The 48,361-nt window shown below is 54.9% G+C and carries 48 protein-coding genes, 1 tRNA gene and 1 pseudogene; 25 read left to right on the forward strand and 25 right to left on the reverse strand.

What is annotated here, in order from left to right:
• Positions 1 to 297: 297 nt before the first annotated feature.
• The 16 genes from mcrA to MKMG_RS02780 form a co-directional block, all read right to left on the reverse strand.
• Positions 298 to 2,004 carry a coenzyme-B sulfoethylthiotransferase subunit alpha gene (gene mcrA, locus MKMG_RS02705; protein WP_165075269.1) on the reverse strand — a complete coding sequence of 569 codons (1,707 nt, stop codon included), beginning with the start codon at positions 2,002 to 2,004 and terminating at the stop codon, positions 298 to 300.
• Between the two features lie 5 nt (positions 2,005 to 2,009).
• On the reverse strand, positions 2,010 to 2,774 hold the full coding sequence (mcrG, locus tag MKMG_RS02710) for a coenzyme-B sulfoethylthiotransferase subunit gamma (protein ID WP_165075271.1): 765 nt from the start codon (positions 2,772 to 2,774) through the stop codon (positions 2,010 to 2,012).
• Positions 2,775 to 2,787: 13 nt separating this feature from the next.
• Positions 2,788 to 3,414 (reverse strand): methyl-coenzyme M reductase I operon protein C, encoded by a 627-nt coding sequence (gene mcrC, locus MKMG_RS02715; protein ID WP_165075274.1) that lies wholly within the window; start codon positions 3,412 to 3,414, stop codon positions 2,788 to 2,790.
• Positions 3,415 to 3,421: 7 nt separating this feature from the next.
• Entirely contained in the window at positions 3,422 to 3,898 is a 477-nt protein-coding gene (gene mcrD, locus MKMG_RS02720; RefSeq protein WP_165075277.1) for a methyl-coenzyme M reductase operon protein D, read from the reverse strand.
• Positions 3,899 to 3,915: 17 nt separating this feature from the next.
• Positions 3,916 to 5,217, reverse strand: coding sequence for a coenzyme-B sulfoethylthiotransferase subunit beta (mcrB, locus tag MKMG_RS02725; protein WP_165075280.1), 1,302 nt, complete (start codon positions 5,215 to 5,217; stop codon positions 3,916 to 3,918).
• Positions 5,218 to 5,640: 423 nt separating this feature from the next.
• A complete protein-coding gene (locus tag MKMG_RS02730) occupies positions 5,641 to 6,534 on the reverse strand; it encodes a 4Fe-4S binding protein (protein WP_165075282.1) in 894 nt (297 codons plus the stop codon).
• Between the two features lie 316 nt (positions 6,535 to 6,850).
• Entirely contained in the window at positions 6,851 to 7,651 is an 801-nt protein-coding gene (locus tag MKMG_RS02735; protein WP_165075285.1) for a formylmethanofuran dehydrogenase subunit C, read from the reverse strand.
• Positions 7,652 to 7,663: 12 nt separating this feature from the next.
• A complete protein-coding gene (locus MKMG_RS02740) occupies positions 7,664 to 9,385 on the reverse strand; it encodes a formylmethanofuran dehydrogenase subunit A (RefSeq protein WP_165075288.1) in 1,722 nt (573 codons plus the stop codon).
• Between the two features lie 2 nt (positions 9,386 to 9,387).
• The gene (locus tag MKMG_RS02745; RefSeq protein ID WP_165075291.1) at positions 9,388 to 10,704 is read right to left on the reverse strand and encodes a formylmethanofuran dehydrogenase subunit B; all 1,317 of its coding nucleotides are present in this window, start codon (positions 10,702 to 10,704) and stop codon (positions 9,388 to 9,390) included.
• A 12-nt stretch (positions 10,705 to 10,716) separates the two neighbouring features.
• Positions 10,717 to 11,109: a molybdopterin dinucleotide binding domain-containing protein gene (locus tag MKMG_RS02750; RefSeq protein WP_165075293.1), complete on the reverse strand. Its 393-nt coding sequence runs from the start codon at positions 11,107 to 11,109 to the stop codon at positions 10,717 to 10,719.
• A gap of 19 nt (positions 11,110 to 11,128) precedes the next feature.
• Positions 11,129 to 11,554: a hydrogenase iron-sulfur subunit gene (locus MKMG_RS02755; RefSeq protein WP_165075296.1), complete on the reverse strand. Its 426-nt coding sequence runs from the start codon at positions 11,552 to 11,554 to the stop codon at positions 11,129 to 11,131.
• 2 nt (positions 11,555 to 11,556) lie between these two features.
• Entirely contained in the window at positions 11,557 to 13,578 is a 2,022-nt protein-coding gene (locus MKMG_RS02760; protein ID WP_165075299.1) for a CoB--CoM heterodisulfide reductase iron-sulfur subunit A family protein, read from the reverse strand.
• 12 nt (positions 13,579 to 13,590) lie between these two features.
• Positions 13,591 to 14,493 (reverse strand): CoB--CoM heterodisulfide reductase subunit B, encoded by a 903-nt coding sequence (hdrB, locus tag MKMG_RS02765; protein WP_254059063.1) that lies wholly within the window; start codon positions 14,491 to 14,493, stop codon positions 13,591 to 13,593.
• Positions 14,494 to 15,078: a CoB--CoM heterodisulfide reductase subunit C gene (gene hdrC / locus MKMG_RS02770; RefSeq protein WP_165075301.1), complete on the reverse strand. Its 585-nt coding sequence runs from the start codon at positions 15,076 to 15,078 to the stop codon at positions 14,494 to 14,496.
• A 10-nt stretch (positions 15,079 to 15,088) separates the two neighbouring features.
• A complete protein-coding gene (locus MKMG_RS02775) occupies positions 15,089 to 16,252 on the reverse strand; it encodes a 4Fe-4S binding protein (RefSeq protein ID WP_165075304.1) in 1,164 nt (387 codons plus the stop codon).
• Between the two features lie 8 nt (positions 16,253 to 16,260).
• Positions 16,261 to 16,536 carry a 4Fe-4S binding protein gene (locus MKMG_RS02780; RefSeq protein ID WP_165075307.1) on the reverse strand — a complete coding sequence of 92 codons (276 nt, stop codon included), beginning with the start codon at positions 16,534 to 16,536 and terminating at the stop codon, positions 16,261 to 16,263.
• 435 nt (positions 16,537 to 16,971) lie between these two features.
• Here MKMG_RS02780 and MKMG_RS02785 point away from each other — a divergent pair, with 435 nt between their 5' ends.
• Genes MKMG_RS02785 through MKMG_RS02795 form a run of 3 tightly spaced genes read left to right on the forward strand, consistent with a single transcriptional unit; the run spans position 16,972 to position 20,209 of the window.
• Positions 16,972 to 17,154, forward strand: a complete 183-nt coding sequence (locus MKMG_RS02785) for a hypothetical protein (protein WP_165075309.1) — start codon at positions 16,972 to 16,974, stop codon at positions 17,152 to 17,154.
• Positions 17,151 to 18,353, forward strand: coding sequence for a gephyrin-like molybdotransferase Glp (glp, locus tag MKMG_RS02790; RefSeq protein ID WP_165075312.1), 1,203 nt, complete (start codon positions 17,151 to 17,153; stop codon positions 18,351 to 18,353). Before MKMG_RS02785 ends, glp begins: the two co-directional genes overlap by 4 nt.
• Entirely contained in the window at positions 18,347 to 20,209 is a 1,863-nt protein-coding gene (locus MKMG_RS02795; RefSeq protein ID WP_165075314.1) for a molybdopterin biosynthesis protein, read from the forward strand. The genes glp and MKMG_RS02795 overlap by 7 nt, the downstream gene beginning before the upstream one ends.
• Before the next feature lie 25 nt (positions 20,210 to 20,234).
• On the opposite strand, the gene MKMG_RS02800 is transcribed toward MKMG_RS02795, so the two are convergent.
• Positions 20,235 to 20,630: a hypothetical protein gene (locus MKMG_RS02800; protein WP_165075317.1), complete on the reverse strand. Its 396-nt coding sequence runs from the start codon at positions 20,628 to 20,630 to the stop codon at positions 20,235 to 20,237.
• A gap of 257 nt (positions 20,631 to 20,887) precedes the next feature.
• Here MKMG_RS02800 and fhcD point away from each other — a divergent pair, with 257 nt between their 5' ends.
• From fhcD to pheT, 15 genes are all read left to right on the forward strand, one after another.
• Entirely contained in the window at positions 20,888 to 21,769 is an 882-nt protein-coding gene (fhcD, locus tag MKMG_RS02805; RefSeq protein WP_165075319.1) for a formylmethanofuran--tetrahydromethanopterin N-formyltransferase, read from the forward strand.
• A gap of 91 nt (positions 21,770 to 21,860) precedes the next feature.
• Positions 21,861 to 22,817, forward strand: coding sequence for a DUF1743 domain-containing protein (locus tag MKMG_RS02810; protein WP_165075321.1), 957 nt, complete (start codon positions 21,861 to 21,863; stop codon positions 22,815 to 22,817).
• Positions 22,801 to 23,691, forward strand: a complete 891-nt coding sequence (gene mmp11 / locus MKMG_RS02815; protein ID WP_165075323.1) for a methanogenesis marker protein 11 — start codon at positions 22,801 to 22,803, stop codon at positions 23,689 to 23,691. The genes MKMG_RS02810 and mmp11 overlap by 17 nt, the downstream gene beginning before the upstream one ends.
• A complete protein-coding gene (locus MKMG_RS02820) occupies positions 23,673 to 24,638 on the forward strand; it encodes a radical SAM protein (protein ID WP_165075325.1) in 966 nt (321 codons plus the stop codon). Before mmp11 ends, MKMG_RS02820 begins: the two co-directional genes overlap by 19 nt.
• Positions 24,635 to 25,831 (forward strand): thiamine pyrophosphate-dependent enzyme, encoded by a 1,197-nt coding sequence (locus MKMG_RS02825; protein ID WP_165075327.1) that lies wholly within the window; start codon positions 24,635 to 24,637, stop codon positions 25,829 to 25,831. The genes MKMG_RS02820 and MKMG_RS02825 overlap by 4 nt, the downstream gene beginning before the upstream one ends.
• Positions 25,812 to 26,942, forward strand: a complete 1,131-nt coding sequence (locus MKMG_RS02830) for a homocitrate synthase family protein (RefSeq protein WP_165075329.1) — start codon at positions 25,812 to 25,814, stop codon at positions 26,940 to 26,942. The genes MKMG_RS02825 and MKMG_RS02830 overlap by 20 nt, the downstream gene beginning before the upstream one ends.
• Positions 26,939 to 28,153, forward strand: a complete 1,215-nt coding sequence (locus MKMG_RS02835; RefSeq protein ID WP_165075331.1) for an aconitase/3-isopropylmalate dehydratase large subunit family protein — start codon at positions 26,939 to 26,941, stop codon at positions 28,151 to 28,153. Before MKMG_RS02830 ends, MKMG_RS02835 begins: the two co-directional genes overlap by 4 nt.
• Positions 28,150 to 28,620, forward strand: a complete 471-nt coding sequence (locus tag MKMG_RS02840) for a 3-isopropylmalate dehydratase (protein ID WP_165075333.1) — start codon at positions 28,150 to 28,152, stop codon at positions 28,618 to 28,620. Before MKMG_RS02835 ends, MKMG_RS02840 begins: the two co-directional genes overlap by 4 nt.
• The gene (locus MKMG_RS02845) at positions 28,617 to 29,456 is read left to right on the forward strand and encodes a hypothetical protein (RefSeq protein WP_165075335.1); all 840 of its coding nucleotides are present in this window, start codon (positions 28,617 to 28,619) and stop codon (positions 29,454 to 29,456) included. Before MKMG_RS02840 ends, MKMG_RS02845 begins: the two co-directional genes overlap by 4 nt.
• Positions 29,457 to 30,440, forward strand: coding sequence for an isocitrate/isopropylmalate dehydrogenase family protein (locus tag MKMG_RS02850; RefSeq protein WP_165075337.1), 984 nt, complete (start codon positions 29,457 to 29,459; stop codon positions 30,438 to 30,440).
• A 79-nt stretch (positions 30,441 to 30,519) separates the two neighbouring features.
• On the forward strand, positions 30,520 to 31,365 hold the full coding sequence (locus MKMG_RS02855) for a deoxyribonuclease IV (protein WP_165075339.1): 846 nt from the start codon (positions 30,520 to 30,522) through the stop codon (positions 31,363 to 31,365).
• Between the two features lie 81 nt (positions 31,366 to 31,446).
• Positions 31,447 to 32,442, forward strand: coding sequence for a tRNA-intron lyase (gene endA / locus MKMG_RS02860; protein WP_165075341.1), 996 nt, complete (start codon positions 31,447 to 31,449; stop codon positions 32,440 to 32,442).
• Between the two features lie 13 nt (positions 32,443 to 32,455).
• A complete protein-coding gene (locus tag MKMG_RS02865) occupies positions 32,456 to 33,712 on the forward strand; it encodes a tryptophan--tRNA ligase (protein WP_165075344.1) in 1,257 nt (418 codons plus the stop codon).
• Positions 33,712 to 35,148 (forward strand): phenylalanine--tRNA ligase subunit alpha, encoded by a 1,437-nt coding sequence (locus MKMG_RS02870; protein ID WP_165075346.1) that lies wholly within the window; start codon positions 33,712 to 33,714, stop codon positions 35,146 to 35,148. Before MKMG_RS02865 ends, MKMG_RS02870 begins: the two co-directional genes overlap by 1 nt.
• Positions 35,148 to 36,776 (forward strand): phenylalanine--tRNA ligase subunit beta, encoded by a 1,629-nt coding sequence (gene pheT / locus MKMG_RS02875; protein WP_165075348.1) that lies wholly within the window; start codon positions 35,148 to 35,150, stop codon positions 36,774 to 36,776. The genes MKMG_RS02870 and pheT overlap by 1 nt, the downstream gene beginning before the upstream one ends.
• Here the strand turns inward: pheT and hisF are convergent.
• The gene (gene hisF, locus MKMG_RS02880) at positions 36,745 to 37,551 is read right to left on the reverse strand and encodes an imidazole glycerol phosphate synthase subunit HisF (protein WP_165075350.1); all 807 of its coding nucleotides are present in this window, start codon (positions 37,549 to 37,551) and stop codon (positions 36,745 to 36,747) included. The genes pheT and hisF overlap by 32 nt on opposite strands.
• A 131-nt stretch (positions 37,552 to 37,682) precedes the next feature.
• Here hisF and MKMG_RS02885 point away from each other — a divergent pair, with 131 nt between their 5' ends.
• Positions 37,683 to 38,909 carry an adenosylhomocysteinase gene (locus MKMG_RS02885; RefSeq protein WP_165075377.1) on the forward strand — a complete coding sequence of 409 codons (1,227 nt, stop codon included), beginning with the start codon at positions 37,683 to 37,685 and terminating at the stop codon, positions 38,907 to 38,909.
• Positions 38,910 to 38,931: 22 nt separating this feature from the next.
• On the opposite strand, the gene MKMG_RS02890 is transcribed toward MKMG_RS02885, so the two are convergent.
• The gene (locus tag MKMG_RS02890) at positions 38,932 to 39,825 is read right to left on the reverse strand and encodes a DNA glycosylase (protein ID WP_165075352.1); all 894 of its coding nucleotides are present in this window, start codon (positions 39,823 to 39,825) and stop codon (positions 38,932 to 38,934) included.
• Between the two features lie 68 nt (positions 39,826 to 39,893).
• A complete protein-coding gene (locus tag MKMG_RS02895; protein ID WP_165075354.1) occupies positions 39,894 to 40,520 on the reverse strand; it encodes a response regulator in 627 nt (208 codons plus the stop codon).
• A gap of 555 nt (positions 40,521 to 41,075) precedes the next feature.
• Here MKMG_RS02895 and MKMG_RS02900 point away from each other — a divergent pair.
• Positions 41,076 to 41,288, forward strand: a complete 213-nt coding sequence (locus MKMG_RS02900; protein ID WP_165075356.1) for a YwbE family protein — start codon at positions 41,076 to 41,078, stop codon at positions 41,286 to 41,288.
• A gap of 150 nt (positions 41,289 to 41,438) precedes the next feature.
• Here the strand turns inward: MKMG_RS02900 and MKMG_RS02905 are convergent, their stop codons facing one another.
• Positions 41,439 to 42,155: a DUF2202 domain-containing protein gene (locus MKMG_RS02905; protein ID WP_165075358.1), complete on the reverse strand. Its 717-nt coding sequence runs from the start codon at positions 42,153 to 42,155 to the stop codon at positions 41,439 to 41,441.
• Positions 42,156 to 42,332: 177 nt separating this feature from the next.
• Between MKMG_RS02905 and MKMG_RS02910 the strand changes: the two genes are divergently transcribed.
• Positions 42,333 to 43,502 carry a cation:proton antiporter gene (locus MKMG_RS02910; protein ID WP_165075360.1) on the forward strand — a complete coding sequence of 390 codons (1,170 nt, stop codon included), beginning with the start codon at positions 42,333 to 42,335 and terminating at the stop codon, positions 43,500 to 43,502.
• Between the two features lie 487 nt (positions 43,503 to 43,989).
• Here the strand turns inward: MKMG_RS02910 and MKMG_RS02915 are convergent, their stop codons facing one another.
• Entirely contained in the window at positions 43,990 to 44,472 is a 483-nt protein-coding gene (locus tag MKMG_RS02915) for a CBS domain-containing protein (protein ID WP_165075362.1), read from the reverse strand.
• Between the two features lie 261 nt (positions 44,473 to 44,733).
• Between MKMG_RS02915 and MKMG_RS02920 the strand changes: the two genes are divergently transcribed.
• Positions 44,734 to 45,258, forward strand: coding sequence for a DUF1269 domain-containing protein (locus MKMG_RS02920; RefSeq protein WP_216842864.1), 525 nt, complete (start codon positions 44,734 to 44,736; stop codon positions 45,256 to 45,258).
• 53 nt (positions 45,259 to 45,311) lie between these two features.
• Complete coding sequence (locus MKMG_RS02925; RefSeq protein ID WP_165075364.1) at positions 45,312 to 45,518, forward strand: hypothetical protein; 207 nt, start codon at positions 45,312 to 45,314, stop codon at positions 45,516 to 45,518.
• A gap of 245 nt (positions 45,519 to 45,763) precedes the next feature.
• Here the strand turns inward: MKMG_RS02925 and MKMG_RS02930 are convergent, their stop codons facing one another.
• From MKMG_RS02930 to MKMG_RS02940, 3 genes are all read right to left on the reverse strand, one after another.
• Entirely contained in the window at positions 45,764 to 45,904 is a 141-nt protein-coding gene (locus tag MKMG_RS02930; RefSeq protein ID WP_254059064.1) for a hypothetical protein, read from the reverse strand.
• Positions 45,905 to 45,919: 15 nt separating this feature from the next.
• Positions 45,920 to 45,992, reverse strand: a tRNA-Gln gene (locus MKMG_RS02935).
• 100 nt (positions 45,993 to 46,092) lie between these two features.
• Positions 46,093 to 46,509 carry a DUF4382 domain-containing protein gene (locus MKMG_RS02940; RefSeq protein ID WP_165075366.1) on the reverse strand — a complete coding sequence of 139 codons (417 nt, stop codon included), beginning with the start codon at positions 46,507 to 46,509 and terminating at the stop codon, positions 46,093 to 46,095.
• A 291-nt stretch (positions 46,510 to 46,800) separates the two neighbouring features.
• Here MKMG_RS02940 and MKMG_RS02945 point away from each other — a divergent pair, with 291 nt between their 5' ends.
• Together MKMG_RS02945 and MKMG_RS02950 are read left to right on the forward strand one after the other, a co-directional pair.
• On the forward strand, positions 46,801 to 48,054 hold the full coding sequence (locus MKMG_RS02945; RefSeq protein ID WP_165075369.1) for a 3-isopropylmalate dehydratase large subunit: 1,254 nt from the start codon (positions 46,801 to 46,803) through the stop codon (positions 48,052 to 48,054).
• A 1-nt stretch (position 48,055) separates the two neighbouring features.
• Positions 48,056 to 48,355 (forward strand): annotated as a pseudogene (locus MKMG_RS02950) (3-isopropylmalate dehydratase); the annotation flags it as partial.
• Positions 48,356 to 48,361 lie beyond the last annotated feature (6 nt).

Consider the following 48,361-nt stretch of genomic DNA (forward strand, 5'->3'; position numbering starts at 1 on the left):
TCTCGATATCAGATTCAGTGTCCTCCGCAGCGCCAGCTACAGTGGCAAGAGCGCCAGCCAAAGCGCTGATACCGATGCCAAATAGTATTTCTTCCATTCAGGCATCCTCCTGTGTGTCAAAGCACCAGAGTAACACGTTACACAAACCCTTTTTGGTTCAATTAAACCTCGATAGGGATTTTATTAAAGGTTTCGAAAAAAAGAGAATCACTATTTTACAATCGAAACGGAATGCAAGCTACGTTGTAAAACAAGCAGGAGTTTCCTTTTGTTAAATAAAAAAAAAATGAGTTGATCTTACCTTGCCGGTATGATCAGTGAGCGCTCGCCTGCTGGCTTGAACTCGCGGATTGCACCCTTTGCGAATTCGCGGCGGGGTTCGGAGAAGTCGAATGTGAGTGACGGATCTGCGAAACAGATCTTCACAAGTGGGTCGAAGCAGAATGCGTCGCCGCGTCCGTAGTGCGCACCACCGACGATAGCTGCGTATTCTCCCTGGTGACCGACATTCATTGCGTAGTTCGGGTAGTTTGGTCCACGGAGTTCGCCCATCAGACCGCGGTCAGGCTCCATTGAAAGGGAGTTTGCTGAACCACACTGGTCCTGAAGATCGTATCCGAAGAAACCAAGACGTGACCAGCCTTCCTTGTGCATAAGCATGGAAAGGTACCATCCGTTCAGACCGGCATTGGAGTTTCCGGTACCGATGGAACAGGTCAGACCACAGGCTGCTGCCATAACACCAGCACGCTGTGACCCGCCAAAGTGGTCTTCCATCATGGTGGGGTACTGCTCGTACTGCTCCATTGCATTGAGGTTGACCTCGGTTGCAAGGTCGTTGACGATCTCCTGGGTAGGAGTGATGGTTGCTGCAGGGTCCGGGTTGGAGTAGTCGAAGCCGTACTTGTCCTTCAGGTAGTCCATACCGTAGTAGGTGTACTCATCGAGGATGTTATCAGTGTATGCTGCTGTTGCATACTGCGTGAAACCGACACCACCGGACATGTAGGAACCAAGCCAGATCTGATCGAAGAGCATGGTACCTGCACCGACAACCTCAAGGGATGCACGTGCGGGGTCGTTCGGGTATTTCCGGTTTGCCTGGATAATATCGGAGAAGACACCGAATTTGATTCCACCGGGCTCGTTAGGGCCACGGGCACGGCGTGCCGGAAGGATGGATGCCATCTGTGAGACACCGGCGTGCTTTGCGGCGAATGAAAGGTCAGCGACTGCTGCTTCACCAGCGCACATTCTGTATGCTGCGATGAAGGACATACCGATCTGCATTGCGGACCATCTGGAGGTGGTTCCACCATCACAGGTACGTGAGACAATGGTCGGTATGTGGATTGCCTGGTACATGGACTTGCCGACCTGTGCTTTCAGGACTTCTGCCTGTTCAGAGGTGAAGAGCTTGTCGATGTTGATCAGGAACTGTGGCTCAATGTCATCTGCCATTGCGTCGTCGCCAGTGAAGACCTTCACGTAACAGTCATCGACAAGGCCCGGGTGGGTCTCGACCATGTGTTCCTGAACCACTGCTGCACCTGGCATTGCGTGGTTGAGGATGTGGAGGTATTCGTTGATGGTCTCAGGAGTTACTTCCTTACCGAGACGCTTCTGGAGAGTTGCGTGTGCAAGGTCCATACCGACAACGACAGTACGGCGGATGTCATCCCACATCTGCTGCATTGCAGCGTTGTTGACGAAGTGAAGGTCATCACCCTCTACGAAGACACCGGTGTTGGAGACTTCGTAGGTCATGAGCTGTCTCTGACCCATTGGCATACCACCAAGGTGGCAGTGTTCGGGGTCATACATGGAGATTCCACGTTCCATCTCGATGCCCTTTGCAGCAGCCATAAATTCGCGCTTACGCGGGGACTGGCGGACACCGTTGAAGTTGTAGAACGTGGTCTTTACGGACTCAGGATCCTGGCCCTGGAACTTCTCTTTGAGTGCGTCAAGGAAAAGCTTCTGTGATCTCTCTATTTTTGCCATTAAAATCACTCCTCAACCGGCATGAAGCCGTATTTTGTTCTCAGCGAGTGGATGCGCTGGATGTATTCAATGTACTCCACGTCATCACGGTATGCTAAACCGACGAGTGAGTGGAAGATGGTCGAGTGAGCCTTGACCCATGCGTCATCGAGTGGCTTGCCGACTGCGACTGCACGGTCGAGGGGTTCTCCGATCTGGTCTTTCACGTAGGTAACGACACCTTCGTCACCGATGATACATCTCTGGAGCATGTCGAACATCAGGCCGTCTTCTGCAAGACGGAGTGAGTGTCCGTGTACAGTTGCGCCACGGATGCTGGTAAGAGCGGGCTCGAACATTTCGGTCTCGATGAGCCACTTGGAGTATGACTCAAGGTCACGCTCACGGCACTCGACGATCTGGCGACCGGAGAGTGTACCGGGGTCAATACCACGGAAGCGGTAGCATTCTGCGTAGGTACGCTGGTATGGCTGGGACGGACCGTTGTACATAGAGTCAACAAACTGTATGTAGCGGACGCGGTCTCCTGCCTTTGCACCATCGGTTGGCTCGACAATCTTGCGGATTGGGCAGTCAGGTTCCTGCTGCTCTGCGAGTGGTGGGTGTGCAGTTGGATATGCGGAGCCCGGTGCGCGGTGACCGAGAACCAGCACAACATCTTCATCAGTTACATCTCGAACTTTGTCAAGTTCGACGTTCGGGTTCATCTGGCGGCGCCTGTTTTCAGCGACGACGGAGGTGCCCGGACCATACTGTGGTGTGTATGCCATAATTATTTTCACCTTAATTAGGATTTTTCATTACATTCAATACTGCCTGAACGACTTCGGCGAGTTTATCCCGCGGCGGGGTCTGACCCCTGGTCACACCGCTGACAATTGCTGCCACCTCACCCTTTGTCCGGATGTGCTCCGGTGACGGCATGACATATGCGGTTTTGACACCGACTTTTGCGAGATCTTCGTAGTCAATTGGTGCCTGTGAGACAACAACTGCGCGGACATCTGCCTGTGAGAGAATAAAGCGCACCTTCTCCACCACATGGGAACGTACATTCCCGTGGTGCAGAACAGCCACTTTATGCTGCTCAATCTGTGACACCTCTCTTCCTGAAAGGCCAAAGTATGCCCCCAGGACAGAACCGGCCAGTTTTGGAGCATCGGCAGGGACGCCACTTCCCGAGTTGAGCACAAGGGTGCTCACCGAGAATTCCACGCCCTCTCTTCTCAGGGCAGACGTGATATCACATACCGGCTTCGTCACATGGCGCCTCCCCGGGGACATGCCGACGACAATCACATCAGGATGACGGCACTCTGAAATAGTGCCACGCTGAGCAAGGCCTCCGCCTTTACCCATCCCCATGGATTCGCGGCAGTCAACAACCTGGGTTATGCGACCAATCGGCATGAATATCTTATCTTCCCTGAATAATTACCGGCCCTTCTTTATTCCGTGGATCCATGAGACCTATCAGGTTTGGATCCACGTCAGGACCGTATTTAGCATAGTCCGCAACAGTTGGCTGGGTTCTCATGTACTTCTTCCCGGTCTGGAGCTGATACGGGAATTTCGTGAAGAACCGATCACATAGTGCACGGATTTTTTCAGTCACACTGTCATCCAGCACCTCAAAGATCATGGTCCCGACCTGAACACGGAGTTCAAATTCAGACCCGCCAACCATAATGACTTTACGGTTGGAATTGGGGTTGGGTTTCCCCCGCGCAGGCCCGTAAGGGACCGTACGCGGAAGATTCGGACCATTTATCATCATCCGGCGTATTCCGGGAATCTTTACTACCTCATTGAGGAGTGCTTCCGCGGAGTCCGGTTTGAGCATGCGGAGGGGTGTGATCCGGCACTGGGGATAATCAACGACAGCTTCAGTCATTCAAATCAGTTCTCTGTTCAGATACCGTCTGCGATATTCTGGATCGGTCTCTTGAACACGTCAATCTGACCGTATGTTTCGCCCATGATAGCGGAAGTGCCTTCAGGAGTGAACATCTGTGTACCTGCATCGAGTGCACATGCTGCAACGACACATGGAATTGCACAGCCGTTTGCGTGACGTGTTACGACGTGGTTACCATTGAAGATACCAGGACCACCGCCACCATAGATGGAGTGGCTGAAGAATGAGAAACCGACTGCAGTTCCCATTAGACGACCGAAGTCAGTGCCGGGGAGACCGGTCTCGTGTTCAAGCAGGTCGTTGAAGTACAGGAGAGTCGAGGAGACTGCCTGTGCGAAACGTCCTGCACCACAGTTGACCAGTGTTGCTGCCATGGTACCTGCTGCTGCGTATGCGTTCCACATCATGGGGTCCTTGGTGTCGTAGAACTGGAAGTAGCCGCCCTTCTTGCCTGCAACGATGACCTTGTCTTCAATTGCACGCTCAACAAGGGACTGGACAACAGTACCGATGGTACCGGACTGGCCGTTCTCCTTGACGAGTTCGTAGACGAGGTTGTTTGCATTAAGGCCCTGGTATGCGTACTGCAGAAGCATGTGGCGCTCGAATGGGCCGATTGCGCCACCCATCTCAAACTCTCCTGCGGTCTCGAGGGTTGCTGCGAGTGCTGCACCCTGCATTGCATTCCTTCCGGTCATCATAACAAAGTGGTTGACACCGATGTTACGAAGTGCAAAGCCGATACCCTCATTGTTCTGTGGAATGTTGAGGACAGATGTTACACCTGAGCCCGGCATGTCCATAGTGTGTGGGTATCCACCCCAGCATGCTGCCTTAACGGTGGATGCGTTGAATGCATCGACGTTAAACTGGTCAACAACCGCATAGGTGGTTGCTGCTGCAACAGCTGAGATAGCTGCATCGTAGGTTGCTGCTGAATCGAGACGTGCCTTCGGGACCTCGACGAGGAGAAGGTTGCCGCCCTTGAATTCGTTTACAACTGTGTCGCCGCCCTCGACGTCAACCATCTCTTTGATCTTTGCGACGATTGCGTCTTTGTTATCCATAATCGGGAGATCAAGCTCACGGCCAGGAATGGTACCCTTGCCGAGTTTACCGGCTTTGAGGCCTGCCTGAATGCCGCCGAGGTTGACTGCGATTGACCTCTTGGTGAGGTCAATGATCTTCCTTGATGCCGGGTTGACGAGCGGGCTGACCTTGTCGATGGTTACGCCGCTCTTCAGAAGCTTACCGTCATCTGAATAGAGATCAATAGTGTCGGAATATTTTGCCATTTATTTTCCTCCAATTACCCTTTTGTGCAATGCATTTCATTTTCTGAACAAAGACAGGAATAAATCCTGACGGAAATCGATGATAGTAACTACTGCACGTCCCCGCATGGGACAGGAAAGATATACACAATGTCAGAATATAAGGATTCCTAATCCTGAATAATATAATCTGAAAAAAATAAAATCTAAACTGTGAGAAACAGGCAAATCAACCGTTAGTTCAGGTAAGATTAACACTCGGTATTACGAAACTTACTAATTCGTAACACAAGATACGACAAAGATTCCATTTTTTTATCATTTGAATGATGCGCTTCTTTTAAGCTTTTTTTTCAGAAATTAACGCGCATTTAGAGTGAAAATATATCGATTATAGAGAGATGGGGAGAAAATTCAGAATAGCCCCCCCATCAGGACAGGAACTTACAGATGTTCCACAACCGAATCTTCCGGAAGTTTGGCCAGGACGGATTTCACAATCAGATCAAACCCAATCTCATCCAGCTGGTCTGCAAGAAGGTGAGTGCCCACCGCCTGACGGTAGATACGGTACATTGCCTCATCAACCGCCAGCTCTGCTGCTTCCAGGGAATTTACTAAAACCAGACACCTGCCAATCTTCGGATGACGCCCGCGCCTGCCGCCGAAGGTGATCTCGTAGACCGGGTCTTCTGCTGTTATAACCCCATACGGGCAGGTATGCACACAGGCACCGCAGCTAATACAGCGCTCATCATTAAGGACAATAACGCCGTTTATCACCTCAAGAGCATCTTCATTGCAGTAATCAACACATGCCCCACAGCCTGTACACTTTTCCGGGTGGCGGATAGGTTTTAAGTGACCGGTCACCCCCACTTCACAGAGGCGCTCACTCACACAGGAATTAGGACATGCAGAGATACCAATACGCGTCTTTACAGGCATTTCACGCCCGAAGTATTTCCGGTCAATATTGAGGGCAAACGGGATGGCATCAATATTTGCAAGCCGGCAGCGTTCATTCCCCGGGCATGCCGTCACATTGACCACATTCTGGAATTCTGCACCAAACGGCGTCCCGTTCTTCCTGAGTTCCTCACCGAGTGCCTGCAGATTTTTCTCAGGCACATGCGGAATTTCCACAGTCTGCCGTGTGGTGAGATGAATGCCAGCCCCGCCGTACTTCTGTGCAGCGTCAGCAATGCCCCGCAGTTGGTCCGGTGTAACAATGCCCGCCGGGATGCGGAGCCTGACGGTGTATGCCTCCATACCGTCCTCCACAATTACCCCGCTCTGGGAATCAGGATCATACGAGTGCTTCATTACCTGTACCATACTTTCTCCAGCGTATTAATTTTCACGTCCTCAACATAAATTCTGCCACACCGACACACATCCGCACCCGTATCACAGAGCTATGTTGATTAAATTGACAATACGGCGACAATACCTCAATAATTTTCATCATTTCCGGCATGCCTGAGACAATTAAAAGAGTTAACATCATGAATGGATTAATGAAAGACTGTGTCAGCCAAATATGTTTCAACAGTAATCCTTAGTACATTCACCCATGGCACGGGCTTAGGAAGGCCAACATGCAGTTTCACGGTGAAAAATGCATCGGGGTAACGCGGCAAAAAAAAAGGATTTAGTATTTCATATAAAGCTGACCGTAGATGACCTCACCCTTGCGCTTAGGGTGACGTTCGCCCATATCTCCTTCATACAGGGCAAACCGTCCATTATCACCATCTACTTCAAGGTCAGCATCATTGCGATACTGGAACCCTGGCATCATTACGTCAATGTCACCATAAACGTAAATTGTTCCTTTCACCATCTGTCCGCCGACACGACTCTTTGCGTCACCTTTGACGATGATCGTGCCGCCTTCCATGTGTGTACCGACATGCACGTCGATGTTGCCACCGACGACAATGGTGCCGCCACGCATGAATGTACCGACATCACTGCCGGCATTGCCGCTGACACGAATTTCTCCGCCCTGCATACCACGCCAGTCGCCACGATATGCTGCGCCGAGATAATTGCCTGCATTGCCGTTGACGATAAGTTCGCCGCCGGTCATGCCAAGCCCTGCGAATGCTTCGATGTCACCGTTAACGGTGAGTCTGCCGCCGGTCATCCAGCCGCCGACATACATGTCTGCATTGCCGTTGACGATAAGTTCGCCTGCGGACATCTTCATGCCGATGTACTTCACACGGCTGACATCGCCATTGATGACAACTGTGGTATCGGCTGCCGTCTGGCCGCCTGCACCTTCAACCGTGAAGTAGTCACCAAGGGTGACTGTGGTCTTGCCGACAAATCCGTGCAGTGCTGCAATCTCCGCTGCATTCTTCCCTGCAAAGACATCGGGTGTGATGTTCTCTGCCTCAAGGAAGAGTGTGGGGGTCTGGGTTGGGGTAAGAATTACTTTTGCCATATCTCCGTCACCTCACTTTGTTGCATCGACCTCGATGACATACGGATTCGGCACATAGTGGTGTCCCTCAACCGCGTAGTTGTTCTGTGTCACGGTGTAATACCGGCGGAACTTCTCTGAAATATCACGCTCAACCATCGGGTTGTCATTGACTGTGGCATTGACCCAGAAGGTGCGCTTGTTGCCCATGTCAACGATCTCGCCCTCCTTCACGATCAATTTGCCGCCCTTGATGAGATATGCTGCATTACCGAATGCATACTCAATCTTCTCAGGGTCGTCGGTGTCAGTTTCCGGGTTGTACGGATAGACTGCGACATCACCCTCAAGACCTGGTTTGAGTGAACCGAACATGTGGCCGAGACCAAGGGTCTTTGCCGGTCCTGCACGGGTCATCATTGCAAGTTCGTAGAGTGAAATTTCGCGATCAAGTTCACCGATGTAACAGCGCTCGCGGATCCTGTCGCCGTATTTGAGCGTGTTGTCAAGCATGTCATCACGTGCCTTTGCACTCATGAGCCACTTGTAGACACGCGGGTAGCGGCAGAGTGGTCCTGCATTTGGTGCATCGGTGGTGATGTATGCACGCATCGGGTCCTTGATGAAGAGACCACACTCAAGACCGACTGCCCACTGGGCGCCGGCGATGAACGTCTTCGGGTTGTAGATGAACGGAACAACACCGGATCCGGTCTCAAGCTCCACATCCGTGTTTGCCCACTTGAGATTATTCATGTGGGAGAGATGGTGCTCGAAAGGACCGTCTGCCGTCATCGTGGTGGTCTCGTCAAGGGTTACGACACCAAGGTCATAGCTGATGTTGTCAACTGAGTTGATGTAGTCAACAACTTCCTTAGACTTAGACTCAAAGAACTTGGACGAATAGCTTTCACCACCGTAGCAGTGGAACTGCAGGTGCGTGTTGTGAAGCACAACGTCACGGCCGAAGTCATTCTGCGGCTTGAAGCCCTCTGCAATCTTCAGGGTGTCAAGGGTGATCTCGTAGTTGCCCGGTTCACCAAGACCGTTCCCATGCACATGCATACAGTGCGGAAGGCCGAGGTACTCGTTTGCTTCGATGAGGCCGGAGACAATCTGCCGGGGGGTCACGTCAAAGTACGGGACCACATCATCGACGGTCTCACAGTTCAGTCCCCATCCCCAGGACTCGGTACCACCAGGGTTCACACACTTGATGCCATATCCCTTGGTCTGGTTGAGAAGCCATGCAATGTATGCTGCGGTGTTCTCAATCTCATTCTCCTTGAGGTATTCAAGGACAAACCAGTTGTTACCAAAGACAGGAAGTGCTCCCTGGTCGATGATCGGAGTGTCGCGGATCTCCTCATGGGTATGGCGTGCATACAGAGGCGGCATTGCTGCCTCCATAGAGAAGCCGAATCCCATGCGTGCATACAGGTATGCGGTTCTGAAAACGGTAGGGACGGAGAATCCACCCTCCATGCGCTTAATACCGCTGCCTGCCGTACCATTGAAGAGCTTATCTTCCGGACGGAAATTCCGGCCCGTATTCACTTTGGGACCTGCGACATGTGCGTGTACGTCAACACCTGCCGCCATCACGGTCATGCCAGTGGCATCGATGATGGTCGGGTTTGTGACATCGCCTGCATCGGCCATCTTGCCGTCTTTGATGGCGACATCCACTTTGTCTCCGTTAATCCCCAGGATTGGGTCGTAGACAAAACCATTTTTGATGAGATAATCTGTCATGATTATGCTGCCCCCTTCAGTTCCCGTACACGGGTAAGAACCAGCTGGAGGAACTCATCATCTGTGAGCATTCCCTCAGGGGGTTCAACAACCTTTCTGGTCTCAATCGGGACATTATCCATACGGTATGCACAACCGCCGACTTCAACGCCCACAAATGCCACCGGGACATGCAGCTTTGACACTGCGGATGTCGGAGTGATGTGCGGGTCGATACAGACAGACGGAAGCTTGGCAATCTTCTTCACGGAACCGACCGGGAAGTGTGCACCGGGGTCAGACCCGAGTACAAAGACTGCATCAACCTCGTCACGAATAAGCAGATCATTGGATGACGAATCGCCGGGATTATATCGGGCAAATCCGCGGGTCAGGTCAAGACAGAACGGGAAACCGAACTCCCATCCCCAGACCTGTCCGGAGCCGGTCACATTGTAATGACCCCGCATCGCTACGATGGCTGCTTTCGTGTAGTCATTGAGGTCACGGGTGACCATGATTGCAATATCGATGTTGTGGTTCTTCCCGAGTGAATGGGTCACACCCATACCGAAGAAGATGGCCGTAAACCGGCCGGACTTGAGTGTATCTGCGATTTCGTAGATCTGCTCTTTGGGTATGCCCGCAACAACATCCGGAAGCTTTTCGCCACGGATGGCGACACGGATAGCGCTCAGGAGCTCATAGTCACGACCCTGCTCAAGCTGGACATGTACATCTGCCATCTTGGCGGTGTCGGTGTTCCGTGGGTCGACCACGATCATCTTTCTTGACTTTGAACCCTTGCCGGTGAAGAAACCACGGGGGTATATTGAGTACCGCGACATGTGACGCGGGTGAGCATGTGCCGGGTTGCATCCCCAGAAGACCACACGGTCTGCACGGTTTGCAATCTCACCGAGGGTTGCTGACGGCACACCGACATCCTGCACAGCAATCAGGGTTGAACCGTGACAAACTGTTGCAGTGTTGTCCATGCATGCACCGACTTCCTCACCGATCTCTGAGCCTGTGCTCTGTGCAGTACAGTTGGTCGATGACCAGCCGTACATCAGTGGCTTCTTGGCATCAACGAGCAGGTTTGCAGTATAGTCGGCTGCCTCATCATACGTTACTTCTTTCCAGGAGCCATCTTCCTGCTTCATCCGGGGACGGGTCAGACGATCCTTTGCCTGGGAATGGAGAAACTTTGCCGCTCCAATGGCGCAGGCATTGTACACCTCAAGGATCTCCTCTCCGTCATCGGAGAGAGCAACCTCAAGATCATCGCAGAGCGTCCCGCAGAATGGACAGACGACATCTGTTACTATTTTAGCCATCTTTCATACCGCCTATAAGCACTCCTCTGTAATCAGAGCAATGGCGTCAAGGACAATTTCTTCCTCAGCGGCATCAACTGTCACTGGAGTGCCCTTGAATGTTGGCATCCCGGTGGAGTAGGTATTGGGGTCAACAAGTGCATTGGCCCATGGTCCCATGGGGATCCACCCGAGCCCGGGGTGCGGGCCCTGGGTTGCGCCGATTGCCTTGACCACAACAGTCCCAAATTCACTGGAGACACGAACATTCGTATTCTTAAAGCACCCGAGACGCTTGAAATCAACGTCATCGAGTTCAAGGATCCCGCAGGCATCCCGATAGGCAAGCTTCTCCTTGCCATTTTCCATCGAGACGCCCTGCTGGATCGTCCTGCCTGAAATCAGGTTTATCTGAATAGCTGCCACACCTTCATCTCCGATTCAGTTATCTCTCGTACTTTTTCAGCGGACTTGGGCCAAGTTCTTTGACCGTTTTAACAACATCTTCCATGACTGCTCCCCACTTTGCACCCTCGGATGCAGAGACGAAGGTCATTCTCAGACGGTTGTCATCAAGACCGATATTCTTCAGGAGATTCTTCACGAGGAACATGCGCTTTGCGCACTTGTAGTTGCCCTCAAGGTAGTGGCAGTCACCGAAGTGGCACCCTGAGATCAGCATCCCATCTGCACCATCCTGAAACGCCTTCATGATGAAGAGCGGATCAACACGGCCTGTGCACATCACACGGATGGCACGGACATCAGGCGGATACTGAACACGGGCACCACCGGCAAGGTCTGCACCTGCGTATGAACACCAGTTACAGATGATTGCAATAATTTTTGGATTCCAGTTCTCATCTGTCATTACTACTCCCCTCCCTTAAGAAGGAATGCGTCTATCTGAGCACAGATCTGTGGTGACGTGAAGTGCTGCATCTTAATTGCACCACCCGGACAGAATCCTCCACAGGTACCACAGCCCTTACACTTTGCTTCGGTTACTTCCATCACGGTGCGGCCATTCTTCTCAATAAGGTCAAGTGCACCATACGGGCACTGCTGAAGACACAGACCACAGCCTGCACAGATATCATCCATACACTGTGCAAAGTACGGCTCAAGCTGCACTTCACCGGTGTGAATTGGAATCGATGCTGCGGATGCGGCACCCTCTGCCTGTGCAACGGTGTCAGGAATATCCTTTGGTCCCTGACATACACCGGCAAGGTAGATACCTGCGGTGGTGGTGCCACACGGGTTGAGTTTCGGGTGTGCTTCAAGCAGCCAGCCATCCTGTGACTTGGAGACACCGAACATCTGGCGGATCTTCTCTGATTCAGGCGTCGGCTGAACTGCTGCAGCAAGGACGACCATGTCCATCTCCATACTGACAGGCCTGCCAAGAAGCGTGTCTTCTGTGTTGACGATGAGGTTCTTTGTGATCGGGTCTTCCAGAATGTTTGCCACACGGCCGCGGATGAACTTTGCACCCTCGTTCTGAATACGGTAGTAGAACTCCTCATACATCTTTCCAAAGGAACGGATATCCATGTAGAAGAGGTAGGGCACTGCACCAGGGATCTTTTCCATGATCTGGTGGGCGTGCTTGAGCGAATACATACAGCAGAAGCGGGAACAATACGGTTTGTTAACGCCGCCGGTGTTGTCACGGGAACCTGCACAGAGCACAAATCCGACTTTCATCGGGGTCTGCCCGTCAGACGGACGAATCAGGTGACCGCCGGTAGGACCGGATGCACAGATGAGACGCTCGAACTCAAGACCGGTGATGACATTGTCAAACCGCTTGTATCCCCATTCCTTCTTCTGCTCAATCGGGATGTAATCATACCCGATGGCGAGAATACAGGTACCGACTTTGATCTCCTCAAAGGTGTCAACCATGTCAAGGTCAATCGCACGCTTTTCAGGGCCACATATGTCAACACAGAGACCACACTTCACACAGGAGTCAAAGTCAATGGTGTAGAGGAGAGGCATAACCTGCGGATGATAGATGTAGATTGCCTTACGGGGTGCCATGCCCATCTCAAATGGATTCGGTTTGATGACAGGACATACTTCAGCACAGTCTCCACAGCCGTTACAGCCGCCGCCGACAATGCCGCGTTCCAATGCTTCGGTTGGGTCAAGGACACCACGTGCCTTCTTCCGGAGGGTAATAGTGAAGTTACCGATGTAGCCTTCTACTTTCTCAACTTCAGTGTAGGTCCTGAGTTCAATGTTGGGGTGACGTCCGACATCCACCATCTTTGGTGTCAGGATACACTGTGAACAGTCAAGTGTCGGGAAGGTCTTGTCGAGCTGGGACATGCGTCCGCCAACGGTCGGGGCCTTCTCTATGAGGTAGGTCTTGATCCCTGCGCTTGCAAGGTCGAGTGCAGCCTGCATACCACCGACACCGCCTCCAAGGACGAGTGCGGAGTGCTCCACAGGCACACTCTTTGGCTGGAGGTCTTCAAGCATCCGGGCCTTTGCAACAGCAATAAGGACCTGGTCCTTTGCTTTTTCGGTTGCGCCTTCCCAGTCGTGCATGTGCACCCAGGAGTTCTGGTCACGGATGTTTGCCATCTCGAACCGGAACATGTTCAGTCCGCCTTCCTGTGTTGCGGTACGGAACGTCGGCTCATGGAGACGCGGCGAACATGCTGCAACGACAATGCCGTTCAGGTTGTGCTCTTTGATGGCGTCGATGATCATTGATTGTCCCGGAGTTGAACACATATACTGGTATTCATCAGCGACAACGACACCGTCAAGAGTCTCGGCGTATTTTTTAACCTCTTCAATAGAGATGGATCCTGCGATGTTTGTACCGCAGTGACAGATAAACACGCCAATTCGTGGTTCTTCTTTAGTTTCAGCCATTCATTTCACCTCTTAAAGGATCTTCTCCAGGAATGGTTTGCAGTCAACAGCGTGCAGATCAAGAGCAAGCTCCTGCGGAGTCATACCCTGTGCAAGACCAAGGAGTTCGTTGTAGTGAAGAACCGGAAGGTTATAGACCTGACCGAATTTCTCCTGAATTTCAACCTGACCACGGTCGTACTGAAGCTGGCAGAACGGACAGAACTCAGTGATTGCGTCAGCCCCGACTTCCTGTACATTGATCAGTTTCTCATTGGTAATATCCAGTGAGTGAGTCAGGTCAAACCCACGGACACCGCCGCCGGCACCACAGCACTGCATCTTGTTGCGGTACTGAACAGACTCTGCTCCCAGTGCATCGATGAGTTCCTCAAACCACATGGGGTTCTCGGTGTCACCGAAGTGGCGCTCCTTCTTAGGCTTCATCAGATGGCATCCATAGTGTGGCGCGATCTTTGTTCCGTTAAGCGGGCGGGTAACGCTCGCACGAACCTTCTCAACACCACAGATCTTCTCATCATAATAGAGTTCAATCAGGTGCCAGACATCAATGGAACCCTTGAATTCCATATCGACTTCTGCAAGCACTTCGTTCACACCGTCACGGAGTTCGTCGTTGTGCTTGAGGATGTGGTTGACTTCCCAGATAGACTTGTAGCACCCGTTACAGATGAGGGTGATGTCCATCTTCATCTCTTCTGCAAGCACGAGGTTGCGTGCTGCAAGTGCATACCATACGTTCAGGTCAATTGACCCAAACGCACCAGGCGCAGGACAACAGCTTGCTCCTTTCAGCGGCAGAAGTTCAATACCCAGTTTTTCACTGGTTTTAATAGCTGCAGCTTCACATCCGGGGTACCGGTTTGGTGCAATACAGCCAAGGAAGAATGCGTACTGTTTCATATCTCCAGACATTTACTTACTCTCCTCGGCGAGAATCCGGTCTGCATTCTCTTTCATCTTGTAGAAATCCATGATCTTCTGAATTCCCGGAATAAATTCGGGATAACTGTGTGTCGTTGGCGGATCTGCCGGCAGGCCGAGCTTTACACGGGCTGCTCTGTTGACATCGTTATTTGGCACACCATGTCCGGTGTTATAGATAAGCTGCACGGTCTTGAGGAAGTTGCGTGGCACAATATCAATCTTGAACGCAAGGTTCCTCATTGCCATGATCACATCAGTTGGTGCGAGGTCACGCGGGCAGCGATCTGTACACGAATAGCAGGTAGTACAGAGCCACAGGTCCGGGTCATTAAGTGCTTCCTGCTCGAGCCCAAGCACTCCTTTTCTCATGAAGAGACGAATCCGATACGAACTGCGTGGTGCTGACGGACATGAACCTGTGCATGTTCCGCACTGGTAGCACATATTGGCAGCCGTACGACTGAGTTTTTTCACATCTTCGAGAAACTGAGGGTTGGAATCATTAGCATAATAACTCGTATCTCTGAGTTTCTCTTCCAGTTCGGCATTGCCGTATTCTTTTACTCTTGCCATTTCCTTTTCCTCACGCGGTTTCCATCATCTTGAGTTCAACCTCGTCCTTTGCGGCCTCTTTTACCATAGAGGTGCGCGGAGTGCAGAGTTTGTCCTTGATTCTCAGGAAGAGATCCGTCTCCTTACCCTTCACACGGATATTAGTCCGCGTCAGAGTAATGATATCCTCACCGGGACATGCGTTCACACACGCACCACAGAGAATACAGAAGTCCTTGTTGACTGCAATTACAGGTTCATTCTCGCCTCTCAGGTCCTTTGCAGGCTTCGGAGTAGGGAGATAGATTGCATTTGCGGGACAGACCTCAACACAGGTGGAACACCCGGCAGGGCACTTATCTGCATTGAACTCAATGTCACCTTCAAAGATCTTCTCAACGGTGATTGCCTCGGCCGGACAGTTGATGTCACACCAGCGGCAGGTACAGCAGTTCTCTTCAATGATTTCTACCTTGCCACTGAGCTTTGCTGATTCAACCGTCCTCTCAACGACGATTGCATCTTCAGGACATGCTTCAACACAGATCTGACAGGCGTCACAGAGTTTCTCGTCCCAGACAACATCGCCCACGACTGCACCGGACTCTGCGGAGAACGGTTTGCGCTTCACATCAATTGCCTGACAAAGTTCTGAACAGATACCACAGCGAGTACACTTTTCATCATCAACGGTGAAAGTGGTCTTTGCTGCGAGTACTGACTGCTTCTCAAGTGCTCCGTCAACCGTTCCCTCAAATGCAGGGACTTCACGGCTGATTGCATCGCGGGGACAGACGTCCTCACAGATGGTACAGCGGACACACTTGTCCTGGTCAATCTTTGTGACCATATCATATTCAGGGAACCCTTCACGCTCGATAATCGGAAGAGCTTCCTCGCCGTCAACTTTGAGAGTCAGGGAGTTGAACGGGCACATAACGACGCAGACACCACAATATGAGCACTTTTTCTCATCAATATTAATGGGTTCTGCATAGTCTACTACACCACGACGGACAGCGCCTACCAGTCCTAGACTGATCGCTTCCTCCGGACAGGATTCTGCACAGATTCCGCATCCGGTACATGTCTGTCCGTTCAGAATCAGGCTGCTAACGCTCGTGAGGAGCTTCTGCTCCATAATAACGTTAACGCCGTCTCTCTTTTTGGAGAATTTCGGGAAGAATGTATCCATGTTAAACCTCACTCCATACCTTCTGCCAGGGATTTGGATCTCGAATCCCACGGTCCTGCCAGCCGTATCACATTAAACGGGCATGCCTCAACACATACGCCACACCCGGCGCAGAGTTCGTGATCTACATCGAGAACAATGGCCTTGCCATTCTTCACCTGGTAGATCTTCTCGTCGGTCACCGGATCTACTGTAAACAGCTCCAGTGCATCGACAGGACATGCAACCACACATGCGTTACAACCGGTACACCGCTCCATGTTAATATGCAATGCAAATGCCATGGTTTCACGCACCAGTATCGATCAAATCGATTACAGGAAAAGTTGTTGAAAAGAATAGATAAAGGTATTGAAGCGAGGTGCTTTCGAAAGAACAGAGCACAACCCATGTTTTCCGATAAAAAACATTTACAATCAGCAAAAATCAATACCCTTTCATTAATTTTAGAAATGCACATCCACCGATAATAACCAGGAAAAAACCAGAAGTTTTTCTCGTATTCTGCAATTTAGTGATAGTTTCACCTCCTACCCTGAAATTCCCTTTTTAAAATGCCACACCCCGACATTATTCATCATTTTGCGAACAATAATGCAGGATTCAGGTAACTTTCTCCCAATATCAACAGAGATTCCAATATCAGAAAAATAATATCCGCACGCTGACATTTTCACACAGTAAATCTAATTTCAATCAAAGACCACCATAATGTTAGCATGACAACAGATGACCTTGCGAAAATATTCGAAGAGTGCGGAATTGAAAATGAGATCACCTGTATACAGGCATTTGAGATATCTGAAAAATATGCCATATCAAAAACAGCCATTGCCCGCTACTGCAACAGCCGGGACCCCCGGGTTAAGATCAGGGGCTGCCAGCTGGGCTGTTTCAAATGAGCATTTTTCTTGAGCTTATTCCGGTCTCTGAAGCGGAGGAGATACTGCGGAAGATTGCACCGCTCATGGGAGAAGAGGCAGTCGCCCTCTCCGAGGCATACGACAGAGTCCTCTTTCGGCCGGCCGCAGCAGCAGAAGACATACCCGGTTTCACCCGTAGCGTGGTGGACGGATATGCCGTCCGTGCGGCGGATACGGTCGGCGCAGGGGAGGCGTTGCCTGCAATGCTCACGATCACCGGCCGCGTCGGGATGGGAGACGGAGATGCCGGACAGGTCGCACCGGGTGAATGCAGGTATGTCCCGACAGGCGCAGTCATCCCGGAGGGTGCCGATGCCGTTGCCATGATCGAGTATGCAGAGGAGTCAGGGGATGATCTTCTCGTCTACCGGGCAGTCGCACCAGGGGAGAACCTGACTCTCCGGGGAGACGATTTCCGAAACGGTGATGTTATATTTCCGGCAGGCAGGCGCCTGTCACCCCGTGACCTCGGGGTTCTGGGTGCACTCGGCATCACCACTGTGCCGGTCTGCAGGCGGCCGGTAACAGGGATCATCAGCACCGGCAATGAACTCATCAGCCCGGACCAGACACCCGGACCCGGAGAGATACGGGACGTCAACACCTACCTCTGTTACGGATATGCACAAACACGAGGAACCATCCCACGCGTCTATGGCATCATCCCTGACGAACGCGGCCCCCTTGAGAAGGCCATCCGGCAGGCGGTCGCCGAGTGCGACCTGGTCTGCATATCCGGCGGCAGCTCCAAAGGGGAACGGGACATGTGTGCTGCCATTCTTGCAGACCTCGGCACCGTCCATGCACACGGCATTGCTCTTGCACCCGGCAAACCGACGATCATCGGCACCATTGACAACGTCCCTGTGCTGGGCCTTCCCGGCCACCCGGCATCTGCGTATGTGGTCATGGTGGCGCTTGCCGATGTGCTCATCGCTGCCATGACGGGATGCGAGGTAACGCGTATTACTGTGCCTGCCCGCTGCGCCGCCCCAGTCCCATCCACACGCGGACGGGAAGACTATGTACGTGTCAGGCTTGAGGGCCGGGACGCATACCCGCTCTTCGGGAAATCCGGCCTCACCAACACTCTCATCGAAAGCAGCGGACTGCTCCGTGTCCCTGATGGCAGGGAAGGCTACGAGAAGGGTGCAGAGGTTGAGGTGATCCTGTGGTAACACGATATCTCGAACTGGTCTCCCTTGAGAAAGCTCTGGAAAGAACACTCTCATCATTTCCGTTCACACCCACCGTGGAGGAGATCCCACTATCTGACGCGGCAGGCAGGGTGACGGCAGCACCGGTCTTTACCCGGCAGTCTGTTCCGCCGGTCCACCTCTCAGCGATGGACGGGATTGCAGTGAAGAGCCAGGATACGCACGGTGCCGGTGAACAGCGTCCGGTGACCCTGCGGGACTTCCTGCGGGTCAACACCGGCAATGTGGTTTCCTCAGAGTACGATGCGGTCATCATGATCGAGGATGTTGAGGAGGATGACGCGGGACATTACCTCATCCGCAGGGCCGCCGCCCCATGGCAGCACATCAGGCCGGTGGGTGAAGACATCGGCGAATCAGAGATGATCGTCCCTTCATCACACCGCATCCGCCCCCACGAGATCGGCGCACTGGCGGCCTACGGGGTGACAACCGTCCCTGTGCGGACCGTGCGGACAGGGCTCATCGCCACCGGCAGTGAACTGGTGCCCCCCGGCACCCGGCCTGAAGCAGGACAGGTCATCGAGAGCAATATGCAGATGGCCGCGGCATGCCTCCGTGACCTCGGCGCCACACCCACCCATTACGGCATCGTACCGGATGAACCTGATAACATCCGCGAGGTAGTCATCCGTGGCATCAAAGAGAATGACATGCTCATCATCTCTGCCGGCTCCTCCAAAGGAACCCGTGACTACACGGCATCCATCGTCGAAGACCTGGGCGAGGTGTTCATCCACGGTGTTGCCATCAAACCGGCACGCCCGGTCATCATCGGTGCCATTGGCGGCAAACCCATCATCGGCACACCGGGATACCCGCTCGCCGCCTACACCATCATCCGTGAGTTCATTGGCCCGATGATGGGAGCATATGGCCTGCAGCCACCGGTGCCGGAGACCATCCCTGCCATCCTTTCCACACGGCTGGACTCAGCAGGAGGCACGGATGAGTTTGTCCTGCTCTCTGTGGGGAAAGTCAGCGGCCGGTGGGTGGCCGTCCCCCAGTCCCGCGGTGCCGGCGTGCAGATGAGTGCGGTCCGTGCCAATGCCTGCATGAAAATTCCCGCACGAAAAGAGGGAGTGATGATGGGTGAAGAAGTGCAGGCGACCCTGATGGTTCCCAGGTCTGTTGCTGCAGAATCCCTCCTCATCACCGGCAGCCATGACCCGTGCATTGACTATCTCGCAGACATGCTCGGAAAACATGCAGTCACCCTTCACCCCACCCATGCCGGCAGCATGGGCGGTGTCCTCTCCTTAAAACAGGATACCTGCCACGTGGCACCGATGCATCTTCTCGCAGATGACGGCACCTACAATATCCGGTATCTGGAGAAGTACCTGCCGGATACACCGCTCACCCTCATCTGCGTGGCAGAACGGGAACAGGGCATCATCGCACCCGAACCGGTCACGTTTGATGAGGTCATCGGCAAACGGATCATCAACCGCCAGAAGGGCTCGGGGACCCGCATCCTCTTTGACCATCTCCTGAAGGAGAAGGAAGTCAACCCCGCAGAGATCACAGGATATGAACGGGAGGCAACCACCCATCTTGCCGTAGCCCTTGCCGTCCGTTCAGGCGAGGCAGAAGCAGGCATCGGTGTATACAGTGCGGCAAAGGCTCTGGGTCTTTCGTTCACCCCCATCGGAACGGAACGCTATGAACTGGTGACACGGACAGCAACCTGTGAGACCATGCCTGAGGTCAGGCAGCTCTTTGACACAGTGGCATCAGAACAATTTAAAGAAATACTGCACCGTCTTGGCGGTTACCGTACAGAAGAAACAGGGATAATAAGAAAAATTCCCTGATATCTTTTTTAAATTCAGAAAAAAATTATTCGGCGGGAAGAACCTTCTTCCACCAGATGACCTGTCCATCCTCAACTTTGAGCACTTTAAGGTAATTGATCATCACATCGCCAGGCACTGCAGAGACATCTGCACCGGTCGGCACAAAGAGCATCAGTGGTTCAAGTGCCACCCCTGCCTCACGGGCCGCATCGCAATGCTGCTGCATCAGGCCTGCCTTCTCTGGAGATACACCCGCTTCCATGCAGACCTCCACAGGATAGCATGAAGTTTTGCCGAAGCGCTTCCTCGATACGACATATGCAAATGATGCACCGCCGCACTCGGGTTCTCTGTCAATATTCCATCCCTCGCCCGGTGAGAACATCTTTCTCAGGTCACGGGTAACATATGAATTCATTACATCTCTGGAATCGCCCATGTTCCAATCTCCTCTATAATATGAGATTTCATCTTACTAAATTTAAACTTATCTCATTTGTTGGACCGGCATTTTGGCGGAAAAAAGGATATATTCGCAATTTTTTGAAAATAACCGAAAATATAACGATATACTCAGCATCAGTCCTACTGTCAGCACCTCCTTCGGTTGCCCTCATCTGCCGCAAATAACTGCGAAAAAGAAAGCTTATAGTAAGGAGGTGCACCACATATTGTATTGTTATCGAGAGGTTTAATATGGAATTAAACGGCGTTTTTATCGAAGATGAGTATGCAGAGGCATTCCCCAACTGGGCATGCCGTGTCATTATCACAGCAATCAATGAGAAATGGGCAGTGAACGCAGCTACAGAAGCAACCGGTTTTGCCACATCAGCAATCGGCTGCCCCTGTGAAGCAGGAATTGAACGTATTCTCTCTGCCGAAGAGACACCGGACGGGCGTCCCGGTGTTGCCATCATGATCTTTACCGGCGGCAAGAAGAAGCTAAAAGAACAGGTTGTCGAGCGCCTTGCAGAGTGTGTGCTCACCTCACCTACCGCAGCAGTCTTTGACGGCATGCCCGAGGCAGAGGAACGCATTGACGTCAAACTCCACTTCTTCGGCGACAAATTTGAGCACAAGGTGGAAGTCGGCGGACGCAAATGCTGGGCCATCCCCATCATGAACGGCGAATACATCGGTGAGGAAGAGTTCGGCATTGTCAAAGGCATTGCAGGCGGCAACTTCTTTATCATGGGAGAGTCCGTTGAAGCCGCACTCGAAGCATCAGAGAAGGCAATCGAGGCCATTAAGACCGTGCCCGGCTCCATCACATCATTCCCTGTTGTGGCATCCGGTTCAAAGGTCGGCTCAAATGCCTACAAGTTCATGGTGGCCACCACCAATGAGAAGTACTGCCCGAGCATCCGTGACCAGGTGGAAGACACCAATGTCCCCGAGGGTGTTGCATGCATCTATGAGATTGTGATCGACGGTGTTGACGAAGCAGCCATCAAAGCAGCCACCAAGGCAGGCGTTGAGGCAGCAGTCACGGTGCCCGGCATCAAACGGATCACCTCAGGAAACTTTGGCGGCACCCTTGGTCCGTACAAGTTCCAGCTCTCCGAGATTCTCTAAAACCCCTTTTTTTATCCCGGTGCACTGCGCATTCCTTAAATACCTTTGTTGCCGATAATTCTGTTAACGAAAATTTCGGTGACAAGCATATATGATAGTATTCACACCTGACGAGATACAGAAACGGTTCGGGCGCCTCTTTTCACAGCGCCTGCTGGTAATGGTTGACGAAGACGCAGGACGGGCAGAGATCCTCGAGGAATGCCGGTGCCGTGGGTCCATTGAATGGGATGTAATGAACCGGAAGCGTGCCGGCGGGGCTGTCATCGGCATCACGGTCGAAGGCACATCGATGACCATGCAGGCAAAAATCGGCCACTATCCCGCCCGCTTCGGCCCGGCTGACAAGGAACTTGGCGGTCAGGCACTCGAAGGTGTGGAGATATGCGGTGACGAGGTCGCCACATCCTGGGCAGGCATTGCAGGCGCCGGCGTCGGTGTTGCAGCATGCCTACCGCAGGCACCGGGCGTCATCCGGACAGAATATGAATCTGAAGATGACCTGAAGATAGGCGGTGCCCACCTCAGCCGGTCACGGATCATCACCCCCCGCTATGAGAAGGTGACCATCGGCATCGATGACACGGATACCAAAGAGGAGGGGGCCACATGGGTGCTTGCAAGCCAGTGTGCCGAGGCATGCCCGGTTGAAGGTGTGGAGTATCTGAATATGCGCCTCATCCAGCTGAACCCAAAGGTCCCGGACAAGACGACAAACTGCGTCGGTTCGGCCCTGAATTTCGCGGTCCGCCCGGATAAAATTGAAGAACTGCTCACCTATGTGCGTGACTTCATCCAGAAGAACTCTGTCAGTGATGACACCGGCATTGCCGTGTACCGCGGCATCGGCCTTCCGGAAGAGTCAGCCTACCAGACGAAAGTAAAGACCGAGGTCTTAAACCAGGAGGAATGTGAAGCAGAGGCGAAACGCCTTGGCATCACCTATATCGACACCTGCGCGGGGAAGGGCAGAATAGGGGCACTCGGTGCAGTGCTCTGGGCAAACAAAGGCATTGAAGCGGCCGGGTTGTATGGCGAACATCTCTGACCCATATACAATCCGCTACCCGGAGATCTGCGCAGTCGCAGATGAAGACGGCACCACAGTAGAACTCATCGAAGAGTTTGCCTGCACCGGCGGGGCGATGTGGGCCGGCCACAATTACCAGAAGAGCCCTCTGGTGCAGTCGGTCCGGGTAATCGGCAACACCCAGCGCTTCCTGCTCTCTGCAGGGGAGGCAGACCTCCCGCTGGAAGGATCTTACTTCCCGGCAGGGATTGCCGCTGTGGAAGTCACCGGCGATGAGATAGGCATCACCTACCGCGGCGTGGGCGGCGGCGGTGTGGGTGCCACCGTCTGCCGTGCAGCAGCAGCAGGCGTCATCCGGTCGAAGAGCGACCCCTGTGGCGGCGGGCGTGAGGCGGGTGCCCAAATCTGGCTGCCCCGGCGTGAACGGGTCATCATCGGGGTGGACGACACCGATACCCCGGAGGAGGGGGCCACATGGACACTGGCACACAACATCGCTGAAGCGGTGCAGACCCCGGAGACCCGCTATATCTCCCATACCATTGTCCAGCTCTTCCCGGTGCCCTACCGGACCAAAAACTGCGTGGGCGTGGCATGTGAGTTTGCCACATCAGAACCGGAACAGCTGGTGAACGCATTCGAGGAACTGCTCCGCCGTTATACCCTCTCGGATGAGACCGGCATGGCGGTCTTCCGCGGGTTTTCCCCGGCACCCCTCACCGAATATGGATGGCAGGTGAAACGCGGCGAGGTCACACGCGATGACCTCAATGCCATTCGTGAGCATATCGAATGCCGCCTGAACGGGCGGGGCATCATCGGTGCTGCAGCGGCCATCCCGTTTGCAACCCGCTACAATGAGGCACTGTCAATATGCACTGGGGAGCACTGAAAGCCCGGATCCTTGCCTGCGGAACCGTGCGCCTGACAGGGACCTGCCGGTTCCACCCGGAACAGTCTACCGCAGGCCCGGGGGCAGGCGGCAGTGGATCCATCTTTTTTACGACACCTCATGGCCGTATCCGGCTTGCCGTTGATGAACAGTCCTCTCTGACACTGACCGCAGATGCAGACGGCAGTGCACGCCTCACCGGACCGGAGATTGACGTCTGCGGCCGCATTGAAGAGGCCGTATACCACTGCCCCCGGCAGGCCTACATCACCCTCTCGGAGGGGTGTATCTTCTCCTGCCGCTACTGTGCGGTGCCAACCCTGCCCAAACGCATCAAAACGACAGAGGAGGTTTGCGCAATGATTGCAGAGGTGGCAGATGATATTGATGCAATATCGCTCACCAGCGGGGTGATAGGATCAGTGGAGGAGGATGAGGCGAGAGCCATCACCGTGGCCCATGCGGTGGCAGGCTTCGGCATCCCGGTGGGCGTCTCCATCTATCCTCTGCCCGGCACACCGCAGCGGCTCAAAGACGCCGGTGCCTGCGAGGTGAAGTTCAATATCGAAGCGGCGACACCTGCTCTCTTCCAAAATATGTGCCCCGGCCTTGACTACGCAGGCACGTGGGCGATACTAAAAGAGTCTGTAGACATATTCGGCAGAAACAGGGTATTCTCCAATGTCATTCTCGGTCTGGGGGAGACGGACACCGAGATGGAGGCATGCATCCGCCGCCTCACCGACATCGGCGTGATCCCGGTCATCCGGCCTCTCGCCCCCACACCCAGCCTGCCGGGGCTTACCCGCCCACCGGCAGAACGCATTCTCAGGATGGCAGTGTTTGCAAAAAAAGAACTAACAAAAGCGGAGCTTGACCCCACACAGGCAAAGACCATGTGCAGCCTCTGCGGCGGATGTGATCTCGTGGCCGGGAGGGATGTATGAACCCCGCCCTGCAGCAAGATGAAACAGGAGAGGCATGCCTCGCCATAGCACTCCGGGCGGCGGCTGACTGCTTCTACACGGTGCCGGGCTATCCTGTCACCTCCCTGGGAGAAGCCTGCGGGGCGGTCTGCACCGTTAACGAGAAGGTGGCGCTCGAGTACGCACTCGGGGATGCCGTCTCCGGGCGGCGGGCCTGTGTCATCCTCAAGAACGTCGGCCTGAACGCCTGCATGGACCCCCTGATGAATGCCGCCGTGCAGGGAATCTCCGGGGGACTGGTCATCGTCGTCGGGGATGATACCGAAGTCCGCGGGTCACAGAATGCGCAGGACTCCCGCTGTATCGGGAGGGTCGCAGAGATACCCGTATTCGCCCCGGAGGCAGATGATCTTGCCACAGTGGCAGAAACGGCATTCCGGGCCTCTGAACGCTTCTCCCGCATCGCACTGGTGCGGGTGACGCCCGCAGTCCTTGCAGCAGAGACGACCGGCACCCCGCCGGCACGAAACCAGCAAAAAGGGATCATCGCTGATTCGTCACTGACAATGCGGGGCCGGACAGAGACGGCAGAATGCAGGCGCGAAGAGATGGTGCGGTGGGCGCAGGAGAGCACCATTCCCGCACTCGTCTACCCGCCGCATCAGGGCAGCGTGCCGTCCTGTTCAACCGTGTCTTCTCCGGCCGGTGCGCCGGAGACGATGCAGTCACGCGGGTTTGCCCGCACCTTCTGCAGGAGTTGTCCGTATATCCCCCTCCTGCGGGTGATGCGGGAGACGGGAATGCATCCCGTCTTAGACATCGGCTGCGGCCTCCTCTCCAAAAATCCACCCTGGGAAGTGGGCACTGCCGGATACGGACTGGGATCTGCCCCGGCGGTGGCAGCCAAAAGCACCGGGGTAGCGCTGATGGGCGACTATGCTCTGATGCACTCAGGGCTGAGTGCCCTTGCAGACATCCGTGAAAAGAGACTGCCCGTCCTTGTCGTGATTGTGGAAAACGGCGTCCTGGGGATGACCGGAAAACAGGCGGCACCGGATATCCTACCCTATATCAGCTGGGCTGCACCGGTGATGGTGGATGCCGCTGACGTTGCGGCCATCCGGGCCGCACTGCTGCCGGAAGACCGGCTGAAATGTGTAATTATCAGGGGCAAATGCCCCGAGGGAGAAGACCATGAAACCGTGGAATGTTGAGATCTGTGATGTAACACTCCGTGATGGTGAACAGACACCGGGCGTGTCATTCACCTGTGAAGAGAAGATGGCAATCGCCTCACTTCTGGATGAAACCGGGGTGGAGGTCATTGAGGCCGGTTTTCCGGTGGTATCAGAGAATGAGTGCCGGTGCGTACAGGAGATCTGCAGAATGGGGCTTGACGCCCGCATCTGCTGCCTTGCACGGGCCGTCCCCGGTGATATTGATGCGGCCATCGGCTGCGGGGTGGATCTCGTAAGCATCTTTTTTGCGACATCTGACCTGCACATGAAGATAAAATACCGGTGCGCTCCTGATGAGATGCTGGAACGGGCCCTCGGGATGGTTGACTATGCTCATGACCACGGGCTTCGTGTCCGTTTCGCAGCAGAGGACGGATCCCGCACAGACCCCGCCTTTCTGCGGAAGATGTATGCGGCAGGCGCGGAGCATGGGGCAGAGTATTCCGGGTTTGCCGATACTCTCGGGTGCCTGACGCCGGTTGATATGATGCGGTTCATGGAGCAGACAGGCAGCAACATACCGAACAAGCTTGCCATCCACTGCCACAACGACCTTGGGTGCGCCACCGCAAACACCATCACTGCAGCAGAGTACGGAGCATTTCAGCTGCACACCACCGTAAACGGCATCGGGGAACGGACCGGCAACGCCCGGCTCGAAGAGGTGCTCGCCCTCCTGCGGCTGAAAGGGGGCGTGGAGCGCTATGACCTTACCTGTCTTCCTAAACTTTCTGCAATGGTTGAAGAGTTCAGCGGCATCCGGATGATGGACACCAAACCTGTCGTCGGGAAGAATGCCTTCTCCCACGAAAGCGGCATCCACATCGCAGCGATGCTTGAGGATCCGGATACCTATGAATACCTTCACCCGGAGACGGTGGGCAGAGAGCGCCGGTATATCCTCGGCAAACATACCGGCAAAAAGGCCATCGAACATGTGATCGCCTCGAAGGGGTGTACACTCTCCCCCGCACAGGTGCACTGGGTACTCTGCCGGGTCAAGGAGATCTCTGAAAGGAAATGCAGTATAACAGACGAGATCCTCATGAACCTCCTGCGTGAGGCACAGGACCGGGGTGAAGCATGAGCACTCTTTCAGAACGTATCCTCGGCGGATCCGCGGGCACCTACGTGGACCGTGAAGTGGACCGGGCCTTTGCCCACGACGGCACCGGTGTGCTGGCAATGGAGGCATTCCGGAGGATGGGTGTCCCAACACCGGCCCGCCCGGAGACGGTCTCCATCATCTACGACCATCTGGCACCGGCAAACACCTCACAGACGGCCACACTCCAGAAGGAGCTGCGGGAATTTGCCGCTGCCGCAGGCTTTGCCTTCACTGACGTCGGCGGCGGCATCTGCCACCAGCTGATGAGCGAAGGGCGTGTGCTGCCCGGAGAAGTGGTCGTGGGCGCAGACTCCCATTCCTGCACAACCGGTGCCTTTGGCGCCTTCTCCACCGGCGTGGGTGCAACCGACATGGCGGCCATCTGGGCAGAGGGGAGCACCTGGTTCCGCGTCCCCGATACGATTAATATCGAACTCACCGGCCACCTCCCCGCATGGTGCGAGGCAAAGGATATCGTCCTCACGGTCACCGGCCGCATCGGCATGGACGGCGGCACCTACCGTGCGCTGGAATACACCGGCGACGGGGCCGCCGCACTTTCAATGGCGGGCCGGCTCACCCTCTGCAACATGGCCGTGGAATGCGGCGCAAAAACAGGTCTCTTCTACGCCGACAGGACAACACAGGCATACCTCGCCCGCTACGGCCACAACGTCGAACGACAGGAACCGGAGGACGCCACCTACTGCCGTGAACTCCACATTGATCTGGCAGACATGGAACCCGTCCTCTCGGTTCCGCACCGGGTGGATACCGTGGCCCCGGTCACCGAGTATGCAGGCACGCCCCTTGATCAGGTCTTTGTCGGCACCTGCACGAACGGCCGGTATGAGGATCTGGAACGCTTCGCCCGCATCGTCCGTGGAGGGCAGGTGGCATGCCGGACCATCGTTGTGCCAGCGTCCCGTGCCATCATGCAGCAGGCAGCAGAGACCGGCATCCTCGCAGAGATCATCGCTGCCGGATGTATGGTCGGCCCGCCGGGCTGCGGACCCTGCCTCGGGATGCACATGGGCGTCCTCGGGGAGGGGGAGACAGCCCTCTCGACTGCCAACCGGAACTTCAAAAACCGGATGGGCGTCGGGGCGGAATATTATCTCGGGTCGGTGGCTACGGCCGCGGTGAGTGCGCTTTCAGGCGAAATAACTTCGCCGGAGGGTGCTCTATGACCCTCTCGGGCCCTGCCGTCTGCATAGGAAAAGACATCGACACCGACCTTGTCATCGCCGGCCGCTACCTCCGGACGAAGGAGACCTCGGTCTGGGCCGAGCATGTCTTCGAAGACCTTGACCCAACGCTTGCCCCCCGGCTGAAGGGCGCAGTCCTTGTGGCAGGCAATAATATGGGCTGCGGGTCGTCACGGGAACAGGCACCGGTTGCGATACGGGAGGCGGGTGCCATCGCCGTCATCGCCCCTTCCTTTGCCCGAATCTTCTTTCGCAATGCCATTAATGTCGGTCTGCCGGTCATCGAGTGTGATGGTATCACCTGCCATGATGGCAGCATGGTCACCATCTCGCTGGAGGAGGGCTGGGTGGAAACAGGCGGGGTGCGCCATCCGATCCGCCCCCTCTCCGACAGGATGCAGGATATTCTCGCTGCAGGCGGCCTCGTTCCTTACTGGAGGAACCGATGATCTTCCCGGAAGAGTGCAAGACCATCGGGTATGCTGACGGCAGACCTGCCGGGAATAAAGTCTACTTCCTCTCACGCTACCTCGTCCGCCGGACGGAAACCGGTTATGAAGTGCTGGAGGTGGAAACGGAAGACGGGAGCTCCATGCTCAGGGAGATTCGGTCCTCCCGCCTGCTGGCAGGAGAGGCGGACATAGGCATGTACCCCGAAAAGGTGAACCTCCACAACCGCCCGGACCTCATCCGGCGGGCACAGCAGACCGGAAAACGCTGCACAGTCTTTACCGGGTCTGACGAGCACATGACCTTTGTCTGTGACCCGTCGGATGAGGAAATCCTCACCATTCATGTCTATGACGCAGAACCGCCCCGCCCGAATCTCGCCCATATCATCCGCGACCTTGAAGAGACCGGCCTCTTCGGGGAGTGCGGCGTGCAGTTCAGTTATCATATCGCAGACATCCGAAAGACAGAAGCAGAGGTATATCCCTGCCGGGCGGCAGGATTCTCCCGCACGATTGACAATGACCGTCTGCGGGGCGATGAGACGGTCGCAGGATGCCTGACGGGCAGGCAGGTGCTTGCCGAATGTTATGGAAAGGAGACAGCATTCTCTGTCACTGACATCTGCCCCGCAAACCAGGTGGCACAAGAACCCTTCATCGCACGCTGCTGCCGGTCTGAACGGACTGGCATTGGCGCCCATGACGGATACTACGGTGCGGTCGTCCACTGGGGGGCAACCCCACGGATCATCGCAGAGGCGGTCTTTACCGTCTGTGCAGGCTGGAAGAAGAGACAGATGGAGAAGGAGATGGAAACGGAGGAAAATAAGTAAATGACCACAATTGCAGTCGTCGAAGGGGACGGCATCGGACAGGAAGTCATCCCGGTGGCTCGTGACGTCCTTGCACTCCTCCACCCGGAGTATGAATGCTATCCGGTGGAAGTTGGCTACGGAAAATGGAAGAAGACGGGGGAGGCATGCACGGCAGATGACATCTCCCTCCTCCGTGACGCGGATGCCATCCTCTTCGGGGCCGTGACCACCCCGCCTGCGGCCGATTACCGCAGTGTCGTGTTACAGATTCGAAAGGAACTGGACCTCTATGCCAACCTCCGGCCCGTCCGGGGGAAGGGAGTGGACATCATGGTCGTGCGGGAGAATACCGAAGGCCTCTACTCCGGCATTGAATGGCAGGAGGAAGACCGGGCCTCAACCCTGCGGGTCATCACCAGAAAGGGGAGCGAACGGATTGCACGGGCCGCCTGCCGTATTGCACGGGAACGCAGAAACCACCTGACCATCGGGAACAAGGCAAACGTCATCAAATCGGATGTATTCTTCCGTGACATCTGCATCAAAACAGCAGAAGAGGAGGGTGTCCTGTACACGACCGCATTCATTGACGCCCTGACACTGGACGTCCTCATGCACCCGGACCGTTATGATGTCATCGTCACCACCAACATCTTCGGTGACATCCTCTCTGATGCGGCCGCCTATCTGGTGGGGGGGCTGGGCATGCTTCCCAGTGCAAACATCGGTGACCGGCACGCACTCTTTGAACCCGTCCACGGGAGTGCCCCGGATATTGCGGGGCAGGGCATCGCAAACCCGGTCGCCGCCGTCCGGTCAGCGGCGATGCTCCTGCACCACCAGGGGGATGCACGCGGGGCAGCCCTCATCGAAGAAGCCATCCGCCTGACGGCAGAGGCAGGCATCATGACACCTGATACCGGCGGAAAGGCATCCACCGCAGAGGTCGGTGCCGCGATTATCTCCACACTCCGCCGGCTCACGTATGGGACATGCCGCTAACCACCTGCATCCCCCCCCATCCCCCGGCCGGCATGCCATCCCTTTTTACACCCGAAATACAGATCCATCTCTGACAGCCATGATCAATATCGGATGCCATGTCTCCATCGCAGGATCACTGGAAAAGGCTGTATCCCGTGCACAGGAACGGACCTGCACCACCTTCCAGATATTCACCCGCAACCCCCGCGGCTGGAAGGTAAAACCCCTGACAACAGAGGACGCAGAAGCCTTCCGGCTGGCCGTCAGAGAGAGCGACATCGCCCCGGTGGTGGCGCACATGCCCTACCTTCCCAACCCCGCCTCGCCCCGGCCGGAAGTCTGGGATAAGTCCGTTGCTGCGATTGCAGGAGAGGTGGAGCGCTGCCGCATGCTGGGCATCCCCTACCTTGTCACCCATCTGGGCAGCAGTCTTGGCAGCGACGCTGCCGAGGCACGCCAACGGGCAATAACAGCCATCGGAAAGGGAGCAGCAGCCTCTGAAGGAGAGGTGATGATTCTCCTCGAAAATACGGCGGGTACGAAGAACAGCATCGGCACCACCTTTGAGGAGATCGCCGTCATCATGGAAGGGGTGGGCAGGCACGGGCCGGTCGGCGTCTGTTTTGACACCTGCCACGGATTTGCAGCAGGTTATGACCTCAGGACAGCGGAGACCACAGACGCTGTCGTCAGACACTTTGACGCAGTGATTGGTCTCTCGCACCTGAAGGTCATCCACCTCAACGACACCACATCTGAACTCGATGGCAGGCGTGACCGCCATGAACATATCGACCTCGGGAAGATCGGCATGGAAGGCATCCGGTCGGTGGTCACCCACCCGGCGCTGCAGGGCCTCCCCTTTATCTGTGAGACACCGGTGGACAAACGCCGAAACGATCAGGGGAATATTGCATGTGCCCGAAGAATAGCAGGAGAATAAGAGGCGGGCAGCAGGAGGGGCAGATCACATGCATGCCTCCCTGCCCAGTTATTTAAGATAGCATCCCCAATTTTACTGACAGTGAAGGCGAGACGGGACGGCACCACAGTGGTGCTCGGAAAGGACGGAGATACCCTGTATGACCAGAGCGGGTATGGCCGGAAGACAGCAGACGGGCTCAGCCTATCTCCGGAAGAGGCCCTGTATCTGGTACTGAAAAAGAAGATCACAGTAGAGGGCGAGAGTTTTGAGTCACTCATCACAGAATTCTCAGCCCTGCCCGGGTTTATGCGGCGGTTTCTGGTCTACCGGGATATGCGGGAAAGAGGCTATGTGATCCTGCCCGGGCCTCAGGACTTCCGCGTATTCCGGCGGGGAGAGAGACCCGGCACAGGGAGAACAAATTATCTCATCCGCGTGCTCTCCGAGCGTGACCTCATCACCTTCCGTGAACTTGCAGGGGAAGTGGAATCAGCGACGCATATGCGCAAACAGTTTGTCCTCGCAGCAGTCGATGACGAAGACGAACTCACCTACTATGATGTGAAGACCGAAACCCTGAAGGAAGCAGGCCCGGCACTGGATATCCCACCGGTCACCGCAATCCGTGCCGGAAATTCCGTCATCACGCAGAACACTGCAGCATTTCCTGACCCCCTGTGGTTTGGTACAAAACTTGACAATACCCGCCTGATGCTCTCCCCGATGGAGACCCTCTACCTGCTTGACACAGGGTGTCTCATCATAACCGGAGATGAGAACGGGGAAGCCATCCGGCAGGACATACCAAAAGAGGACGCGGAATGGAAAGAGAAGTCACAGGTCTACACATACCTGCGCTCCCAGGGCCACATCCCCCGTACCGCCTATAAATTCGGCCACCATTTCCGCGTATACTCTGGAGAAATGAAACACTCCGAACTGCTGGTCCACGCCCTTCCCGCTGATGCGTCCCTGCCCATGAGCGTGATATCACGTTCAGTCAGGCTGGCGCACAGTGTGAGAAAGAAGATGCTTTTTGCATGTACCGAACAAAATGGTATTGAATTCGTTGAATTTGCACGAATCAAATTGTGAGTGATCTGTTTCTATGCAGTCGGAGATTAACCCATGGTCTGCAAACCAGTCCATCGACACGGATAAACTCTTTACGGAGTTTGGAATCGAACCTATTGAGCCCATGCTCCCGGAGATCCGCAACCCCCCGGCATTTATGCGCCGGGGCATTGTGATCGGGCACCGTGACTATCGCCCCATCGTGGATGCGATGAATAATGGCACGCCCTTTCATGTGCTGACCGGGTTTATGCCGTCCGGGCATCCCCACCTCGGTCACCTGATGGTGATGAAAGAGGTGGTCTGGCACGTGCAGCAGGGCGGAAACGGGTATGTGGCAGTCGCCGACCGTGAGGCACATGCCGTGCGCAATATCTCATGGGACAAATGCAATGAATACGGCAGGGAATATCTCACCTGTCTCTATGCACTGGGGTATGAGGGAGAGACCTACTACCAGAGCACCAATAACCGCCTCAAAGATCTCACCTTTGAAGCGGCCATAAAGATGAACTTCTCCGATCTGCAGGCAATATACGGCTTCGGGCAGGGGACCGCCCTCGCACATGCGATGAGTGTTGCAACGCAGGTCGCAGACATCCTCTTCCCACAGGCAGCAGCAGGTCCCGCACCCACCATCGTCCCGGTGGGCATTGACCAGGACCCCCATATCCGCCTCACCCGTGACATCGCACACAAACTGCGCTTTTTTACGGTCGAGATGCGGGACGGGTACGTGAGTGTGCGCTCCAAAAACGCACCCGAAGAGGCACTCGCCGCCGTGCATACGGCATTCCCCGGTTCAAAGAAATACGAGGGGCATGTTGACATCAAAGGCGGCAACCTCGCTGAAGTGGATGCAACAGTCCGCAACATTGAGATTGAATACGGCGGATTCGGATTCTACTCCCCGTCTGCCACATACCACTACTTTATGCAGGGCCTGCAGGGCGGCAAGATGTCGTCAAGTGTCCCGGAGAGCTTTATCGGGTTCTGTGATACAGAGAAGGCGGTCAAAAAGAAGATCATGGGCGCCGTCACCGGCGGCCGGATGACCCTTGAAGAACAGAAAAAGCTTGGCGGTGAACCGGAGAAATGCTCGGTCTATCTCCTCAACCTCTTCCACATGGTGGAGGACGACGACGAACTCACCGAGATCTGCCGGGCCTGCAAAGCAGGTGAACTGATGTGCGGCACCTGCAAGAAGGCGACATACGAACGGGTCAAAGAGTTCCTCTCTGACTTTAAAGAGCGGATGGATGAAGCGGAACATAAGGTGGATGAGCGATAATGGCGGAACTGACATATAATGAAAAACGCCTGATGGTGGTCTTAAACGCAATAAAAAAGGCCACACCAGAGGTGATTGCCGGTGAACTTAACACAACCGCAGCAGCCGTGGTCCAGTTTGCCCACCTCTGTGCCGACAAGGGCATTGCCAGCCTTGACCGGACCGTCACGGTCAGCTACTCCCTCACGACAGAAGGAGAGCAGTATGCCACCCTCGGTCTGCCTGAACGGCAGGTCTACACCTCATTCCGGAATGAAACCAGCATGAAAGACCTGCAGGCACACCCGCTCTCACGCATCGCCATCGGCTGGATGAAGAAGAAGGGCTGGGTTGCAATCGAGAAAGGGCAGGTGAAAAAGACCGGCGACGCACCGGAAGGTGCTGATGAAGTGGCGCTTCGTGACCCTGCCGCAAGCAGGGAAGGTATCCTTGAACTGGTGAAACGCGGTCTGGCAGAAGAGACCGAGACCACCACCTACACGATTGCCATCACCGAAACCGGAAAGGCGCTTGTCGAAGCAGGCCTTGACCTGAGAGAGGAGACAGGCACCCTCACCCGTGAACAGATTCTGTCAGGTGACTGGAAAGACCTGAACCTCCGGCGCTACAGCGTAGACAAACTGCCGAAACGCATCGTCCCCGGCAAGATTCACCCCTACCAGCGCCTCATCAACGAGATGCGCAGTGTGCTCCTTGAGATGGGATTTATTGAGATGTACGGGGATGTGGTGCAGAGTTCGTTCTGGAACTTTGACGCCCTCTTCCAGCCGCAGGACCACCCGGCACGGGAGATGCAGGACACCTTCTACTTAGACAGCACCACCCCCCTGCCGGAGAACTGGGAGGCAGTCCGTGACATACACGAACACGGCGGCACCACCTCATCCGTCGGATGGGGCGGCACCTGGATGCCTGCCAAGGCACAGACCAATGTGCTGCGGACCCATACCACCGGCCTCTCAATTCAGTACCTGAAGGATCATCCCGCTGACCCGGTGAAGGCCTTCTGCATCGGGAGAGTCTACCGGCGTGAGGCCATCGACCCCACCCATACTCCGGAGTTCGAGCAGCTGGAGGGCATCGTGATGGACAAGGACGTCTCATTCCGGCACCTCATGGGATTTTTAAAGGAGTTCTACGGGAGAATGGGATTCGAGGACGTGCGTTTCCGCCCGGCCTACTTCCCCTACACCGAGCCCTCGGTCGAACCGGAGGTCTACGTGGACGGCCTCGGCTGGGTTGAACTCGGCGGGGCAGGTATCTTCCGCGAGGAAGTCACCGACCCGTGGGGCGTGAAATACCCGGTGCTTGCCTGGGGACTCGGCGTATCCCGTGTTGCGATGCTGAAGATGGGTCTGCGTGACCTGCGCCAGCTCTACCGGAGTGACGTGGACTGGATACGTGACACACCCATGATGCAGGGAGGGAGAGACTAATGCCAATCATCAAACTGCCCTACGAGTACCTGGAGACGCTGACCGGCACCGACCGTGAGACCATCATCAACCGGGTGCCGATGATCGGTGCCGACATTGAACGTATCGAAGAGGACCATATCGATGTGGAGTTCTTCCCTGACCGGCCTGATCTCTTCTCCACCGAAGGTGTCGCACGGGCGATGCAGGGATTTCTGGGCCTGAAGACAGGCATCAATGATTATCCCGTCACCCCCTCCGGCATCAGCTTTAGGGTGGATCCCAGCCTGGCAGAGATTAGGCCCTTCCTGGGGTCTGCTGTCATCCGCAATGTCTCGTTAACAGAAGAGGCCATCGAGAGCCTGATGGGCCTGCAGGAAGCCCTGCACTGGGCGGTCGGCCGGGGACGCGGCAAGGTGGCGATTGGTGTGCATGATATGGACACCGTCACACCGCCGTTTTACTACCAGGCAGCACCGCGTGACCGTGCCTTCGTACCCCTTGACTTTGAAGAGGAGATGACGCTGGAGGAGATCCTCGGGCGCCACCCAAAGGGCATGGACTATGCCCACCTCGTACGGGACTGTGAGCGCTTCCCGCTCATCACTGACGCTGAGGACAATGTCCTCTCCTTCCCGCCCATCATCAACGGTGAACTGACAAAGGTGACAACAGCAACGAAGAATATCCTTCTCGACTGCACGGGCACCGATATGAAGGCCGTGATGACCGCGGTCAACAACATATGCACCGCCCTTGCGGACGCCGGTGCCACCATCGAGAGTGTCGAAGTGGACGGCACACCGATACCCTCCCTCGCCCCCTCGGTCCGCACCGTCAGTGCAGACGAGTGTCGCCGCCTGCTGGGTATACCCCTCACCGCAGAGGAGATGGCTGCCCATCTCAGGACCATGCGGTTCGGGGCTGAGGCAGAAAGTGAGGATGAGGTCAAAGTCACCGTGCCCTGCTACCGGGCTGACATCATGCATGACTGGGACATCTTTGAGGATGTGGCAATCTCCTATGGCTTCGAGAACTTCGATGCCGCATTGCCGGAATCGTTCACCACGGGGAAACCACATCCGGTGATGGTCATGATGGACGGTGTGCGTGAGATTCTTGCAGGCCTCGGATTTTTAGAGATGATGCCCTTCACCCTCACAAACGAACGGGTGCTCTACACCGCGATGCAGCGCGAACCAAATCCCGGAGTACTGAGGCTGCAGCACCCGATATCAGAGGAGCAGACCATTTTGCGCACCGACATCCTCCCGATGCTTGTGGAGACACTCCAGATCAACCACCACCGTGAACTGCCGCAGCGCCTCTTTGCCATCGGTGACTGCGTGGAAACAGAAGAGACCTTCCAGAAGGTGGCCGCCGTGAGCATACACACGGAGGCGGACTTCTCAGAGATCTACGCCTGCGCAGACGCTTTGATGCGGGAGATGCATATCCCGTATGAAATAGAGGAGTCAGACGACCCGGCATTCATTCCCGGACGCCGGGCCGATATCATCGTGGACGGGAAAAAAGCAGGAGTATTCGGGGAATTAAACCCGGATGTCATCCGGGCCTTTGAACTGGACGCACCGGTCTGTGCAATGGAAATAGATCTCAGATGCGTACAGGCACGTTTCTCTCTCTGAGATATTCTTTTACCTCTTTTATGGTCATCTCGCCGAAGTGAAAGACACTTGCGGCAAGGCAGGCGTCGGCATGGCCGACCACAAAGCCGTCATAGAAGTGTTCAAGGCTGCCGACACCGCCGCTTGCAATCACCGGAATGCCGACCCCGTCGGATATGGCCGCGGTCACCGCCACATCAAAGCCCTGCTTTACGCCGTCTGTCTCCATGGACGTCAGGAGAATCTCACCAGCACCACGGCGTTCGACCTCTTTTGCCCATTCCACCGCGTCAATGCCCGTCGGGTGGCTGCCGCCGTATATGACCACTTCATACCATACAACCGACCCGTCCGGCATGGTGATGGGTGTCACACCCTCACGCATATCATGATTCTTGCGCACGTCCATTGCGACAACAATGCACTGTGACCCGAACATCACGGCTCCTTCTAATATGAGTTCAGGGTTTTGCACGGCACTGGTGTTGATACTGACCTTGTCTGCACCCGCCCGGAGAATCTCCCGGATATCATCGATGGAACGTATGCCGCCGCCGACCGTGAGGGGCAAAAAGAGCTGGTCTGCCGCACGCTCGATCACATCGATGATGATGCCGCGGGCCTCCTTTGATGCGGTGATGTCCAGAAATACCACCTCATCGGCACCCTGCTCATTATACCGGGCGGCCAGTTCCACCGGGTCGCCGGCATCCCGCAGGCCAAGAAAATTAACCCCTTTCACAACCCTGCCGTCCTTTAAATCCAGACAGGGAATGATACGTTTTGTGAGAGCCATCGTAGTAGATGGTGTGTAGGTGGGGCATATGATTATTGTGTCTCAGCCTGCCGGACCGTCAGAATTCGGCATGATAAAAAGGCCCTTAAACCGCCGTAACATACGCTATTGACAGGATAGTGAAGATGACCATGGACTCAGGAGAACTGAAGATGGGCTGGGCCCGGCAGTACATGCCGGTCCTCGCAGAGATTCGCAAGCGGTTTGAAGAAGAGCAGCCGCTTGCCGGGGCCACCGTCGGTATGGCCCTCCACGTGGAGGCAAAGACCGCGGTTCTTGTCGAGACGATGGCCGCCGGCGGAGCAGAGGTGCATATCACCGGCTGCAACCCACTCTCGACACAGGACGATGTGGCACAGGCACTCGGAAGGGTGCCCGGCGTGCACTGCTATGCAGCACGCGCCTGCAGTGTGGATGAATACTATGCCGCAATGGACAAGGTTCTCGATGCGTCCCCGAACATCACCATCGATGACGGTATGGACCTCATCCACCGCATTCACACACTTCGCCGGGATCTCCTCGATAGTATCATCGGCGGGTGCGAGGAGACGACCACCGGTATACAGCGCCTGCGGGCAATGGCAGACGAGGGGGCCCTTGAGTTCCCGGTCATCGCGGTGAACGACACACCGATGAAACGCTCCTTTGACAATATCCACGGCACAGGCGAGAGCGCGCTCTCCTCCATCATGATCACCACCAACACCCTCATCGGCGGCAAGTGGTTTGTGGTGGCGGGATACGGCTACTGCGGCCGCGGACTGGCACGGATGGCACACGGTCTCGGTGCCAAGGTGATCGTCACCGAAGTAGACCCCCGGCGTGCCCTGGAGGCACACATGGACGGCTACCACGTGATGACCATGAAAGAGGCGGCGGCCATCGGTGAAATTTTTGTGACGACGACCGGCAACACCTCCATCATCACCGGCGAGCACTTCCCGCTGATGAGGGACGGTGCGATTCTTGCAAACGCCGGCCACTTCAACGTAGAGATTGATATCCCGTGGCTGGAAGAGCATGCAGAAGAGAAAGAGACACGGGACAGCATTGACACCTATTTCGTGAACGGCAACCGCATCAGTGTGCTTGCAGAAGGGCGGCTGGTGAACCTCGCAACGACGAAGGGCATGGGTCACCCGGTGGAAGTGATGGATCTCTCCTTTGCCCTGCAGGCACTCTGTACGGAGTATATGTATAAAAACGGCGGCAGCCTCACCGGCGGCGTCTATGAAGTGCCGTACGAGATTGATGCGACGGTCGCACACCTCAAACTGGCATCCCTGGGTGTTTCCATCGACGCACTGTCAGAAGAACAGAAGACCTACATGCAGTCCTGGACAGCAGGCACATAAATACCTTTTTTTGGATTTCGTCTCAGAATATTTCGTCTGCATAGGATTCGCGGACGGCAAAGAGATACTCCTGTGCATACCCGGCATACGGCCCAAAATGCTCCTGTGCAAACCGGCGGATACGCTCGTATTCTGCCGGTGTAAGGGAAGTATCCAGATTGCCAATGCCATAGAGGCGGTGCATGATCATCCGGATCCAGACATCCACCGGAAAGGACTCGTACTTCTGGAAGCCAAAGAGCAGCACGCAGTCTGCCACCTTCGGGCCGATGCCGGGATAGGCCTGCAGTGCCCGGCGTGCCTCTTCAAAGGGCAGCTTTCGGATGCGGGCGGCCCATCCGGAGTCCGCGGCAATGGCTGCAGCGGTTTTGTAAATATATGGCGCCCGGTATCCAAGGGAACACACGCGTATCTCTTCGAGAGAAAGGGCGGCAAGGGCGGCCGGTGTGGGAAAGGCATACCGGACCGTTTCGTCCGGTGCTGTGACCGGTCTCCCTGCGGCGCGGCACAGGTTCTCTATCATACGGGTGATAAACGGGATGTTCGCATTCTGGGCACAGATATATGAGATGAGGCACTCCCACGGGTCCTGCCTGACAATGCGCAGGCCACCGATGCGGCGGACCGCAGCCGTGATATGGGCATCACGGCAGAATCCGGAGACGATGGCATCACAGGCGCAGTCGAGATGCAGATAAGATATGATAAATGCTTCAGAACAGCCGGTGCAGTAGAGTCTTCCGCCGTTCTCGCAAAGGCTGATGACTCTGCCGTCTGCCACACCCTGCCAGGTATCCTCTCTTTTTTTCCATCGGAAGAGCTGGCCGCAGGAGAGTGTGGCGTCCAGGTTCAGCGGGTATGCAGGTTCATACACCAGAACCCCATGCGCCAGTATATCAGTTCTGCCTGTCGTCATATCTGTATGTAGTTTTCCCTGCGGCCCTTCAAAATATATAGTGATACCGGCATGCCAAAGAAGAGGTCTCAGGCCCGGAATATCGTATCATTGAGTTCGCGAAGATCCACCCTGACCCGTTCAAGTTCATCCACCTGTGCCTGCAGGATGACCTCCACATCGTCCAGATCCATTGTACCTTTCTGTATGCTGGAGGTGAGACCTTTCAGGCTGGCTTTGACCTGCTCCACCGGATTTTCCAGTTTAGTGGTCACCGCAGAGAGGCAGGCGACACGGGCCTCCTCTGCCACGACTGCCCGGTGTTTATAGATGGATGTCTCAATCGTTGTATAGAGTTCCCGCGGCCGGATCGGTTTTATCAGGTAGCCATATGGGTTCGTGCGTATCGCACGCGAGAGCGTCTCCTCATCTGAGTAGGCAGTGAGAAATATCACCGGTATCTTCAGGCGCCTGGATATCTTTTCTGCCGCTTCAATGCCATCCATCTCACCATTCAGATGGATGTCAATGAGGGCCAGATCCGGTTGTGTCTCCATGGCAAGATCGATTGCCCGCTGCCCTGTCGTTGCCCTTCCTGCAACCAGATAGCCGAAGTCATGGATAGAGTCTTCGAGAGCCATCGCGATGATGACCTCATCCTCTACAATGAGTATCTTCGCATCGGTCAGAGAACTCTGATAGCTCTCATACTTCATCACCATTCCTAGGGAGGGGATAGTATTAATACTTTGATCTGTCGGAAGACCGGAATAGAGCAGAACAAAACGACCATACCTCCGGTATCATCCAACGGTTATTAAATAACGGGCATTTCAGTAGTAAACCAGAAACAATCCTGTTCAGACCATCGGTATGCCGCAAACCCGGATACCTGTACCGGACTGAAGATACAGATCAGGAAAGAGATATACCAGAGTGAACAGGCATCTTTGAAAAAATGGCAGACAACAGCACAAACAGGAATAACGGGACTCCCCTGCCATCCCCCCCGGACAGGCAGAGAAGCCAACACGCCTAATTCAACAGCATCACAGTTAATACTATGCCATGCAAAGCCGGGAAGATAGGAATTACATCCACATACTGTAGCAAATGGTTCTCTCGCATCCGGTCATTTGCCGCCATGTATCAGACAGGAATTAATTCCGGGTTGATATGATACATCCAAATATCTTCCGCACCCTTTTCCCCTGTTACCGCAAATAAAGCAGACACAGATTTTTACGATACCATATTGAGGAGACAGGAAGATGGATAAGAAACGTGACGGCAGGCAGAGGCGCTGTGTCTCCCCTGGAGATACAGTCAGGATTGTCCTGAAAAAAGACCAGAGAACCGGAAAACTGACAGACGGCATTGTAAAAGAGATTCTCACAAACTCCTCATTTCATCCGCACGGCATCAAGGTGCGGCTCGCCGACGGGCAGGTCGGCCGGGTGCAGGAATTCGTAGGGGCTGAGTAAGCACCAGCATCGGCCTGTCAGGGTTTCCCGGTCGGGATCACACGATCACACGATCTTTTTTTGACCTGAATTTATCCAGGATTGGATTTTATCCCGCCATTCTATGCAGGCACCGGTGACGCATATCTTTCGCCAGCCGGATGATCTCGATCAGGAAAATCCTCCCGGTCGGACAGAGGTGGAAACAATCCCATCATAATCGACCTGTGTCAGCACCATTGGTGTATACGATTCACCCTGCTGTTCAAGGTTTCTTGCAAAGGCACGCAGGTGATTTTCCGACCCCCGCATTAGATTTTCATAGACATAGCGGATATCTCCGTTATCTGTCCGGCTCATTGCATCCCTGAGGTCCACGATATCCGTTTCTTCAACCAGAATGGCGGCACGAAGTGCGTCTTCAGGAGACAGAATACCTGTTTTTACCAGATCATCGTAGAGTGCCTGCAGTTCGGGATGGGCAAACACCCCTGCGGTGACGGAGGATTCAGACTGACTCTCCAGTCCGTAGCGTTCGATGAGAACGGTCACACTGTCCATATGCGTCTGTTCCGCCTTCCCGATATTTTTGAAGACCTGCATGCCCCATGTCTCAAAGAAGACAGCATAGACATCACGGGCAAGTTTCTCCTCTTCCTGCATGTAGAGGAGATCTGATTCCTCTGCTGCCGAGAGAGTTGCTACCGGATATTCTTCAAGTCGTGCATCAAGTGTTCCCGCATCCAGGACGGTTGCATAGGATTCCTCGCCCGAAGTTCCGGCAGGTTGGGTAGTATACTGTTGCTGGTCAGTGGTACAGCCGGTGCACATCACCAGTATCAGGATACAGACGACGGCTGCCGCACCACAGGTTGTCAAAATCTTCATGTTCCGGCATTGTGCATGGGAAGAGCAATAACCCTTTTGGAAGGGAGGAGAATGACGAACAACTCCAAAGACAGAGATACTGTGGAAAAGGGAAAAATACCCATACACAGCATCCGCATCATTTCGCACACTCCGTGCCCAAGCACTTTTTATCCCATACAACGGATAGTCCATTGAATGGATATCATCCTGCAGATTCTCCTCCTGCTCATCTGTGCAAAGCTCTTTGGCGAGCTGGTGGAGCGGGTGGGCTATCCGGCTCTTATCGGGGAGATTGCCGCAGGCATTCTCCTCGGCCCTTCGCTTCTGGGATGGGTGACGACGAACGAGACGCTTGAGGTCTTTGCCGATATCGGCATCATTGCTCTCCTCTTTGTCAGCGGCGCGGAGATGAACCTGAAATCATTTCTGGAGAGACGAAATGTCGCGGTCTCAACGGCAGTTGCGGGCGTCCTCGTCCCTTTCGGGAGCGGTATACTGCTGGGATACCTCCTGGACCTCTCGCAGGCGGAGACACTCTTCATCGCCATTGCCCTCTCCATCACCTCCATCGGGGTCTCGGTCCGTATTCTCGTCGATTACAAACAGTTAAACACCGTCATTGGCACTGCCATCGTGAGCGCCGCTGTCCTTGACGACATCATCGGTATCTTTCTCCTCGGCATCCTCTCTGCGGTTGCGATGCAGGGCACCACCCTTGCAGGGGATTCCCTGTCTGCAGGTATACTCATCGCCATCGTGTTTCTGGTGCTCTTCGTCCTCATCGCACCCCGGGCGCTGCGTGTTATATTCGACCGGGCACGAAAGACCGAGACGCACGAAATGGTCTATTCGGTTGCCATCATCCTCGCCCTTGGCAGTGCCTGGCTCTCACACGCGGCAGGACTGCACTATTCCATCGGTGCGTTCATCGCAGGCCTCATCCTCGGAGACCAGATCAGACGTGACCGCCTGCTCTTCGAGAGCCTGATGGACTTTGGGTTCGGATTCTTTGTGACGCTCTTCTTTGCATCCGTTGGCCTCCTCTTCAGTTTCACATGGGAGACCTTCCTCTCTCCCTACATCATTCCCATCATCGTGGTCGCCATCGCAGGCAAGATCATCGGAGGCTATATCGGCTCCGTCCATTTCCTCACCAGGGCAGAGGCACTCCTCGTCGGCATGGGAATGACGCCAAGAGGAGAAATTGCCCTCGTCGTCGCCAAGGTAGCCCTTGTCGGAGGAGTTATCGGGAGTGCCCTCTTCTCTGCGGTGACGGTGATGGTAATTGCCACGATCATCCTCACCCCTCTTTTGATGAAACAGGGGTTTGTATGGGCAAAAATCGGGGAAAAGGGATCACCCTGAAGGGAAAACCATTCAAAAAACGGCCCGGGAGAGGGCCCGGGGGAAAATCGGGCACACCCATAAAAGAGGAGAAGATGGCATATCACTGGCAAAAGCCCCTTCTGTCCGGCAGAATACTTATTTCCCTGCTTTTTTGCCCCGGAAAAACACGTCCACACAGAAGCCCGGAGAAGCCCTTTCCCAACCGGAGACAGCCCATACGTCCTCTCAAAATATCCGCCAATAGCAGCCGCTCAATAGTCTGCAATCAACCGGCATTTTAGCAAATAAAAGGCATTACAGCCGTATTTTTCCGGCAGTAAAAAAGAGCAGAAAACACGTCCGTTTTACCCTCCGATTCACCAGCACAGGGGGCCAAAGAGGGTGGACACAGGGGGTGAGCAGCCCCCATTTCCAATCACTCATCCAAACGGGTTTTCACATCTGCACACCTGTTCGTCCTGTTATTTTCGGGTGTATGTGGGAAAAATCCTGCGGAGGGTCTGGATCAGATCTCCCCTTCCTGTACGAGAAAACGGATAATGTCGCACATCTCCACCAGACCTACGGCAACACCATCACCATCAATCACAATAACATCCGGATGCCGGTTCTTCTCCATCGCAACAAGGGTCTCTGCAATGGTGGCGGTATCGGGCACCGTCACATGGCTGCGGGTCATCAGTTCACCGGCATGGCGTGCCGCACTCTTGTGCAGGCACTCGAGGCAACCCAGTCTTCGCCGGCTGCGGATGCCCATACCGGGGGTGATACTGGAGAGAAGGTCCATGCGGGTGATGATGCCCAGAAACCGGCATTCCTCATCACAGACGATAATATCGAAACACCCCTTCCGGGTAAATGACCGGTATATATCGGCAACCGGCGTCTCCGGGTGCACACGGGCAAAATCTGTCTGCATGATCTCTGTTATCAGGGTATCTTCAAGGTCTGGTTTGTCCACTTTTCTGTTCTCCCCTTTCCCTGTCATGTGGATACTGTGTGATCTGCGCCGCAGGAGATATATGTAGCGGCGGAAGTCATCGTTACAAAAAACCCCGGAACCTTCGAAAGAGACATCCCATGAATGACATCAGATGATTCGCCACCAGAAAAAAGGACAAAAAAACACAGGTAATACCAGATAGCTGCGAAAAATCCTGTGTCTTAGCCGGGCGCTAGCATAAATACCACAAGTGCCACCTTCCACGCGGGAATACCATTATTCCCAACATAACAGGAAGGGAAAACAATGACATATGGTCCAATGCACCTGGTAGCAGTTGGGTTTGAAGAACCCGAATTTCATGGAAAAATACTCGAAGAGCTCCGGCTGGTCAGAGAAAAGGGACTGATCAGACTGATTGATCTGCAGTTCGTCTGGAAGGATGAGAATGGAGATATTGCAGCACTGGAAGCAACCGATCTCTCTGAAGAAGAACAGATCCGGTTCGGTGCCGTGGTAGGTGGTCTCATTGGTCTCGGTGCAGCAGGAAAAGAAGGAATGAAAGCGGGCATCGAGGCTGGCGCCCTTGCAGTTGCCGAACACGATTATGGCATCACGGATGGGGACATCATGGAAATTGCCGACGCCATTCCCAATAACAGCGCTGCCGGAATTATGCTCTTTGAACACCTCTGGGCAATTAAATTAAAAGAAGCATTCATTGATGCCGGCGCGATACCCATTGCGCAGGGTATTGTAACCCCGGAATCGCTTATGATGGTTGGTGCAGAGCTTGCAGCAGCGGTTGAGGCGGCAAAACTCGAGGAGTAAGAGAAAAACAAACAGCCGGATAATCCGGAGAAGAAACGGGAGGGATGATATTTATGGGACTTGGATCGCTGGGTCGGGGTGGAGCAAGACGCCGGACCCGAAGGCGCTGGATAGCCATGTCTGCCATGCTCAGCACAAAGAACAAAGCAGAGATTGAGCAGGCTACCGGGAAGAAGCTCGATGATCTGTCAGACGAAGAACTTGAAGCGGAAATGAAAAAGAGGGGAATCACTCCGCCACCTCCGGGCCCTGATGACTGATATCAGAGGCAGGGGTGTGGAATTTTTTTAAAATCCGGAACCCTGCGGAATGAAGATCATTGGATCCGGGCTTACCGGTGGCCTGGACAAAACGGGACCAACTCCTCCGGGACTGGCCCCATCATCGGCCGGCCCTTTCACAATCCTCAATTTTACGATCAAATCGGGTGTGGCCTCCCGGTATCACTGATCACCGGGCCGATGTGTCACATCCTCCTCATCAAAAAATACAGGTGGAAAGAAGACTACTTCAACCCACCCTGTATGGTAACCATCTTCTCGATAACCGGAATCGTCTTCCCCGATTGATCCAGTGCCCGGTCAACGACATGCCGCACACCACCGCAGCACGGCACCTCCATATGGACGACAGTGATGATATTCAAACGTAAAAATGAGTATACCCCCGGGCGGATTCGAACCGCCGTAACCAGCTCCAAAGGCTGGTATGATTGACCGCTACACCACGGGGGTGTTTTTATACAGAAACAGCAACGTTGCTGCCTGTGCCTCAATCTATTTATTCTGCAACAATTTTAGTGTTTCCGAAAATGGATGGGATAGTTGTCCCCGGTCACTCCATCCGGGTTACCCTGATGCGGACATCCTTCCCCGTGAGCTTGATGAGTTTAAAATCCACATTCACGGTCCTGACCTCTCCCGGATCATATGAACCGGCATCGATCTCCTGTGAGGCAAGTATCGTTTCGCCTCCGCCGGTCACATCCAGTAAGTCTGCCTGCAGGTGGATATCGGCTACTGACAAAATCCCCTTATTCTCAATCGTGACCGGACAGGAGGCAAAATTCCGCCCGACCGTTTCGGCTCCGGTGGTGATCACAATATCCTCTTCAAACGATGGCAGGGTAGTATTGACGGGAAGCGAGGAACACCCCGCAGCCATCACACCACATACCATCGCACATACCAGTATACCAAGACAGGCGGCATGTCCCCTCGCCGCCGTCAGATGTGTTCTCTTTTGTATCATATTCAGGCCCCCCCGTTATGAACAGTTGCGTTGCATATCTGCCACATGCACTGCTGTATATACCATACCCGCATTGCTGTGCATCATCCGATCGCATGCAGGTATTGGATTCACTCTCCCATCAATCAGACGGTATTTCCCTGTTGAGTTCATACCGATTTCAGGCACTGCGCCCCGTCACACAACCATGCACCAGACCAGCCACACAGGTGCACCAGATATTTAAATGGTGCAGGTATGGCACAGATGGTTGATTACTATCAAATACCAGACAGAGTAATGGAATAGCCAATGGCAGCAACAATCACAGAGAAGATCTTCTCCCGCAGATGCGGAACAAAGATCTCAGCAGGTGATGTCATGATAGCCCCCATCGATGCAGCGATGATCCATGACATCACGGGACCGCTTGCAATCAAGAAGTTCCGCGAGATGGACGGGACAACGGTCTTTGACCCGGCAAAGATCATTATGCTCTTTGACCACCAGGTCCCGGCCGACTCCATTCCTGCAGCAGAGAACCAGAAATTTATGCGGGCATTTGCTGCCGAACAGGGAATTTTAAACTACGATATCCACGAGGGTGTCTGCCACCAGGTGGCAGTCGAGAAGGGACGTGTTCGTCCGGGCGACATCGTCGTCGGCGGTGACTCCCACACCTGCACCTACGGGGCCATCGGCGCCTTTGCAACCGGCATCGGGTCAACGGACATGGGCTTTGCGATGAAGTACGGCGCCCTCCACTTCCGGGTTCCCGAGAGTCTGAAACTCACCACAACCGGCAGATTCCAGCACCGTGTCGGCCCGAAAGACCTCATTCTTTCGATGGTAGGGGACCTCACGGTGGACGGCGCCACCTACAAGGCAGTGGAATTCACCGGCGACACCATATCAGAAATGTCTGTCCCCGGCCGGATGACCTGCTGTAATATGGCCATTGAGATGGGCGGCAAGGCAGGCATCGTCGCACCGGACGAGGTGACCCGTGCCTACTGCAGCGGGCGCATGGACGGCGGATGGTTTGACCTGGCCCCGGATGATGACGCCACATATGTGCTGGAACGTGAGTATGACGCAGCAGACCTCGTCCCGCAGATCGCGGCCCCCCACAATGTGGACAATGTCGGAGATGTGACAAAATATGAGGGCACACCGGTGGACCAGGTCTTCATCGGGTCATGCACCAACGGCCGGTATGAAGACCTTGCCGAGGCTGCAGAGGTGTTAGGCGACCGGAAGTTTGCTCCCGGCATCCGTGTCATCATTGTCCCCGCCTCAAAGACCGAATACCTGAAGGCACTCAGAGCAGGCCTCATCGAGACCTTTGTGGAGGCGGGCGGCATGGTTGAGGCACCCTGCTGCGGCCCGTGCATGGGCGGGGCGTTCGGCATCCTCGCACCGGGCGAAGTCTCCCTCTCCACCTCAAACCGCAACTTCCGCGGCAGACAGGGAAGCACAGAGGCAGAGGTCTACCTCTGTTCACCGGCCACTGCTGCAGCAAGTGCCATCAAAGGGGCAATCACCGACCCGCGGGAGGTGGCATAATATGGCTACCTGGAAATTCGGCGATGACATCGACACGGATGCCATCATCCCGGGCCGCTACCTCACCCTCTATGACCCGAAAGAACTGGCAGCCCATGCCTTCGAAGGCACACGGGACGCATTTGCAAAAGAGGCAGCAGAAGGAGACATCATCGCTGCGGGCAGAAACTTCGGGTGCGGGTCATCACGCGAACACGCCCCCATCGCCATACGCGGCGCCGGGGTGCAGGTGGTCGTTGCCGTATCCTTTGCACGAATCTTCTACCGCAACTGCATCAGCACCGGCATCCTGCCGGTCATCTAGATC

Source organism: Methanogenium sp. MK-MG, assembly GCF_009914725.1.
GTDB lineage: Archaea > Halobacteriota > Methanomicrobia > Methanomicrobiales > Methanomicrobiaceae > Methanogenium.

Coding starts and splice junctions, on each gene's coding strand:
- MKMG_RS02940 (WP_165075366.1), bottom strand. CDS start 46,509: ATGATACAAAAGAGAACACATCTGACGGCGGCGAGGGGACATGCCGCC.
- MKMG_RS02755 (WP_165075296.1), bottom strand. CDS start 11,554: ATGACAGATGAGAACTGGAATCCAAAAATTATTGCAATCATCTGTAAC.
- MKMG_RS02820 (WP_165075325.1), top strand. CDS start 23,673: ATGCACTGGGGAGCACTGAAAGCCCGGATCCTTGCCTGCGGAACCGTG.
- MKMG_RS02740 (WP_165075288.1), bottom strand. CDS start 9,385: ATGACAGATTATCTCATCAAAAATGGTTTTGTCTACGACCCAATCCTG.
- MKMG_RS02785 (WP_165075309.1), top strand. CDS start 16,972: ATGACAACAGATGACCTTGCGAAAATATTCGAAGAGTGCGGAATTGAA.
- MKMG_RS02810 (WP_165075321.1), top strand. CDS start 21,861: ATGATAGTATTCACACCTGACGAGATACAGAAACGGTTCGGGCGCCTC.
- MKMG_RS02895 (WP_165075354.1), bottom strand. CDS start 40,520: ATGAAGTATGAGAGCTATCAGAGTTCTCTGACCGATGCGAAGATACTC.
- MKMG_RS02730 (WP_165075282.1), bottom strand. CDS start 6,534: ATGGTACAGGTAATGAAGCACTCGTATGATCCTGATTCCCAGAGCGGG.
- fhcD (WP_165075319.1), top strand. CDS start 20,888: ATGGAATTAAACGGCGTTTTTATCGAAGATGAGTATGCAGAGGCATTC.
- MKMG_RS02900 (WP_165075356.1), top strand. CDS start 41,076: ATGGATAAGAAACGTGACGGCAGGCAGAGGCGCTGTGTCTCCCCTGGA.
- MKMG_RS02760 (WP_165075299.1), bottom strand. CDS start 13,578: ATGGCTGAAACTAAAGAAGAACCACGAATTGGCGTGTTTATCTGTCAC.
- mcrG (WP_165075271.1), bottom strand. CDS start 2,774: ATGGCATACACACCACAGTATGGTCCGGGCACCTCCGTCGTCGCTGAA.
- MKMG_RS02885 (WP_165075377.1), top strand. CDS start 37,683: ATGGACTCAGGAGAACTGAAGATGGGCTGGGCCCGGCAGTACATGCCG.
- MKMG_RS02920 (WP_216842864.1), top strand. CDS start 44,734: ATGACATATGGTCCAATGCACCTGGTAGCAGTTGGGTTTGAAGAACCC.
- hdrB (WP_254059063.1), bottom strand. CDS start 14,493: ATGTCTGGAGATATGAAACAGTACGCATTCTTCCTTGGCTGTATTGCA.
- MKMG_RS02855 (WP_165075339.1), top strand. CDS start 30,520: ATGATCAATATCGGATGCCATGTCTCCATCGCAGGATCACTGGAAAAG.
- hdrC (WP_165075301.1), bottom strand. CDS start 15,078: ATGGCAAGAGTAAAAGAATACGGCAATGCCGAACTGGAAGAGAAACTC.
- MKMG_RS02835 (WP_165075331.1), top strand. CDS start 26,939: ATGAGCACTCTTTCAGAACGTATCCTCGGCGGATCCGCGGGCACCTAC.
- MKMG_RS02840 (WP_165075333.1), top strand. CDS start 28,150: ATGACCCTCTCGGGCCCTGCCGTCTGCATAGGAAAAGACATCGACACC.
- MKMG_RS02800 (WP_165075317.1), bottom strand. CDS start 20,630: ATGGGCGATTCCAGAGATGTAATGAATTCATATGTTACCCGTGACCTG.
- glp (WP_165075312.1), top strand. CDS start 17,151: ATGAGCATTTTTCTTGAGCTTATTCCGGTCTCTGAAGCGGAGGAGATA.
- MKMG_RS02830 (WP_165075329.1), top strand. CDS start 25,812: ATGAAACCGTGGAATGTTGAGATCTGTGATGTAACACTCCGTGATGGT.
- mcrB (WP_165075280.1), bottom strand. CDS start 5,217: ATGGCAAAATATTCCGACACTATTGATCTCTATTCAGATGACGGTAAG.
- MKMG_RS02780 (WP_165075307.1), bottom strand. CDS start 16,536: ATGGCATTTGCATTGCATATTAACATGGAGCGGTGTACCGGTTGTAAC.
- MKMG_RS02775 (WP_165075304.1), bottom strand. CDS start 16,252: ATGGATACATTCTTCCCGAAATTCTCCAAAAAGAGAGACGGCGTTAAC.
- MKMG_RS02735 (WP_165075285.1), bottom strand. CDS start 7,651: ATGGCAAAAGTAATTCTTACCCCAACCCAGACCCCCACACTCTTCCTT.
- MKMG_RS02925 (WP_165075364.1), top strand. CDS start 45,312: ATGGGACTTGGATCGCTGGGTCGGGGTGGAGCAAGACGCCGGACCCGA.
- pheT (WP_165075348.1), top strand. CDS start 35,148: ATGCCAATCATCAAACTGCCCTACGAGTACCTGGAGACGCTGACCGGC.
- MKMG_RS02870 (WP_165075346.1), top strand. CDS start 33,712: ATGGCGGAACTGACATATAATGAAAAACGCCTGATGGTGGTCTTAAAC.
- mcrC (WP_165075274.1), bottom strand. CDS start 3,414: ATGCCGATTGGTCGCATAACCCAGGTTGTTGACTGCCGCGAATCCATG.
- MKMG_RS02745 (WP_165075291.1), bottom strand. CDS start 10,704: ATGGCTAAAATAGTAACAGATGTCGTCTGTCCATTCTGCGGGACGCTC.
- mcrA (WP_165075269.1), bottom strand. CDS start 2,004: ATGGCAAAAATAGAGAGATCACAGAAGCTTTTCCTTGACGCACTCAAA.
- MKMG_RS02850 (WP_165075337.1), top strand. CDS start 29,457: ATGACCACAATTGCAGTCGTCGAAGGGGACGGCATCGGACAGGAAGTC.
- MKMG_RS02905 (WP_165075358.1), bottom strand. CDS start 42,155: ATGAAGATTTTGACAACCTGTGGTGCGGCAGCCGTCGTCTGTATCCTG.
- MKMG_RS02890 (WP_165075352.1), bottom strand. CDS start 39,825: ATGACGACAGGCAGAACTGATATACTGGCGCATGGGGTTCTGGTGTAT.
- MKMG_RS02945 (WP_165075369.1), top strand. CDS start 46,801: ATGGCAGCAACAATCACAGAGAAGATCTTCTCCCGCAGATGCGGAACA.
- mcrD (WP_165075277.1), bottom strand. CDS start 3,898: ATGACTGAAGCTGTCGTTGATTATCCCCAGTGCCGGATCACACCCCTC.
- MKMG_RS02910 (WP_165075360.1), top strand. CDS start 42,333: ATGGATATCATCCTGCAGATTCTCCTCCTGCTCATCTGTGCAAAGCTC.
- mmp11 (WP_165075323.1), top strand. CDS start 22,801: ATGGCGAACATCTCTGACCCATATACAATCCGCTACCCGGAGATCTGC.
- hisF (WP_165075350.1), bottom strand. CDS start 37,551: ATGGCTCTCACAAAACGTATCATTCCCTGTCTGGATTTAAAGGACGGC.
- MKMG_RS02825 (WP_165075327.1), top strand. CDS start 24,635: ATGAACCCCGCCCTGCAGCAAGATGAAACAGGAGAGGCATGCCTCGCC.
- MKMG_RS02915 (WP_165075362.1), bottom strand. CDS start 44,472: ATGACAGGGAAAGGGGAGAACAGAAAAGTGGACAAACCAGACCTTGAA.
- MKMG_RS02865 (WP_165075344.1), top strand. CDS start 32,456: ATGCAGTCGGAGATTAACCCATGGTCTGCAAACCAGTCCATCGACACG.
- MKMG_RS02845 (WP_165075335.1), top strand. CDS start 28,617: ATGATCTTCCCGGAAGAGTGCAAGACCATCGGGTATGCTGACGGCAGA.